The sequence below is a fragment of the Nesterenkonia sp. CL21 genome (assembly GCF_031705515.1).
Lineage (GTDB): Bacteria > Actinomycetota > Actinomycetes > Actinomycetales > Micrococcaceae > Nesterenkonia > Nesterenkonia aethiopica.
Map to the genome: position 1 here is coordinate 115,343 of NZ_JAUTWR010000003.1, position 53,727 is coordinate 169,069.

The 53,727-nt window shown below is 68.0% G+C and carries 63 protein-coding genes and 2 tRNA genes (2 of these 65 only partly in view); 34 read left to right on the forward strand and 31 right to left on the reverse strand.

Annotated elements, in window-relative coordinates; translation table 11 throughout:
• Positions 1-115, reverse strand: the start of a protein-coding gene (gene ileS, locus Q7C18_RS07055) for an isoleucine--tRNA ligase (RefSeq protein WP_311024767.1). 3,230 nt of this gene lie to the left of the window's left edge; 115 of the gene's 3,345 nt are visible here — the first part of the coding sequence; it begins with the start codon at positions 113-115; its stop codon lies off the left edge, out of view.
• 412 nt (positions 116-527) lie between these two features.
• Between ileS and Q7C18_RS07060 the strand changes: the two genes are divergently transcribed.
• A complete protein-coding gene (locus Q7C18_RS07060; protein WP_311024768.1) occupies positions 528-1,235 on the forward strand; it encodes an MgtC/SapB family protein in 708 nt (235 codons plus the stop codon).
• Positions 1,236-1,316: 81 nt separating this feature from the next.
• Here the strand turns inward: Q7C18_RS07060 and Q7C18_RS07065 are convergent, their stop codons facing one another.
• Together Q7C18_RS07065 and valS are read right to left on the reverse strand one after the other, a co-directional pair.
• Positions 1,317-2,237, reverse strand: coding sequence for an AraC family transcriptional regulator (locus Q7C18_RS07065; RefSeq protein WP_311024769.1), 921 nt, complete (start codon positions 2,235-2,237; stop codon positions 1,317-1,319).
• A gap of 162 nt (positions 2,238-2,399) precedes the next feature.
• Positions 2,400-5,078 carry a valine--tRNA ligase gene (gene valS / locus Q7C18_RS07070; RefSeq protein ID WP_311024770.1) on the reverse strand — a complete coding sequence of 893 codons (2,679 nt, stop codon included), beginning with the start codon at positions 5,076-5,078 and terminating at the stop codon, positions 2,400-2,402.
• A 184-nt stretch (positions 5,079-5,262) separates the two neighbouring features.
• Here valS and Q7C18_RS07075 point away from each other — a divergent pair, with 184 nt between their 5' ends.
• A complete protein-coding gene (locus Q7C18_RS07075; protein ID WP_311024771.1) occupies positions 5,263-6,030 on the forward strand; it encodes an SDR family oxidoreductase in 768 nt (255 codons plus the stop codon).
• Positions 6,031-6,111: 81 nt separating this feature from the next.
• Here Q7C18_RS07075 and Q7C18_RS07080 read toward each other — a convergent pair whose 3' ends face one another.
• Positions 6,112-6,714 (reverse strand): DsbA family protein, encoded by a 603-nt coding sequence (locus tag Q7C18_RS07080; RefSeq protein ID WP_311024772.1) that lies wholly within the window; start codon positions 6,712-6,714, stop codon positions 6,112-6,114.
• Positions 6,715-6,864: 150 nt separating this feature from the next.
• Positions 6,865-8,337, reverse strand: a complete 1,473-nt coding sequence (locus tag Q7C18_RS07085) for a mycothione reductase (protein ID WP_311024773.1) — start codon at positions 8,335-8,337, stop codon at positions 6,865-6,867.
• Between the two features lie 185 nt (positions 8,338-8,522).
• On the opposite strand from Q7C18_RS07085, the gene Q7C18_RS07090 reads away from it, so the two are divergent.
• Positions 8,523-8,852 carry a putative quinol monooxygenase gene (locus Q7C18_RS07090; protein WP_070160438.1) on the forward strand — a complete coding sequence of 110 codons (330 nt, stop codon included), beginning with the start codon at positions 8,523-8,525 and terminating at the stop codon, positions 8,850-8,852.
• A gap of 83 nt (positions 8,853-8,935) precedes the next feature.
• Here Q7C18_RS07090 and Q7C18_RS07095 read toward each other — a convergent pair whose 3' ends face one another.
• Both Q7C18_RS07095 and Q7C18_RS07100 read right to left on the reverse strand, forming a co-directional pair.
• Complete coding sequence (locus Q7C18_RS07095; protein WP_311024774.1) at positions 8,936-10,468, reverse strand: sodium:solute symporter family protein; 1,533 nt, start codon at positions 10,466-10,468, stop codon at positions 8,936-8,938.
• Positions 10,461-10,694, reverse strand: coding sequence for a hypothetical protein (locus Q7C18_RS07100; protein ID WP_070160440.1), 234 nt, complete (start codon positions 10,692-10,694; stop codon positions 10,461-10,463). The genes Q7C18_RS07095 and Q7C18_RS07100 overlap by 8 nt, the downstream gene beginning before the upstream one ends.
• Positions 10,695-10,909: 215 nt before the next feature.
• On the opposite strand from Q7C18_RS07100, the gene Q7C18_RS07105 reads away from it, so the two are divergent.
• The 4 genes from Q7C18_RS07105 (at position 10,910) to Q7C18_RS07120 (ending at position 14,704) form a co-directional block, all read left to right on the forward strand.
• On the forward strand, positions 10,910-12,163 hold the full coding sequence (locus Q7C18_RS07105; RefSeq protein ID WP_311024775.1) for a CoA transferase: 1,254 nt from the start codon (positions 10,910-10,912) through the stop codon (positions 12,161-12,163).
• Positions 12,160-13,173: a hydroxymethylglutaryl-CoA lyase gene (locus tag Q7C18_RS07110; protein WP_311024776.1), complete on the forward strand. Its 1,014-nt coding sequence runs from the start codon at positions 12,160-12,162 to the stop codon at positions 13,171-13,173. Before Q7C18_RS07105 ends, Q7C18_RS07110 begins: the two co-directional genes overlap by 4 nt.
• Positions 13,154-13,831, forward strand: coding sequence for a GntR family transcriptional regulator (locus Q7C18_RS07115; protein WP_311024777.1), 678 nt, complete (start codon positions 13,154-13,156; stop codon positions 13,829-13,831). Before Q7C18_RS07110 ends, Q7C18_RS07115 begins: the two co-directional genes overlap by 20 nt.
• An 87-nt stretch (positions 13,832-13,918) precedes the next feature.
• Positions 13,919-14,704, forward strand: a complete 786-nt coding sequence (locus Q7C18_RS07120) for a ParA family protein (protein ID WP_070160508.1) — start codon at positions 13,919-13,921, stop codon at positions 14,702-14,704.
• A 96-nt stretch (positions 14,705-14,800) separates the two neighbouring features.
• Here Q7C18_RS07120 and Q7C18_RS07125 read toward each other — a convergent pair whose 3' ends face one another.
• From Q7C18_RS07125 to Q7C18_RS07155, 7 genes are all read right to left on the reverse strand, one after another.
• A complete protein-coding gene (locus tag Q7C18_RS07125; RefSeq protein ID WP_070160510.1) occupies positions 14,801-15,388 on the reverse strand; it encodes a MerR family transcriptional regulator in 588 nt (195 codons plus the stop codon).
• Between the two features lie 346 nt (positions 15,389-15,734).
• A complete protein-coding gene (locus Q7C18_RS07130) occupies positions 15,735-16,334 on the reverse strand; it encodes a bifunctional nuclease family protein (protein WP_070160444.1) in 600 nt (199 codons plus the stop codon).
• Between the two features lie 154 nt (positions 16,335-16,488).
• Entirely contained in the window at positions 16,489-17,232 is a 744-nt protein-coding gene (locus Q7C18_RS07135; RefSeq protein WP_070160446.1) for a MerR family transcriptional regulator, read from the reverse strand.
• 92 nt (positions 17,233-17,324) lie between these two features.
• The gene (locus Q7C18_RS07140) at positions 17,325-17,762 is read right to left on the reverse strand and encodes an FHA domain-containing protein (protein ID WP_070160448.1); all 438 of its coding nucleotides are present in this window, start codon (positions 17,760-17,762) and stop codon (positions 17,325-17,327) included.
• 31 nt (positions 17,763-17,793) lie between these two features.
• Entirely contained in the window at positions 17,794-18,180 is a 387-nt protein-coding gene (gcvH, locus tag Q7C18_RS07145) for a glycine cleavage system protein GcvH (protein ID WP_070160450.1), read from the reverse strand.
• Positions 18,181-18,274: 94 nt separating this feature from the next.
• The gene (locus Q7C18_RS07150) at positions 18,275-18,979 is read right to left on the reverse strand and encodes a response regulator transcription factor (RefSeq protein ID WP_311024778.1); all 705 of its coding nucleotides are present in this window, start codon (positions 18,977-18,979) and stop codon (positions 18,275-18,277) included.
• Complete coding sequence (locus Q7C18_RS07155; RefSeq protein ID WP_311024779.1) at positions 18,976-20,154, reverse strand: histidine kinase; 1,179 nt, start codon at positions 20,152-20,154, stop codon at positions 18,976-18,978. Before Q7C18_RS07155 ends, Q7C18_RS07150 begins: the two co-directional genes overlap by 4 nt.
• Positions 20,155-20,264: 110 nt before the next feature.
• On the opposite strand from Q7C18_RS07155, the gene Q7C18_RS07160 reads away from it, so the two are divergent.
• Together Q7C18_RS07160 and Q7C18_RS07165 are read left to right on the forward strand one after the other, a co-directional pair.
• Positions 20,265-21,020: an ABC transporter ATP-binding protein gene (locus Q7C18_RS07160; protein WP_311024780.1), complete on the forward strand. Its 756-nt coding sequence runs from the start codon at positions 20,265-20,267 to the stop codon at positions 21,018-21,020.
• The gene (locus tag Q7C18_RS07165; protein ID WP_311024781.1) at positions 21,017-21,820 is read left to right on the forward strand and encodes an ABC transporter permease; all 804 of its coding nucleotides are present in this window, start codon (positions 21,017-21,019) and stop codon (positions 21,818-21,820) included. Before Q7C18_RS07160 ends, Q7C18_RS07165 begins: the two co-directional genes overlap by 4 nt.
• Positions 21,821-21,908: 88 nt before the next feature.
• On the opposite strand, the gene Q7C18_RS07170 is transcribed toward Q7C18_RS07165, so the two are convergent.
• The 11 genes from Q7C18_RS07170 to Q7C18_RS07220 all read right to left on the reverse strand — a co-directional run bounded on the left by Q7C18_RS07170 (position 21,909) and on the right by Q7C18_RS07220 (position 34,283).
• The gene (locus Q7C18_RS07170) at positions 21,909-23,159 is read right to left on the reverse strand and encodes a sn-glycerol-3-phosphate ABC transporter ATP-binding protein UgpC (protein WP_311024782.1); all 1,251 of its coding nucleotides are present in this window, start codon (positions 23,157-23,159) and stop codon (positions 21,909-21,911) included.
• Positions 23,160-23,274: 115 nt separating this feature from the next.
• Complete coding sequence (locus Q7C18_RS07175) at positions 23,275-24,126, reverse strand: carbohydrate ABC transporter permease (RefSeq protein ID WP_070160512.1); 852 nt, start codon at positions 24,124-24,126, stop codon at positions 23,275-23,277.
• The gene (locus Q7C18_RS07180; protein ID WP_396954345.1) at positions 24,126-25,109 is read right to left on the reverse strand and encodes a carbohydrate ABC transporter permease; all 984 of its coding nucleotides are present in this window, start codon (positions 25,107-25,109) and stop codon (positions 24,126-24,128) included. The genes Q7C18_RS07175 and Q7C18_RS07180 overlap by 1 nt, the downstream gene beginning before the upstream one ends.
• Positions 25,106-26,476 (reverse strand): extracellular solute-binding protein, encoded by a 1,371-nt coding sequence (locus Q7C18_RS07185; protein ID WP_085437088.1) that lies wholly within the window; start codon positions 26,474-26,476, stop codon positions 25,106-25,108. Before Q7C18_RS07185 ends, Q7C18_RS07180 begins: the two co-directional genes overlap by 4 nt.
• 293 nt (positions 26,477-26,769) lie before the next feature.
• Positions 26,770-28,062: an ATP-dependent Clp protease ATP-binding subunit ClpX gene (gene clpX, locus Q7C18_RS07190; protein ID WP_070160462.1), complete on the reverse strand. Its 1,293-nt coding sequence runs from the start codon at positions 28,060-28,062 to the stop codon at positions 26,770-26,772.
• 191 nt (positions 28,063-28,253) lie between these two features.
• Positions 28,254-28,910, reverse strand: coding sequence for an ATP-dependent Clp protease proteolytic subunit (locus Q7C18_RS07195; protein WP_070160464.1), 657 nt, complete (start codon positions 28,908-28,910; stop codon positions 28,254-28,256).
• Positions 28,911-28,972: 62 nt separating this feature from the next.
• Positions 28,973-29,560, reverse strand: a complete 588-nt coding sequence (locus Q7C18_RS07200) for a ClpP family protease (protein ID WP_070160513.1) — start codon at positions 29,558-29,560, stop codon at positions 28,973-28,975.
• Between the two features lie 333 nt (positions 29,561-29,893).
• Positions 29,894-31,303, reverse strand: coding sequence for a trigger factor (gene tig, locus Q7C18_RS07205; RefSeq protein WP_311024783.1), 1,410 nt, complete (start codon positions 31,301-31,303; stop codon positions 29,894-29,896).
• 122 nt (positions 31,304-31,425) lie between these two features.
• Positions 31,426-31,499 (reverse strand) — tRNA-Pro (locus Q7C18_RS07210).
• Between the two features lie 97 nt (positions 31,500-31,596).
• A complete protein-coding gene (locus tag Q7C18_RS07215; RefSeq protein ID WP_311024784.1) occupies positions 31,597-32,820 on the reverse strand; it encodes a serine hydrolase in 1,224 nt (407 codons plus the stop codon).
• Entirely contained in the window at positions 32,817-34,283 is a 1,467-nt protein-coding gene (locus Q7C18_RS07220) for a cytosine permease (RefSeq protein ID WP_311024934.1), read from the reverse strand. The genes Q7C18_RS07215 and Q7C18_RS07220 overlap by 4 nt, the downstream gene beginning before the upstream one ends.
• 183 nt (positions 34,284-34,466) lie before the next feature.
• Here Q7C18_RS07220 and Q7C18_RS07225 point away from each other — a divergent pair, with 183 nt between their 5' ends.
• Positions 34,467-35,120, forward strand: a complete 654-nt coding sequence (locus Q7C18_RS07225; RefSeq protein WP_070160470.1) for a TetR/AcrR family transcriptional regulator — start codon at positions 34,467-34,469, stop codon at positions 35,118-35,120.
• 160 nt (positions 35,121-35,280) lie between these two features.
• On the opposite strand, the gene Q7C18_RS07230 is transcribed toward Q7C18_RS07225, so the two are convergent.
• The gene (locus tag Q7C18_RS07230) at positions 35,281-36,903 is read right to left on the reverse strand and encodes an AbgT family transporter (protein WP_311024785.1); all 1,623 of its coding nucleotides are present in this window, start codon (positions 36,901-36,903) and stop codon (positions 35,281-35,283) included.
• A gap of 578 nt (positions 36,904-37,481) precedes the next feature.
• Here Q7C18_RS07230 and Q7C18_RS07235 point away from each other — a divergent pair.
• A complete protein-coding gene (locus Q7C18_RS07235) occupies positions 37,482-37,763 on the forward strand; it encodes a DUF1540 domain-containing protein (RefSeq protein ID WP_085437085.1) in 282 nt (93 codons plus the stop codon).
• A gap of 29 nt (positions 37,764-37,792) precedes the next feature.
• Here the strand turns inward: Q7C18_RS07235 and Q7C18_RS07240 are convergent, their stop codons facing one another.
• The 3 genes from Q7C18_RS07240 to ligD all read right to left on the reverse strand — a co-directional run bounded on the left by Q7C18_RS07240 (position 37,793) and on the right by ligD (position 39,837).
• Complete coding sequence (locus Q7C18_RS07240; RefSeq protein WP_311024786.1) at positions 37,793-38,284, reverse strand: hypothetical protein; 492 nt, start codon at positions 38,282-38,284, stop codon at positions 37,793-37,795.
• A gap of 72 nt (positions 38,285-38,356) precedes the next feature.
• Positions 38,357-38,623, reverse strand: a complete 267-nt coding sequence (locus Q7C18_RS07245; protein WP_311024787.1) for a hypothetical protein — start codon at positions 38,621-38,623, stop codon at positions 38,357-38,359.
• A gap of 299 nt (positions 38,624-38,922) precedes the next feature.
• Positions 38,923-39,837, reverse strand: a complete 915-nt coding sequence (gene ligD, locus Q7C18_RS07250; protein ID WP_311024788.1) for a non-homologous end-joining DNA ligase — start codon at positions 39,835-39,837, stop codon at positions 38,923-38,925.
• Between the two features lie 183 nt (positions 39,838-40,020).
• On the opposite strand from ligD, the gene Q7C18_RS07255 reads away from it, so the two are divergent.
• The gene (locus tag Q7C18_RS07255) at positions 40,021-40,257 is read left to right on the forward strand and encodes an NINE protein (RefSeq protein ID WP_070160476.1); all 237 of its coding nucleotides are present in this window, start codon (positions 40,021-40,023) and stop codon (positions 40,255-40,257) included.
• A gap of 17 nt (positions 40,258-40,274) precedes the next feature.
• On the opposite strand, the gene Q7C18_RS07260 is transcribed toward Q7C18_RS07255, so the two are convergent.
• Positions 40,275-41,030: a Crp/Fnr family transcriptional regulator gene (locus Q7C18_RS07260; protein WP_085437084.1), complete on the reverse strand. Its 756-nt coding sequence runs from the start codon at positions 41,028-41,030 to the stop codon at positions 40,275-40,277.
• Between the two features lie 120 nt (positions 41,031-41,150).
• On the opposite strand from Q7C18_RS07260, the gene Q7C18_RS07265 reads away from it, so the two are divergent.
• Positions 41,151-41,630 carry a hypothetical protein gene (locus Q7C18_RS07265; protein ID WP_311024789.1) on the forward strand — a complete coding sequence of 160 codons (480 nt, stop codon included), beginning with the start codon at positions 41,151-41,153 and terminating at the stop codon, positions 41,628-41,630.
• Positions 41,631-41,820: 190 nt separating this feature from the next.
• Positions 41,821-41,893: transfer RNA gene (locus Q7C18_RS07270), tRNA-Lys, on the forward strand.
• Here the strand turns inward: Q7C18_RS07270 and Q7C18_RS07275 are convergent.
• On the reverse strand, positions 41,855-42,220 hold the full coding sequence (locus tag Q7C18_RS07275; protein ID WP_311024935.1) for a helix-turn-helix transcriptional regulator: 366 nt from the start codon (positions 42,218-42,220) through the stop codon (positions 41,855-41,857). The two genes, Q7C18_RS07270 and Q7C18_RS07275, sit on opposite strands and share 39 nt — an antisense overlap.
• Before the next feature lie 160 nt (positions 42,221-42,380).
• Between Q7C18_RS07275 and Q7C18_RS07280 the strand changes: the two genes are divergently transcribed.
• The 20 genes from Q7C18_RS07280 to Q7C18_RS07375 form a co-directional block, all read left to right on the forward strand.
• The gene (locus Q7C18_RS07280; RefSeq protein ID WP_311024790.1) at positions 42,381-42,617 is read left to right on the forward strand and encodes a helix-turn-helix domain-containing protein; all 237 of its coding nucleotides are present in this window, start codon (positions 42,381-42,383) and stop codon (positions 42,615-42,617) included.
• A complete protein-coding gene (locus Q7C18_RS07285; protein WP_311024791.1) occupies positions 42,614-42,817 on the forward strand; it encodes a hypothetical protein in 204 nt (67 codons plus the stop codon). The genes Q7C18_RS07280 and Q7C18_RS07285 overlap by 4 nt, the downstream gene beginning before the upstream one ends.
• Positions 42,814-43,257, forward strand: a complete 444-nt coding sequence (locus Q7C18_RS07290) for a hypothetical protein (RefSeq protein WP_311024792.1) — start codon at positions 42,814-42,816, stop codon at positions 43,255-43,257. The genes Q7C18_RS07285 and Q7C18_RS07290 overlap by 4 nt, the downstream gene beginning before the upstream one ends.
• Entirely contained in the window at positions 43,254-43,520 is a 267-nt protein-coding gene (locus tag Q7C18_RS07295) for a hypothetical protein (protein WP_311024793.1), read from the forward strand. The genes Q7C18_RS07290 and Q7C18_RS07295 overlap by 4 nt, the downstream gene beginning before the upstream one ends.
• Positions 43,521-43,648: 128 nt before the next feature.
• Positions 43,649-44,011, forward strand: a complete 363-nt coding sequence (locus Q7C18_RS07300; RefSeq protein ID WP_311024794.1) for a hypothetical protein — start codon at positions 43,649-43,651, stop codon at positions 44,009-44,011.
• Between the two features lie 453 nt (positions 44,012-44,464).
• Positions 44,465-44,821, forward strand: coding sequence for a hypothetical protein (locus Q7C18_RS07305; protein WP_311024795.1), 357 nt, complete (start codon positions 44,465-44,467; stop codon positions 44,819-44,821).
• A gap of 37 nt (positions 44,822-44,858) precedes the next feature.
• On the forward strand, positions 44,859-46,241 hold the full coding sequence (locus Q7C18_RS07310; protein WP_311024796.1) for a ParB/RepB/Spo0J family partition protein: 1,383 nt from the start codon (positions 44,859-44,861) through the stop codon (positions 46,239-46,241).
• Positions 46,238-46,471 carry a hypothetical protein gene (locus Q7C18_RS07315; RefSeq protein ID WP_311024797.1) on the forward strand — a complete coding sequence of 78 codons (234 nt, stop codon included), beginning with the start codon at positions 46,238-46,240 and terminating at the stop codon, positions 46,469-46,471. Before Q7C18_RS07310 ends, Q7C18_RS07315 begins: the two co-directional genes overlap by 4 nt.
• On the forward strand, positions 46,468-46,704 hold the full coding sequence (locus Q7C18_RS07320; RefSeq protein ID WP_311024798.1) for a hypothetical protein: 237 nt from the start codon (positions 46,468-46,470) through the stop codon (positions 46,702-46,704). Before Q7C18_RS07315 ends, Q7C18_RS07320 begins: the two co-directional genes overlap by 4 nt.
• The gene (locus Q7C18_RS07325) at positions 46,701-47,036 is read left to right on the forward strand and encodes a hypothetical protein (protein WP_311024799.1); all 336 of its coding nucleotides are present in this window, start codon (positions 46,701-46,703) and stop codon (positions 47,034-47,036) included. Before Q7C18_RS07320 ends, Q7C18_RS07325 begins: the two co-directional genes overlap by 4 nt.
• Positions 47,023-47,352, forward strand: coding sequence for a hypothetical protein (locus Q7C18_RS07330; protein WP_311024800.1), 330 nt, complete (start codon positions 47,023-47,025; stop codon positions 47,350-47,352). Before Q7C18_RS07325 ends, Q7C18_RS07330 begins: the two co-directional genes overlap by 14 nt.
• A gap of 2 nt (positions 47,353-47,354) precedes the next feature.
• On the forward strand, positions 47,355-48,008 hold the full coding sequence (locus Q7C18_RS07335) for a hypothetical protein (RefSeq protein ID WP_311024801.1): 654 nt from the start codon (positions 47,355-47,357) through the stop codon (positions 48,006-48,008).
• A gap of 8 nt (positions 48,009-48,016) precedes the next feature.
• On the forward strand, positions 48,017-48,748 hold the full coding sequence (locus Q7C18_RS07340) for a hypothetical protein (RefSeq protein ID WP_311024802.1): 732 nt from the start codon (positions 48,017-48,019) through the stop codon (positions 48,746-48,748).
• Between the two features lie 110 nt (positions 48,749-48,858).
• Positions 48,859-48,999, forward strand: a complete 141-nt coding sequence (locus tag Q7C18_RS07345; protein WP_311024803.1) for a hypothetical protein — start codon at positions 48,859-48,861, stop codon at positions 48,997-48,999.
• Positions 48,996-49,178, forward strand: coding sequence for a hypothetical protein (locus Q7C18_RS07350; protein WP_311024804.1), 183 nt, complete (start codon positions 48,996-48,998; stop codon positions 49,176-49,178). Before Q7C18_RS07345 ends, Q7C18_RS07350 begins: the two co-directional genes overlap by 4 nt.
• Before the next feature lie 40 nt (positions 49,179-49,218).
• Positions 49,219-50,634, forward strand: a complete 1,416-nt coding sequence (locus Q7C18_RS07355; protein ID WP_311024805.1) for a hypothetical protein — start codon at positions 49,219-49,221, stop codon at positions 50,632-50,634.
• 5 nt (positions 50,635-50,639) lie between these two features.
• Positions 50,640-51,008: a VRR-NUC domain-containing protein gene (locus tag Q7C18_RS07360; RefSeq protein WP_311024806.1), complete on the forward strand. Its 369-nt coding sequence runs from the start codon at positions 50,640-50,642 to the stop codon at positions 51,006-51,008.
• Between the two features lie 86 nt (positions 51,009-51,094).
• Complete coding sequence (locus tag Q7C18_RS07365) at positions 51,095-51,754, forward strand: hypothetical protein (protein ID WP_311024807.1); 660 nt, start codon at positions 51,095-51,097, stop codon at positions 51,752-51,754.
• Positions 51,755-52,406: 652 nt separating this feature from the next.
• Complete coding sequence (locus Q7C18_RS07370; protein ID WP_311024808.1) at positions 52,407-52,874, forward strand: hypothetical protein; 468 nt, start codon at positions 52,407-52,409, stop codon at positions 52,872-52,874.
• On the forward strand, positions 52,804-53,727 hold the 5' portion of the coding sequence (locus tag Q7C18_RS07375; protein WP_311024809.1) for a terminase large subunit domain-containing protein. Its footprint extends 609 nt past the window's final position; the window shows 924 of its 1,533 coding nt (coding positions 1-924); the start codon lies at positions 52,804-52,806; its stop codon lies off the right edge, out of view. Before Q7C18_RS07370 ends, Q7C18_RS07375 begins: the two co-directional genes overlap by 71 nt.

Consider the following 53,727-nt stretch of genomic DNA (forward strand, 5'->3'; position numbering starts at 1 on the left):
CGGCGAGGATCCGCTCCTCGATGTCCGGGAAGCGCGGGGAGGCGGGCACGGAGCCGGCGGCACCGGCCGCCGGGGTGGCGCGGGGGTACACGGGTGAGGAGTTCTTCTCGGTCATGGAGGTCCGTCCTGGGTGCTCAAGAACTGGTGGGCGTCTCGTTCTTCCGCAAGGACGCCTCGGCCGGGCCGGACGCGGTACCACCTCGCTTGTCCGCCGGCGGCCGCGGCGCCTCGGCGCCGGGACCGCTCAGCGGACCTCTCCATGACAGCTGTGACGGGCTTGCCCGTCCGGATCTACTGAGGCCCGCGCTGCGGACCTGTTCTGCCGGAAGCTCACCGGTGATGGCCGGGTCGTCGCTGATGCCCATATTCTACGGGATCCCCCGGCATGACGCCGAACCGTGGAGCGCGCCTGCACTCGGGCGGCGGCCATCCCTTCCGGGCAGGAGAGGCCGAGGCTACCGTGGTGGCTTGTCACGGGACGACATCGACGCCACCGGGCCGGATCGACGGGTGCGAGGAGGCGGGCCGTGCAGATCATCTGGATCTCGGAGACCGCGGCCACCGAGGCCGTGCTGCTGGTCTGCGCCTTCGTGCTCTCTGCGGTGATCGGCCTCGAACGGGAGGTCCGACTGAAGTCGGCCGGAGCCCGAACCCATATCCTGGTGGGCCTGGGTTCGGCGCTGTTCACCCTGGTGTCCGCCTATGGCTTCGCTCCCCTGCTGGGCGACGAGGTGATCCTGGATCCGTCCCGCATCGCGGCCCAGATCGTCACCGGCATCGGATTCCTGGGCGCCGGAGTGATCTTCGTGCGGCAGAACATCGTCTCGGGGCTCACCACGGCGGCCTCCATCTGGGTCACCGCCGCGGTCGGCATGGCGTGCGGAGCGGGCATGCCGGTCATCGCCGCGCTGACCGTCGTGCTGTACCTGCTGGCCGTCACAGTGATCACGGTCGTGGCGCGCAGGCTCCCTCACCACAGCCGCAGCCGCGTCTTCCAGGTGCGCTACCTCGACGGTCGCGGCGTCCTGCGGGACGTGCTGGGCCGCGCCTCAGATCTCGGATACGCCTCGGCTCTGTCGCGCACCCGGCATGTCGAGGGCGACGACGGCGCCATCGTGGAGGCCACGCTGCGCTTCACCCGGCATCAGGGCGTCAGCGAGGACGAGCTGTTCCGCTCGCTCTCCGAGATCTCCGGAGTGCGTGAGGTGCGCTCGGTGCAGGAGGAGCACGACTGAGAGGCTCGACCGCATCACGCTCGGCGTCCTGCAGACCGGCCCCTTCCTGGGCTGACGCCCCCTGCTCAGCCAGAGTCCTGCTCAGCCAGAGCTCTGCGCCGTCGGGCGGACCGCCAGCCACAGCTCCATGTGGTCCTCCTCGCCGCCGTCGTCGTGCACCGTGGCGAGCATCTCGGGGGCGTCCAGCGGCTCGTACGGGTTGGCGGGGAACCACTCCCCGTAGGCCTGAGGCCACAGCTGCTGGATCTCTTCGATCTCCACGCCCTGGGAGCTGAGCACCAGCCACTGATGCGCCTCGACCTCAAGCGACTCAAGCGGCCCGTGGTCCGGCTGCCGGCCGTCGTCCGGGGGAGGTGACTGGGTCGCGGCGGCCAGCCAGTAGTCGAACGTGCTGCCGTCCTCGCGCTCCTCCTCGAAGGCGGTGCACACGGCAAGCACACCGGGCGGCCTGCCGGTGGACAGCGCGGCGATGTCCTCCAGCGTCTTCTGGCCCAACTCGTCCAGGAACGCTGTCATCGCGGGGTTCGGTCCCTGCTGGACGATCGGCAGGCGACGCCGCCGGCCCAGCAGGGTGAAGGCGTCCAGGGTCTCTATCCGATAGGTCATCTGCTGTGTTCCTTCCACGGAGAGGGTGAACCGCAGCGGGGGCTGCGATCGCAGGCGAGGGGCCGCTCTGCGGGCATCCACGGGGCCGACGCCGTGGACCGCGCGGAAGGCACGGCTGAAGGCGTCGGCCGAGCGGTACCCGAAGCGCACGGCGATGTCCTGCAGCGGCTCCTGCCCGCTCAGCACCGCCGGTGCGGCCAGGGTCATACGCCGGCGCCGCACGTACTCGGACACCGGCATCCCGGCCAGCACGGAGAACATCCTGCGGAAGTGATGCTCCGAGGTCAGGGTGGCTCGTGCCAGCCGGGCGACGTCGACCGTCCCCGAGGTGCGGTGGTGCGCACCGTCGGCGATCTGCTCCTCGATGAGGGCGATCGCCCGGTTCCAGCTGTCCATCCGTTCCTCCTTAGGATCGCCTCGATCCGACTGCTGCGGTTGATCTGACCTCATCAGCCTAGGAAGACGACGACGCCGCGGACCCGATGATGCATGCCCGATCCTGTCGGGTCGGCATCGTCGGATCCGCGGCGTCTCACGAGGCGGACATGCGCGCGGGGCTCAGCCCTGCTCAGGCTCGGCCAGCTCCACCTCGGTGACGGTGAGCTCGTGCACGGTCTCCCCCTGGCCCACGAGTTCCAGGGCACGCGAGCGAGTCGCGGCGCGGATGTCGCCCAGAGCGGCCTCCACGTGGCTCAGCGCCTCGTTCGGACCCGTGACGCGGGCCGAGAGCACCTCGGTGCGCTGCTTGACCTTGGCCTCGGACTTCGCGCGGCGCAGTCCGGCCAGGACCTCAGCCACCGAAGGCAGGATCGCCGGGTTGCCGTGGACGGACTCCAGCGCCTCGGCGCTGGGCCAGGCGGCACGGTGCACCGAGCCTTCGCGCCACCAGCGCCAGACCTCGTCGGTGGCGAAGGGCAGCACCGGGGCGAAGAGCCGCAGCACCGCATCCAGCGTGGTGGCCAGAGCGGCGCGGACCGAGGCCTGGGCCTCATCGCCGCGGGCACCGTAGGCCCGGTCCTTGACCAGTTCCACGTAGTCGTCGGTGAACCGCCAGAAGAAGGACTCCACCCGCTGCAGGGCACGGGCGTAATCATAGGCCTCGAAGGCGTGGGTCGCCTGCTCCACCACCTCGCGCAGCTCGGCGATGAGCGCCCGGTCCAGCGGCTCAGCCAGCACGTCGGCGTCCTCGCCTCGGGTGACGATGTGCTCCTCGGTGACCCCGAGGTTCAGTGCGAACTTCGAGGCGTTGAGCAGCTTGATCGCCAGACGACGGCCGATCTTCATCTGGGCGACCTCATAGGCAGTGTCGGCGCCCAGCTTGGCCGAAGCCGCCCAATAGCGGACCGCGTCGGAGCCGAACTGCTCCAGCACGTCGTCGGGGACGACCACGTTGCCCTTGGACTTGGACATCTTCTTCCGGTCCGGGTCCAGGATCCAGCCGGAGATGGCGGCATCCGTCCACGGGGCGGAGTCGTTGAGGGTATGGGCCCGCACCACGGAGGAGAACAGCCAGGTGCGGATGATGTCGTGCCCCTGGGGCCGCAGGTCGAACGGGAACACCTTGGCGAAGAACTCGTCGTCGTGGCTCCACCGGCCGGCGATGTGCGGCGTCAGCGAGGAGGTCGCCCAGGTGTCGAGGACGTCGGCCTCTCCGACGAAGCCTCCGGCCTGGCCGCGCTGGGACTCCTCGTATCCAGGAGCGACGTCGGTGGTGGGGTCCACCGGAAGCTGCGCCTCGTCGGGCAGGATCGGACGGTCGTAGTCGGGTTCTCCCTCGGCGTCCAGCGGGTACCAGACGGGGATCGGCACGCCGAAGAACCGCTGACGGGAGATCAGCCAGTCGCCGTTGAGCCCTTCCACCCAGTTCTCGTAGCGGGAACGCATGAACGCGGGGTGCCAGTCGATCTCGGCGCCGCGGCGCAGCAGCGCCTCGCGCCGGTCGGCATCGCGGCCGCCGTTGCGGATGTACCACTGCCGGGAGGTCACGACCTCCAGCGGCTTGTCGCCCTTCTCATAGAAGTGCACCGCGTGCGTGATCTTCTCCGGCTCGCCGTCGAGCAGACCGGCCTCGCGAAGCAGCTCCACGACGGCCTCCTTGGCAGAGTGGACGGTCTTGCCGGCCAGCTGCTCGTAGTGCGCGCGACCCCGCTCCGAGGAGATCCACTCCGGCGTCTCGCGGGAGAGCCGGCCGTCTCGGCCGACGACGGTGCGGGTCGGCAGCTGGAGCTCGCGCCACCAGGTCACGTCGGTCATGTCTCCGAAGGTGCAGATCATCGCGATGCCGGAACCCTTCTCCGGGTCGGCCAGCTGGTGGGCTTTGACCTCGACGGCGACATCGAACAGCGGCGAGGTCACGGTGGTGCCGAACAGGTGCTGGTACCGCGCGTCCTCCGGGTGAGCGACGAGTGCGACGCAGGAGGGCAGCAGCTCCGGGCGGGTGGTCTCGATGAAGACCTTCTCCCCCTGACCGGTGAAGAACGGGTACCGGTGGTAGGCCCCGGGCCGCTCCTTGGCCTCCAACTCCGCCTGCGCCACGGCGGTCCGGAAGGTGACGTCCCACAGCGTCGGGGCCAGTGCCGTGTAGGCGTGGCCGTTCTGGACGTCACGGATGAACGCGCGCTGGGAGATCGCCCGGGTGCTGTCGTCGATGGTGCGGTAGGTCTGGGTCCAGTCCACGGAGAGGCCCAGGCGGGAGAACAGGTCCTCGAAGACCTTCTCGTCCTCGACGGTGAGCTTCTCGCAGAGCTCGATGAAGTTGGGCCGGGAGATGACGTCCCAGTCCCGCTGGTTCTTCGCCGGGCTCGACGGCGGCGTGTAGTCCGGGATGTAGGGCTTGGAGGGGTCGCACCGGACCCCGTAGTAGTTCTGGACCCGGCGCTCGGTGGGCAGGCCGTTGTCGTCCCAGCCCAGCGGGTAGAAGACGTTCTTGCCGCGCATGCGCTGGAAGCGGGCCAGCACGTCGGTCTGGGTGTAGGAGAACATGTGCCCCACGTGCAAGGAGCCGGAGGCGGTGGGCGGCGGCGTGTCGATCGAGTAGACCGCGGAGCGCTCAGTGTCCTCCTCGAACCGGTACACCTGTTCCTGGGTCCAGGCGGCGCCGAGCTTCTCCTCCAAGCCTTCCAGCGCGGGACGGTCCGGGACCTGCGGGGTCTTCACCGACGCCGTCGCGGTCGCTGCGGTCTCGGGGCGTGCGGTCTCGATGACGGGCGAGTCTGTGCCCAAGTTCTGTTCAGCCATGCCTGCCATTGTTCCATGTCCGCCGCCCGCATTAGGCCCACCGTTCGGGGCCGGGCCCGCCCCTCCAGGACACCGCGTGCGGAGAGCCCCGTCGAGGTCGCCGTCCGGGTCGCCGTCGAGATCGGCCATCTCAGCATGCGGGCGGACCGTGGTGACCTGACGCGTGTCTCACTAGGCTGGACCCATGATTCAGACGCAGTCCGCACAGCCCCGCAGAGCTCTCGTCACCGGTGCCTCGTCCGGCATCGGTGCGGCCACCGCGCACCGCCTCACCACCGACGGCTGGCAGGTCTACGCCCTCGCCCGACGCGCGGAGAAGCTCGAGCACCTCGCCGAGCAGGAAGGCATCATCCCGATCGTCTGCGACGTCACCGACGCCGAGCAGGTCCAGCAGGCCCTGGCCCAGGTCACCGCCGAGGGCGGCATCGACACGCTGATCAACAATGCCGGCGGCGCTCTGGGCGTCGAGAAGGTCGGCGACGGCCGGGTGGAGGACTGGGACTGGATGTACCGGACCAACGTGATCGGCACCCTCACCATGGTCCAGGCGTTCCTGCCGATGCTGCGCGCCCACGGCGAGGGCACCGTGCTCAACCTGACATCGACGGCGGGGATCACCGCCTATGAGGGCGGCGGTGGATACAACGCCGCGAAGTTCGGCCAGCATGCGCTCACCGGCGCTCTGCGTCTGGAGGAGGCCGAGCACAACATCCGCGTGATCGAAGTCCTTCCCGGTCTCGTGCACACCGAAGAGTTCGCCGCCAAGAGGCTGCGCGGCGACGCCGCGGCGGCCGAGGCGGTCTACCGCGGCGTCGAGAAGCCCCTGACGGCAGAGGACGTCGCGGAGGTCATCGCCCACGCGGTGAACCTGCCCCACCACATCAACCTGGACCAGATCGTGGTCCGGCCGGTGGCCCAGGCCGCCCAGCACAAGCTCATCCGCAAGGGCTGACGCCCTCCCGCGGCAGACCGCCGCGCCGGCTGCGCGGCAGGGCCCGTCAGGTCATGCCGCACAGCCGGGCCGGCGACGGCGTCAGTCGAACACCGGACGCTCGGTGCGGCTGCGCTTGAGCTCGAAGAACCAGGGGAAGCCGGCCAGCGTCACCGAGGCGTCGAACAGCGTCCCAGCCTCTTCCCCCCGGGGAATCCGGGTGATCACCGGGCCGAAGAACGCCGTGCCCTGGAAGGCCACGATCGGCGTGCCGACGTCCTGGCCCACCAGGGAGATGCCCTTCTCATGCGAGGCCCGCATCTGCTCGTCGTTGACGTCGGTCTTCGCCTGCTCCAGGAGCGCCTCGTCAAGGCCCAGCTCCCGCAGCGCCTTGGCGGTCGCCTCCGCGAAGTCCTTGTTGTCGTTGTCATGGATCTCGGTGCCGACCGCGGTGTAGAAGCGACCGACCTCCTCCTGCCCGTGGGCCAGCTGCACGGCCGTCGCAGCCCGTGAGGGGATCCAGCGGGCCAGCTGCTCCTCATCCTCGGCCGGCGAAGGGTTCTTGTCCTCGTTCAGCACTCCCAGGCTCATGACGTTCCAGGTGACCTCGACGTCACGGACCTGTTCGACCTCACGGATCCACCGGGAGGTGACCCAGGCGAAGGGACACAGGGGGTCGAACCAGAAATCTACGCGCTCAGCCATGCTCGGCTCCTCTCTGACGGGATGTCACCGGCGACGGCTTCATCCGTCGGCGGCTCGCTTCCACCCATCCCCAACTGCTGGGTGGTCCAGGTCATTCCTTCCCCACGGCGGCAAGGGAGAGCCGGCGACGCCGTCACCCTGCCCAGCCGCTCAGAGATGCCGGCTGGGCGGGACGTCGAGTCCCAGCAGCGCGTTCTCCGTGACCTCCATCAGCGCCGGGTGGATCCAGTACTGCCCTCTGGCCGCGCTGTGGGCGTCCTGTCCGAAGCTCATCGCCTGGATGACCGGCTGCAGAAGGTTGGAGGCCTGATAGCCCATGGCGTGGCCGCCGAGCAGCGTCCCGTCACGACGGTCGGCGATGACCTTGACGATGCCGGTGCTGTCCTCCATGGCCCATCCGTAGGCGGTGTCGCCGTAGTGCTGGATCTTCACCGTGACGTGCTCGGCGCCGATCTGCTCGACCGCCTGCGGCTCGGTGAGCCCCACCTGGGCCAGTTCGGGGTGGGAGAAGACGGCGGCCGGGACCGCGTGCTGACGCGAGGGCCGCAGGTCGTGCGGGTTCTCCAGATTATGGGCCACGACCCGGGCCTCGTGGTTGGCCACATGTTTGAGCTGAGCCGCCGAGCTGAGGTCTCCCAGGGCGTAGAGCCCCTCGACGGGCTCCCCGCCGGCGAGCACACGCTGCCAGGCGTCGACGACGATCCGCCCGTCGTCGTGGAGGTCCAGCCCCGCCTCCTCAGCGCCGAGCAGATCACTGTTGGGGCGACGCCCGATCGCGATGAGGACGATGTCGACGTCGTACTCCTCCTGCCGTCCGTCGACGGTGAGCAGCTGGGCCGTCGCCCCCGCCGGCTCGCCCCGTCCCTCGGGATCGCGGGCGACGACCGCGCCCAGGGTGCGCTCATAGAGCACGGTCCAGCTCTTCTCCGCCTCGGCCGAATACGCGCTGGCCAGGTCAGGGTCCAGGGCGGACATCAGACCGACGCTGCGGTTGACCTGGATGACCTCGCTGCCGAAACCGGAGAAGATCCCGGCGAACTCGCAGGCGATGTATCCCCCACCGACGATCAGCACGCGGGAGGGCAGACTCTCCAGGCGCATCACCGAGTCCGAGGTGTGGACCTGAGGCAGGTCGACGCCGGGAACCTCCGGGAGGACCGGCCTGGATCCGGCGGCCAGCACCAGCTGCTCGGCGCGGACCTCGGTGCCGTCCTCGGCGAGGAAGGAACGAGGGCCCGTCAGGCGAACCTGCTGCTCCAGCAGGGTGACGTGGTCCAGCTCCTCAGCGCGGTAGTGCCGCCCAGCCCGCGAGATGGCGTCCACACGGGCGAAGATCCGGTCCCGGATCTGTGGCCAGTCCGCACCCCGGAGATGGAGGTCCACGCCGAGCCGGCCGGCCTCCTCGGTGCTGTGGGCCAAAGCGGCGGGGCGCACGAACATCTTGGTGGGGATGCAGCCCACGTTCAGACACGTCCCGCCGAAGGCGTCCGTGCTGCCGACACCGCGGTCGGCCAGCACCACCGGGCGGCCGTCCCAGTGCGGCGTGATGAGCGAGTTGCCGGAGCCGGATCCGATGATGGCCAGGTCAGGGGTGAGCGGAGCGCCCGGTGCGGAGTCGGTCATGAGTCCATCCTATGGCCGTGACGGGGAGCTGATCCGGAGCGCAGGCTCAACGGACAGGGTTGTGACGTCCGCCTCCGCAGGGGCTCCCCTGACGCCGGAGCCGGGAGGCAGAGACCATACTGGAGCACGGAGACGTCCGGTCCTCCCGGCGTCCGCACCACCCGCCCGACCCGAAGGAGAGATCCATGATCTTCATCGTCGTGAAGTTCCAGGTCAAGCCCGAGCTGGCCGACCAGTGGCCCGAGATCACCCGAGAGTTCACCGAGGCGACCCGCGCCGAGCCCGGCAACAAGTGGTTCGACTGGTCCCGCAGTGTGGAGGACCCGAACGAGTACGTGCTCGTCGAGGCCTTCGACGACGACGCCGCGGAGGCGCACGTCACCAGCGACCACTTCCTCCGGGCCATCGCAGAAGGCGGGCCCATGCACCAGGCGCTGGTGTCCACCCCGAAGATCATCTCGCGCCAGATCGACGGCGACGGATGGGACGAGATGGGCGAGATGCAGGTCGGCTGACGACGCAATCGGCTCTGACGAGGGGCCCTGGCTGGGATGCTTGGAGGCTTCCCCGCCGGGGCCCCTCGTCGTGCCCGCTCCCCTCAGACGCGGACGGCGGGCAGCCCCGAGCCGGTGAGCTCGTCGGTGGCCCGCTGCCTGGCGGCGCTCGGCGGCACCAACCAGGAACCGACCACGCAGACGACGAAGTTCAGCAGCAGCCCGTAGGTGCCGCCGTGCACACCCAGGAACGTCGAGTTGCCGCTGAGCGTCATGGCTGCGGCCACCGCGGCGCCGGCGAGCATGCCGAAGAACACCGCCGAGGCCGAGAGCCTGCGCCAGTAGAGCCCGAGGACGAAGGCCGGCGCCACCTGGACGAGGATCTCGAATTTGAGCACGAAGATCTGGTACAGCGTCCCCGGCGGATTCCAGGCGATCCACAGCAGCAGTGCGATCAGCACGATGCCGGTGACCTTTCCCACCAGCACCTTCTGCCCGTCCGAGGCCGAGGGACGCACCAGCTTGCCGTAGATGTCATGGGACACCATGGAGGAGAAGCTCAGCAGCACCGAGTCCGCCGTGGAGACGATCGCGCCGACCACCGCGCCGAAGAGGATCACCATCGTCCAGTAGAAGAACGGGTTGAGCGAGGCGACGTCGTTGGCGAGGAGTCCGACCAGCTGCTCCGAGGCGGAGACGTCCAGCCCGGGATACAGGTCGATGCAGATGATGCCGACCACGAAGACCAGCCCCGAGGTGATGAAGGGCATCCACGTCATCCGGGCCAACGAGCGTTTGAGGATCCGCTCCGAGCGTGAGGAGTAGATGCGTTGGATGGCGTGCGGGTACATCGCCGCGCCGAAGCCCACGATCACGAGCATGGACAGCCAATTGATCGAGGTCAGGGTGTCCGGGACGCCGATCTTCTCCGGCTGGCTCTCCGCGATGGAGGCGGTCAGGTCTCCGATGCCGCCGCCGGTGAGCGCCAGCGCACCGATGAGCATGATGACGATGCCGACCATCAGGATGATGCCCTGCATCGCGTCCGTGATGGCCACCGCCCGCATGCCGCCGAGCCATTCATAGACGAGCATGACCACGATGAACGCGATCACCGCCCATCCATACGGTATGGCTCCGCCGGTGAGGCCCGAGACCGCATGGCCGATCGCCACCAGCTGCTCGAGCAGATAGTTGGCCAGACCCCACAGCATCAGCACGATCGCCAGCGCCGTGACGGCTCGGGACTGGAAACGTTGGCTGATCCAGTCCGTGGGCGTCACGAAGCCGCGTGATCGTCCGACGGCGTAGAGCCGCGGCGCGAACAGCAGGTAGACGCCGATGATCACGGTGAAGAACGGGATCGACTGCAGCCAGGAGAAGCCCTCGCGGAACGCCTGGGGCGCGTATCCCACCACGGTGTTCCCGCTGTACTGAGTGGCATAGAGCGTGAAGAACAAGGTGATGAAGCCGAGGTTGCGGCCGGCGAGGTAGTACTCGCTCACGCTCTTGCCGAGTCCCTTCCCCCGGCCGCACATCCACCCGACGGTGATCATCGCGGCCGCGTAGAGGCACAGGATGATGATGGCGTCGGCACCGGCGAAGGCCAGTTGAGTGTCCATGGTCTCGTCATCCATGGGTGTCGGCCTCCTCCTCGTCCTCGACGATGTGCCACTGCGTCAGGCACACCCAGGTGAGAAAGGCGCTCAGTCCTGCCGAGAGCACCAGCACGACGACCACCCAGTAGGGGATCCCGAACCAGTACGGGGCGATGCTTCCCTCTGGCAGGTACCAGGGGGCGTTGAAGAGGACGAGCGCGGCCAGCACCACCCAGATCCACGGCCTGCGGATGGGTTCCTTCATGTCAGTCCTTCGAAGAGTTGTATACAGCGCGGCAGCGCCAGGGTTCTCCGCGGGTTCTGCGGGGTTCACGATCGGCTCTGACGAGCCGATCTGCCACCAGGGGTGATGGCGACAGATATGAGCACAGCCAAGATCGTATACTGTCTTCTGTGACAGAGCTAACACCGGCCGCCTGAGTCAGGCATCCGATCCGCGCACAGGAGAGACCGACCCCGATGACCCAGCCGATCCAGCCGACTCCGCCGGCCCAGGCCCTCACGTCCACCGCGAGCACAGGCTCAGGGCCCCTGGCCGGCCTCCGCGTGGTCGAGATGGGGCAGCTCATCGCCGGCCCCTTCTGCGGCCAGCTCCTGGGCGACATGGGTGCCGATGTCATCAAGATCGAGGAGCCCACCACCGGAGACCCGCTCCGCCAGTGGGGGCGCGCGCACCCTCGGGGAGAGTCGCTGTGGTGGGCGGTGCTGGGACGCAACAAGCGGTCCCTCGCTCTCGATCTCCGCCGACAGGAGGGCCAGCGGATCGCTCGGGAGCTCATCGGCGGCAGCGACGTCCTCGTGGAGAACTTCCGCCCGGGCTCCCTGGAACGCTGGGGCCTCTCCCCCGCGGAGCTGATGCGGGAGAACCCCGGTCTGATCGTGGTCCGGGTCTCCGGCTTCGGACAGACCGGTCCGTACTCCTCCCGGCCGGGCTACGGGTCGATCGGCGAGGCGATGGGCGGCCTGCGCCACGTCGTCGGTGACCCGTCGACGCCGCCGTCCCGCGTCGGGATCTCGATCGGCGACACGCTGGCCGCCACATTCGCGGCACTCGGCGCCCTGTCCGCCCTGCACGAGCGCCACCGCAGCGGCCGAGGACAGATCGTCGACTCCTCGATCTATGAGTCCGTGCTGGCGGTGATGGAGTCCCTGGTGCCGGACTGGGCCCTGGGTGGGGTGCAGCGGGAGCGCAGCGGCTCGATCCTGCCGAAGATCGCCCCCAGCAACGTCTACCCCACCCGAGACGGGCTCTGGGTGATCATCGCGGCGAACCAGGACACCGTGTTTCGCCGCCTGGCGCGGGCCATGGGAGACCCTGCCCTGGCCGACGACGCGCGCTTCGCCGACCACCACGGGCGCGGCGAGCACCAGGAGGAGCTCGACCAGCTGATCGCCGAGTTCTCCTCCACCCTCGACTCCGCGGCCCTCGAATCCCTCCTGGAGGAGCACGAGGTGCCGGTGGGCAGGATCTTCCGGCCTCAGGAGATGCTCACCGATCCGCACTACGCCGCCCGCGAGTCGATCACCGCAGTGCCCCACCCGGTGCTGGGCGAGGTCCCGATGCAGAACACCTTCCCCCGGCTCAGCCGCACCGACGGCGGCATCCGCTGGCCCGGTCCGGCACTGGGGGCCCACACTGACGAGATCCTCGCCGAGCTCGGGCGCGACGCCTCGTCCCGTCAGGGCCTCCGCGACCAGGGGGTCGTGCGATGAACAGCGACAGCCGTCCCGTGCCCTCTCTCTCCGACGTCTGGAAGCTTCCTGCGCGCGCCCGCGTGGTGGAGGTCGGTCTGCGCGACGGGCTCCAGGCCGTGGAGCGGCCGCTGCCCCTGGGGGCCAAGGTGGAGATCGTCCACCGACTCATCGATGCGGGCGTCACAGAGATCGAGGTGGCGTCGTTCGCCCACCCGAAGATCCTCCCGCAGCTCGCCGACGCCGAGGAGCTGCTGCGCCGCGTCCCGCGCGTCGACGGTGTCACCTATCGGGGGCTCGTCCCGAATCTGCGGGGCATGCGGCGCGCCGCCGACTGCGATCTCGACGAGGTGGCCGTGGTGGTTCCGGCAGACGACGGCATGGCACTGAAGAACCAGAACAGGTCCACCTCGGAGCTGCTCACCGAGACGCGCGAGATCGGGCGCCTCGCCGCCGACGCCGGTCAGCGGCTCATCGTCGCCGTCGCCTGTGCCTTCTTCGCCCCCAGCCGCGGCACGGTCCCCTCCGCCGAGCGGATCGCCGTCGTCGAGGGCGCCCTGGAAGCCGGGGCGGACGCCGTCTATCTGGCGACCACCACCGGGCAGGAGCATCCCGCCGAGGTCCATGACGGAGTGGCCGAGGTCCGCCGACGATTCCCGGAGCTGAGCTGCGGAGTCCACCTGCACAATCGCAACGGCTTCGCCCCCGCCAACGCGCTGGCGGCGCTCACGGCCGGCGCCGACTGGCTCGAGGCCTCGTTCTCCGGGCTCGGGGGCGACATGTGGTTCCCGGGGGATCCCACGGTGCTGGGCAACATGGCCACCGAGGACCTCCTGCATCTGCTGGGCGGGCTGGGCATCGAGACCGGCATCGACTTCGAGAAGCACCGCCGACTCGCCGCCGAGGTCACCGACCTGACCGGATTCCCCGTCACCTCCTTCGTCGCACGCGGCGGCAGCCGCGACGACCTGGCCGCCGCCACGTGGCCCGACACCCACCCGGGGAGGGCTGATGGCGACGCTGGCCGATGACCTCCTGGGACTGATCGCCTCCGGCGAGTACAGCGGCGGCCAGTGGCTGCGGGAGGGAGTTCTGGCTGAACGTCTGGGCGTGTCCCGCACACCGGTGCGCGATGCGCTGCGTGAGTTGGCCGCGCTGAGTGTGGTCGAGCTGGTTCCGCACCGCGGCGCCCGGATCCGAGAGCACAGCTTCTCCGACATCGAGCAGATCTACCGCGCCCGGGCACGGGTGGAGCCCGCCGTCGTGGCCGACGCCGTCCCGCGGCTGGAGCGTGGACACCTGGAGCAGCTGAAGATCATCAGCGCTCGCATGCACACGCTGGCCCACGACCCCTCCCGTCGCCCGGAGCTCTCCCGGCTGAACAACGCGTTCCACCGGATCTTCCTGGACGCGGCGGGCAACCGGGCCCTTGCCGCCTCCGCGCGACACCTGGTGACGCCGCTGCTGGTGGCCCATGTCTTCGCGGCCTACTCGTCGGAGGCGCTGGCCCGGTCCCTGATGCATCACGACGAGCTCATCCTGGCCGCGGAGGCCGGAGACGCCGAGTGGGCGGAGGCCATCATGACCGCCCACATCCTCAGCGGACTGCAGGGCCACCGGGCCGCCCGGGCCGCTGCGGAGGAGGAGAGATCCGGCGACCCGGCCGGGACTCCGCCGGCGCTCGGATGACCTCGTCGGCAGTCGTGCGGGTGTCACACCCGGCCGCCCCCGGGAGTCGCCACCACAAAGCACCGGGGAGTCCCTATGATGGGACGCGTGCAGATCATGAGCGTGTCCAGCTTGAAAGGCGGGGTCGGCAAGACCTCGGTCACCATGGGGTTGGCGTCTGCCGCCCTCCAGCAGGGGGTCAGGACGCTGGTCATCGACCTTGACCCCCACGCTGACTCGACCACCGGGCTCGCGGTCTCCCGCGGCGCCGGCACGGAAGCGGGTCAGCTGCTCAAGGACGCCCGCAGGACGCGGGTCTCCGAGCATGTGGTGCGCTCCGGCTGGATCGACCTGCTGCCGGAGGACCAGCGCGCCGACGCGACTCTCGACGTCATCGTCGGCTCCGCGCTGTCGGCCACGTTCGACCGCCCGGACATCCGTCCGCGGGACATGCGACGCCTCCGGACCCTCCTGACAGGCCTGGAGGGCTATGATCTCGTACTCGTCGACTGTCCCCCGTCACTGGCCGGACTGACGCGCATCGCCTGGGCCGCCTCGAACCAGGTGCTCCTCGTCGCCGAGCCCAGCCTGTTCTCCGTCGCCGGGACCGAACGCACCATGCGAGCCATCCGGCTGTTCTCCAACGAGTACGCCCCCCAGCTGAAGTCAGCCGGTGTGGTGGTCAACAGAGCCCGCGCCGACTCCACGGAGCACGAGTACCGGCTCCTGGAGATGGAGCGCCTCTACCAGGAGAAGCTCATGCTGCCTGTGCTGGAGGAGAACGCCTTCTGGCAGCAGATCCAGGGCGCCGCCTACCCGGTCCACCAGTGGCCGGGCGACCAGGCTCGCGATCTGGCGAAGTCCTTCGACCAGCTCCTCGACCAGCTCCTCTGAGCGTCTCGGCGTCCTGCGCCGCGACACCTCTCCCGGACATGAGGAAGGGGCCCGATCCGCGGATCGGGCCCCTTCCTCATGTCCGGGAGTCTCTGCTCAGGAGGCCTGCGAGCGTCGCCGAGCGCGCATCTTCGCCAGCTCATCCTGCTGGCTGAAGGCGGACAGCTCCTGCTGGACCGCATGGTCTCCGGTCGCCGGAGCCGCCGCCTCATCCTCGGCGTCGGTCCGCTCCCGGGGCAGCTCGGCCAGCGACCCTTCGACCTCGCGCCACACTCTCCCCACGGCGATCCCGAAGACGCCCTGGCCGCCCTGGACCAGGTCGATGACCTCATCGGCCGAGGTGCACTCGTAGACCGACGCGCCGTCGGACATCAGCGTGATCTGCGCGAGGTCCTCGACTCCGCGCTCCCGCAGGTGCTCGATGGCGGTCCGGATCTGCTGGAGGGAGACCCCGGTGTCCAGCAGCCGCTTGACGACCTTGAGGACCAGGATGTCCCGGAAGGAGTACAGGCGGGCCGAACCGGAGCCGGAGGCATTGCGCAGGGACGGCTGCACGAGCTTGGTGCGCGCCCAGTAGTCCAACTGCCGATACGTGATCCCGGCCGCCGCGCAGGCCACAGGGCCGCGGTAGCCCATCTCCTCATCCAGGTCCGGCAGGCCGTCGTCGAACAGCCGCTGCTGCAGGACAGGATGCTGCGGAACTCGGCCCGGCCCCTGCTGCGCATCGCTGCGAGAATCAAGACTCACGTATACCCTCCTCGGTGCGGTCCCGCCGGGGGAAGTTCGTCGCCCTCGGCCGACACCTCACGGTGCGGACCGAGCGAGTCAGGACGACGCATGCGGAAACCTTCTTCCTCGACGGTAGAACGGCAGCAGCCGGGGGTCAAAGACATCCGCTCCGACCGTGGCGGCGTGTCGCCCGATGCGACGCCGGGGCACAGAACCCCGACGATGACGACACCCCGGGACGACGCCCACACTCTACTCCCCTCCGAAGGCGCGCGCCCACAGCTGTCGACCAGCTTCCCGCTCAGGAGGTGGACTTGCCGAAGTCCTCCGGCTCCGCGCCGTCGAGGAACTTCTGGAACTCTTTGATCTCGTCTGCGGAGATCGGTCCCCGCCCCGCCACATCGGCCGCCTCGGGACTGGCGCCCGGGGGTGCGGCGGGCCGCTGACCCGGGCCGGAGGAACCGGAGTCCCCGCCGTCGGCGGTCCGGTACCGCGGCGTGACGGCCACAGCCCGGAGAGTGGACTCGGCCATGGTGATCCGCGCCGCAGTGCGGACCGCCACGGCGATCGCATCGGATGCGCGGGAATCGAGCACCTGGCCGCGACGCAGCCGGATGGTGCCGAAGTAGGTGGAGCTGTCCAGGAGTCCGATCTCGATCGACTCGACGCCGTCGGCCAGGCCGGTCAGCGCATCCACCAGCAGGTCATGGGTCATGGGCCGCGGGGGCGTCTGCCCGTCCATGCCCATCGAGATGGCAGTGGCTTCCGAGGTGCCGACCATGATGGCCACGTGGAGATCCTCCATCCCCGGCTCTGCGCCGCGGAGCATCACCACAGGCTGATGTGAGGGCACCTCGATGCGCACGCCCACCACGTTCAGACGGATCTGCCGCTGTGTCATCGGACTGCGACCTCCCCACCTCCGGTGCGCCGGTCGCCTCGACTGCGGTGCACGCGCGGACGCGCACGACGACCGTGCACTTCCATGGTCACCGCCCCGGGGAGCAGTTGTCCAGACCTGCCCGCACGTCAGAGCGCGTCGACAGCGGTACGGCTCAGTTCCGGTCCAACGACTCGACCGCCGAATCCATCATCGAGGCTCGGAGGTCCTTCAGAGACTGCAGCATCTCCTTGGAGGACTCGGCCACCCGGGCCCGCGCGGCGGCGTCCTTGCGGGCCGCGTAGGGGGCCATCGCCCGACCGATCAGGTCCAGCTCGTTGTCTGCCGAGCGGCGGATGTTGACCAGGTGCTTGGGTTCGAGCCCGTAGCGCGCCAGGACCCGCACAGCGCGGACCGCCTTGAGGTCATGGTGGCTGTAGTTGCCGTCCGCGTCCGCCCGGATGATCCGGAACTTCTCGAGCGTGTCGAGCATGCCGCGCGTCGCCCCCGACTGCGCCCGCAGCTCCTTGCGGGTCAACGGGCGGATCCGGCCGGTGATCTGCGCGGCCATCTCCGTGGTGACCTCGCGGGGACCCACAGGGGCCGCCTCGGGAAGCTCCTCGGGCTGCTCCCCCGCGTCCAGAGCGTCCATCGTCTTCTTGATGACGTCCAACGGCATGTAGCGGTCCCGCTGCAACGCCAGGATGAAGCGGAGGCGTTCGACGTCGGCGGCGCAGTACTTCCGGTACCCGGACGGGGTGCGTGCCGGCTCCACCAGGTCGCGCTCCTCGAGGAACCGCAGCTTCGACGCCGTCAGGTCCGGAAACTCGTTCTGGAGCTCCCGCAGGACCTCGGAGATCGTGAAGACATGCGTGGTCGCCGGGTCGACGTCCTCAGCGGACGCCTTCGGCTTCCTCATGGGCGAGACACTCACGGCGCATCCTCTTTCAGGCTCAGGGGGAAGGTAGAGGAGAACAGCCTCAGGATAACGTGCTCAGCAGTAAACGCGGCTCATTTGCTTCCTGCGTAGTAGGTGAGCCGGAATTTGCCGATCTGCACCTCGTCCCCCGCCTTGAGCGTGTAGTGGTCCACGCGGTCATGGTTGACGTAGGTGCCGTTGAGGCTGCCGAGGTCCTCCAGCTCGAACCCGCCGGCGATCCGACGGAAGGTCAGATGCCGACGAGACACCGTGACGTCGTCCAGGAAGATCTCCGCCTCAGGGTGACGGCCCACGGTGGTCACGTCCTTGTCCAGAAGGAACCGGGCCCCCTGATTGGCGCCGGAGTGGGCCACCAGCAGCGCGGACCCCTGCGGGAGCGCCGCGATGGCCTCCCTGTCGTCGTCGGTCAGACGCGGCTGTGCGGCACGCGCCTCGGCAGGCGGCAACGAGATGCTCGTGGTCTCAGCGATGTTCTCTCGCTCATCCGGTGCGCCAGAAGTCGTGGACACGGCGGCCTCCCTTCCCTTCGACGATGTCGTCTCAGCCTACCTGGCTTTCATAGTCTTCGGCAGACAGCAGGCCGTCCAGCGCGTCCGCGGCGGAGAGCTTGACCTCGAAGAGCCAGCCGGCGCCGTAGGGGTCGGAGTTGACCGAGCCCGGATCGGCCTCCAGGGCCTCGTTTACGGCCACGATCTCGCCCGCCACCGGGGCGTAGATGTCCGAGACGGACTTGGTCGACTCGACCTCTCCGACCACGTCACCGGCGGCCACCGTGCTGCCGGTCTCAGGGTGCTCGACATAGACGACGTCGCCCAGGGCGTCCTGGGCGAAGTCGGTGATCCCCACGCGGACCACGCCGTCGGTGTCCGTGGTGGCGACCCACTCATGCTCCGCGCTGTACTTCAGCTCGGCCGGGATGGTGCTCATGTTCAACTCCGCTCGTCATCGGGCAGGATCCGTGCACCGCTGGTGCGGCGGGACGGACGATCCATGGACAACTTAGCACCTGTTCCGGGCCAGGTCAGCCGAGGATCCCCTCGTGGAGCGCGCGCAGCACCGCATTGGTGCGGTCCCGGGCCCCGAGCTTCTGCAGGATGACGGAGATGTGGTTCTTCACCGTGCCCTCGGCCAGGTGGACCAGCTCCGCGATCTGCCGGTTTGGATACCCTTCGGCCACCAGGCGAAGGACTTCGAGCTCACGCGACGTGAGCTCCTCCACCCCGACGTCGGCGGCGCCGACCGGAGGAGGGCCGGAGCGGATCGCGCGCAGGAGTCGGTCGGTGATGGAGGGGGCGATGAGGGTGCCGCCCTCGGCCAAGGTGCGCACCGCCCGGGCGAGCTGTTCGACCGTCACGTCCTTGAGCAGGTAGCCGCGGGCGCCGTGCCGCAGGGCCTCCAGGACGAGGGCGTCGTCGTCGAAGGTGGTCAGCACCAGCACCGGCAGCTCGGAGCCCAGCTCCCCCAAGGCACCGGCCTCCAGCTGCTCCAGGAACCACAGGCCGTCGTGGCGAGGCATGCGCAGGTCCAGCAGGACCACGTCCGGGCGGGTGCGCGCGACGACGTCGAGGGCCTCGGCTCCGTCTCCGGCCTCACCGACCACTGTGGTCCGTCCCAGCTCCAACAGGGTGCGGACGCCTTGGCGCACCAGGGTCTGGTCGTCGACCACGACGACGCGAGGGTCCTCCCCGTGGCCGAGTTCGGGGGTCCCCGACGGTTCGGTGCTCATGCTCTGTCCGCCTCCTCGAGCGTCGATCCGGCGCGTCGTCCGTGCGCCGGAAGGTCCACCTGGACGGTGAACCGGCGTCGGGGGGTGACGGTCAGCGTTCCGCCGAGCAGCTCGACGCGCTCACGCAGGCCCGTCAGCCCGTGCCCCGGCGTGACGCTGGAAGGAGTGGTGCCGTCGTTGACCCCGGTGAGGACGATCCTGTCCTCCTGGCGCGCGACGTCCAGACGCAGCGTCCAGGCCTCCGAATGCTTGATGGTGTTGGTCATGATCTCCTGGGCCGCCCGCACCAGAACGTCCTGCTGCTGCTCATCGACCTCGACGTCGGTCTCCACCCGGATCCAGATGTCGAGGCTGGGCACCGCCGCAGCCACACGCTGGAGCGCCTCCGCGAGGTCACAGTGGTCGGCGGCGCGCATCTCTCCGACCGTGCTGCGGACGTCCCCCAGCAGCTTCTTGGCGAGCCCGCTCGCCCGCTCGACGTGTTCCGCCGCAGAATCGGCGCTGCGATGGCGCGCCGCCTCCAGCTCGAGGTTCAGCACCGTCAGCTGATGCCCGAGCAGGTCATGCAGGTCCCGCGAGATGCGCAGCCTCTCGGCGGTCTTCGCGGAATCCTCCAGCAGCACCGAGGCGGCCGTGAGCTCCACCGTCTTCTGCTCCAGGGCGGCCCGCATGCGGGCCTCCTGCTGCAGGCTCCAGGTGGACAGCACCGCCGCCAGGTGGATGAACAGGTAGAAGATCGGTGTGGCCACGTAGTCCACCACGCCCGCCCCATGGGCCCAGGCATGCACCGCGATCACCACGGTGTTCAGAGCGACGACACCCACGACGGCGGCCATCGGCACCACATAGGTGCCCACCGCGGCGACCACCACGAGGATGACCACCAGCATGCCCTGACCGGGCAGCGTGAGCAGCAGGGCCCACGAGCTCAGCACGGCGAGCGCGTAGCTGGCCAGCTGGATCCTGCGGTCCGTCACCGGAGCGGCGGCGAAGAACACGCCGACGAGGCATGCGACCAGCAGAGCGGACCAGGCGAGGACCGGGATGTAGGGACGCATGCCGGTCAGCAGGACCACCACCCCGACCCCGAGGCACAGCGCGAGGATCGCCGCACCGGCGCTGAATTCTGCGCGCCGCTGATGCGACGCCGACGTCCGTCTCTGGTGGGGGCCCATAGGGCGAGACTAGCGCGTCGGGGCTGATCCCTCTCCAGTGCCGAAAGTCATGTCCGACTCCATGACCGCCGGCACTGCCGCGCCGTCGCGCCCCGGGCGAGGCTGGAGACATGACGAACACACCGACGCTCGCGGTGGATGCCGAGCATCTGACCAAGCGATACCGCAGAACCACGACCAACGCCGTCGACGACATCAGCCTGAGCATCCGTGCCGGGGAGACCTTCGGGATCCTGGGCGCCAACGGAGCGGGCAAGACCTCCACGGTCGAGATGATCGCCGGACTGCGCCGTCCCACGTCCGGACAGGTCCGCATCCTGGGGCTCGACCCCTGGCGCGACCGCACCAAGGTGCGACGGGTCCTGGGCGTCCAGCTGCAGGAGGCGTCCCTGCATGACGCCCTCACCTGCGAAGAGCTGGTGGACCTCTATCGCAGCTTCTATCCGGACCCGCTGGGCACCGGGGAGGTGCTCGAGATGGTCGAGCTGCGGAGCAAGGCACGCACCCGCTTCTCCAAGCTCTCCGGGGGCCAGCAGCAGAGACTCTCCATCGCTCTGGCGCTGGTGGGCCGCCCGGAGGTCGTCATCCTCGACGAACTGACCACCGGTCTGGACCCGAGCGCCCGCCGCCGCGTCTGGTCGGCCTTGGAGGAGCTGCGGCGGCAGACCGTGATCCTGGTGAGCCACGCGATGGATGAGGTCGAGAGACTCTGCGACCGAGTCGCACTGATCGACGGCGGGCGGGTCATCGCGCAGGGAACCCCGGAGGACCTGAGGCGCCAGGCCGGCGCCTCGACACTGGAGGACGCCTTCGTGGCGCTGACCGGCCGGGCGTTCGACACCGACGACGAGGAGGAGACCTCATGAGCAGCACCCACCCGCAGCGGGAGCTCCAGGAGGAGCTGGCCGCCGTCCGACCCCACAGTCCGGGCCCCCGCGCCTGGTGGCGGATGACCGTCGCCGAGGCGAAGATGGTCGTCCGGGACACCGCAGGACTGATCCTGCCCCTGGGCATGCCGGTGCTGATCCTGGTGATGCAGGCGCTGGCGTTCGGTGACGAGGCCCTGACGGATGAGCTGTCCGTCCTCGACGTCTATGTGCTGCCGCTGATGCTGCTGATGGTGGTCGCCTCGGTCGCGGTGGTCAACATGCCCAGCTTCCTGGCCACCTATCGCAAGACGCACATCCTGCGGCGTCTTGCCGTCACCCCCGCGTCACCGGCGATGGTCCTGGTCGCCCAGGCCGTGGTGAGCGTGGTGCAAATCGTGGTGGGCATCGTCCTCGCCTTCACCGTGGCCAGCGTCCTCTTCGACGCGAGCCTGCCCACAGACGTAGTCGTGGCGCTGGCGGTGATGGGCGCCGCGATCGCCTCGCTGTACGCCATCGGCATGCTGGTCGCGGCCGTCTCGCCCACTCCGAACGCCTCCCTCGCGCTCGGGCTGATCGCCTTCTTCGGGCTGGCCGCCCTCGGCGGTCTCTTCGGTGGGATGCAGAACCTGCCGGAGACCCTGCAGAGCATCGGAGTGTGGCTGCCCTTCGGCGCCGCCGTCGAGGGCCTGCAGCAGGCCTGGCTGGGGCAGACCGTGGACGGCCAGATCTGGGTGGCGTTGGCACTGTGGACCGCCGTGGGCGGCGGCGCGGCGGCGCTGCTGTTCCGCTGGGAATGAGCCCCACGCCCCTCCTGGGACACCAGAGCGAGGCGGGCGCCTCACCCCTGGTCAGGGGTGAGGCGCCCGCCTCACGAGTGCGGTGCCCTCAGGACTCCCGCTGGGGGGCGGCCCGCTCGGCGTCGCGCTGGCGGTCCTCCCTTGCCATCCGGGTCAGCTCAGCGCCGGCCTCGGCGTCCCGGGTGAGGTTCTCCCCGGTCGCCGGATCGAACAGATGGATCCTCCGGGAGTCCACCCACAGCGTGGCGGCGTCTCCACCGCGCAGCCGGGACGTGGCATCCACAGAGACCACCAACTGGGTGCGCAGCTCGTCGGCGTCCATCTCCTCAGCCAGCGTCTGGAGGACCTCGGCCACCCGGGGGTCGTTCTCATAGGAGACGTACACGTACTGCTCGTTGCCGAGCCACTCGGTGTGGGTGAGCGTCGCCTCGAACGTCGTGCCCTTGGCGAGCTGCGTCTCCGTGAGCGTGGCGGCATCCTCGAAGAAGTCCGGCCGGATGCCGGCCAGCACGATCTCCTTGCCCCGCCCCGCGTCGGCCGTCCCCTCGGGCAGCTGGATCTCCCCCAACGGTGTCTGCAGGACGTCTCCCTCCACCGTGCCGGGGAGGAAGTTCATGGACGGGGCCCCGATGAAGCCGGCCACGAAGAGGTTGGCCGGCTGCTCATAGAGCTCCCGCGGGGAGGCGATCTGCTGCAGGACCCCCTTCTTCAGCACGGCCACCCGGTCGCCGAGGGTCATGGCCTCCGTCTGGTCGTGGGTGACGTAGACGCTGGTGGTGTTGAGGCTGCGCTGCAGCTGCGAGATCTCTGCACGCATTTGGCCGCGCAGCTTGGCGTCCAGGTTGGACAACGGCTCGTCGAAGAGGAACGCATTGGCGTGCCGGACGATCGCGCGACCCATCGCCACCCGCTGCCGCTGACCGCCGGAGAGGTTCGCCGGCTTCCGTTCGAGATGATCCGTGAGCTCCAGCATGTGTGCCGCCTGCCGGACTCGGTCGTCCACCTCCTGGTCGGAGAACTTCCCCTTCGTCAGCCGCATCGGGAAGGCGATGTTCTCATAGACGGTCAGATGCGGGTACAGAGCATAGTTCTGGAAGACCATCGCCAGGTTGCGGTCCCGGGGAGCCTTCTCGTTGACCCTCTCCCCGTCGATCAGCAGATCGCCGGAGGTGATGTCCTCCAGGCCCACGATCATCCGCAGCAACGTGGACTTTCCGCAGCCGGACGGACCGACCAGAATGACGAACTCGCCGTCCTCGATGTCGATCGAGACGTCGTTGACGGCGGGGAAGCCGTCGTCGTACTTCTTCACGATGTTCTTCAGGGTGATGGATGCCATGCTGACGTCTCCTCCACGGTCTCGACGCTGCGCGCAGCGTCCGGGTCTTCAGGTCTGGGACTCCCGCCCTGCGGGATGCTGAGTGAGCCGGCGACGCCGGTCGGTGCGGGTACGGTCATCCCTTCACCGCCCCCTGCGTCAGGCCGGAGACGATCTGACGCTGGAACAGCAGCACGAGGACCACCACGGGGATGGTCACCACGATCGCCGCCGCGGAGATCGCACCGGTGGGCTCCTCGAACTGGGAGGCTCCGGTGAAGAACGCCAGCGCCGCCGGGACGGGGCGTGCCGCCTCGGTGGAGGTCAGCGAGATCCCGTAGACGAAGTCGTTCCACGCGATGAAGAAGGCGATGATCGCGGTGGTGAACACCCCGGGCATCGCCAGCGGGACGATCGCCCGACGGAAAGCCTGCCACTGGGTGGCGCCGTCCACCTGCGCCGCCTGCTCCAGCTCCCACGGGATCTGCCGGAAGAACGCGGCCAGCGTCCAGATGGAGATCGGCAGGGTCAGCGACAGGTAGGGGATGATCAGGCCGAGCCACGTGTCGTAGAGCCCGATGACGCGCCACACGTTGAACAGCGGTGTGACCACAGAGATCACCGGGAAGATCGAGACCGCCAGGGCCGAGGCCAGGATGACCTTCTTGCCGGGGAAGTCCAGCCGGGCGATCGCATAGGCGCACAATGTAGCGAGCACCACGGCGACGAACGTGGCGATCAGCGTGATGCCGATGGAGTTCCGCAGCGCCGTCAGAAACAGCTCCTGCGCGTTGCCGAAGAAGATCATCTCGTAGTTCTGCCACGTCCACACCGTCGGGAGGAACGTGTTGTTGCCGAGGTCTCCGGGCGTCTTGAAGCTCGTCGCCAGGATCGCGGCGACGGGGAACAGTGCGTAGCCCAGCACCACGACAGTCAGCACGGTCCAGGCCAGGCGCTGGCGGCCGGTGAGCGTTCCGGAAGCAGCCATCACTTCTTCCCTCCCTTGCCGCCGGCGTCCGTGCCGCTGGCGAGATCGACTTTGAAGAACTTGATCGCGACGAAGCAGATCAGCAGCACGCACAGGAACAGCACCACCGAGATGGCCGAGCCGAGCCCGATCTCCAACCGTCCGATCGACGTCCGGTAGGCCAACAGCGAGAGCACCTCGGTGCCCGCATCGCCTCCGGTCATGATGAACACGTTGTCGAAGATCCGGAACGCGTCCAGTGCACGGAAGAGCACCGCCACCATGATGGCGGCCTTCATGTTGGGAATCGTCACCCGGGACATCTGCTGCCACCAGGTGGCCCCGTCCACCCGGGCGGCCTCCAGGAGCTCATCCGGGACCTGAGCCAGTCCGGCCAGCAGCAGCAGCGCGATGAACGGGGTGGTCTTCCAGATCTCCGAGGCCATGATCACGGTGATCGCGGTGCCGAAGTTCGCAAACCAGTCGAGGTCTCCCCCGATGCCCGGCACGAAGCCGAACCAACTGTTCACGAACCCGGAGTTGATGTCGAACATGTAGTACCAGGCGAAGGCCGAGACCACGGTGATGATGCCGTAGGGCACCAGGATCGCGGTCCGGAGCATGCCCCGCAGGCGCTTCAGGGCCCGGTGCATCACCAGGGCCAACGCGAAGCCGAGCACCAGTTCGACGGCCACGGTGACCACCGTGATGAGCACCGTGACCAGCAGGGCGCGCCAGAAGACGCCGTCGGTGAAGATCGTGGCGTAGTTGGACAGGAACACGAAGTGTCGCTCGTCCGGGGCGGTGAGCCGGAAGGAGAAGAGCGAGTCGAAGACCGCCTGACCGATCGGGTAGGCGGTCACGGCGAGCATGATGACGAAGGCGGGTCCGGCCAGCAGCCAGCCGAGGCGCGCCTCCGCCTTGGCCCGATCGGACTTCGCGGCGCGGTGCTGCACCGCAGCCTCCCGCCGGGCTCGGCGGCTGTCGTCAGCGGTGGTGGTCACAGGAGACGCTCCCCTCTCAGCACCTCACCCACGGTGGTGTCGGCCTCGGCGGGGGTCCGCTCGGGGTCGACACCGCTCAGCGGGGTGTAGTTCAGCTGGATCGTGGTCGAGATCTCGTTGTAATAGGGCGTCTGAGGTCGCGGAGCGGCATTGTCCAGGGCCTCGCGGATGTCGTCGGCCATCGGGAAGTCCTCTTCGACCTGAGGGTCGTCGAAGGCCGCCTCCGAAGAGGGCGGGTTCCCGTTGGTGACGAAGTACTCGGTCTGGTTCTCGGGGGCGACGATGCATTCGATCGCCTCATAGGCCAGCTCGGGGTGCTCGGACTGGGACCCCACCCCGAGGTTGATCCCGCCCAGCGGAGGTGCCGACGGGGTGTCGGCATCCATACGCGGATACTGCGCCCACCCGATGTCGTCGGGCAGCTCCGCATCGACCGTCCCGTCCTCGGCGGCCGCGTTGGTGGCCGCCCAGACGAACGGCCAGTTGACCATGAAGGAGCCGGCGTCCCGCTGGAAGAGCAGCATCGACTGGCCCTCGTCCATCGACGCGATGCCGGGGCCGCCGAGCCCTTCTGCACCGATGCGATGCAGCACCTCGGCCGCCGCTCGACCCGCGTCGGAGTCCAATGCGGTCTCCAGCTCGTCGGCCGGTGCGGTCGGGTCGGTGATGATCGACTCGCCCTGGGACTCGATCAGGGCGTTGAGCCATACCGTCATCGACTCGGCACGGATGCCCTGGACGGCGAGGTGCTTGTCCTGCTCCTCGGCGACGTCCATGATCTGTTCCCAGGTGACCGGCTCGTCCATGTCGAGCCCGGCCTCCTCCACCACGGATTCGCGGTACCAGAGGAGCTGGGTGTTCGCCCAGAACGGGATAGTGACCAGTTCGTCGCCCCACATCGCGCCGGCCAGCGCGCCGTCCAACGTGTCGGCAGTGGTGCGTTCTGCGACGTCCTCGGGCACCGGGGCAAGGAATCCGGGCTCTGCGAGCTCGGGGATGAACGGCGGGTCGAGGCTCATGATGTCCAGCGAGGTGTCCCCTGCCGCGAGGCGTCGGGCGAGCTGCTCACGCTGGGACGGGGCATCATTGGGCAGCAGCGAGGTCTGGATCCGGTAGGCGCCGTCTGACTGGTCGGTGCACCTTTCCGCGATCACCTGCTGGCCGCCGTCATCGGGGTTGATGTACCAGGTCAGGACAGGGGTGGCGTCTCCGTCACCGCAGGCGGAGAGGAGAAGCCCTCCGGCGAGGATCGCGGCCGCCGCGCGGGCCGGGCGTGATCGCGAGCGGCGGGCCGACGTCGCGGATCTCCTCCTCCGCGGACCGCCCGCGACCCTCGCAGGGCCTCCGGGAATCGATGAATCGGGCATGGACCGTCCACCTCTCTCAGGTCGGGGTGGCATCGCCGAGGAAAGGGTCAGGAACAGGTGCGCCCCCCCCGGCGATCGTTCTGTGAGTGCCCTCACTATATACCCCGAGAATCCCTGATCAGAGGGGTGACATACCTGCCTCAAGCACGGCTCACGCGGCAGACGGTCCTGGGCGGCTCGAGGGGGACGGGCCGCGGATGCAGGAATCCCCCGCCGGAACGGTCCGGCGGGGGATTCCTGAGGTGGGGGATTCCTGAGGTGGGGGCGCTGTGGCCCGCCTGCGACGGCTTCGGTCAGGCAGACTTCCTGCGCAGCTTCTTGACCTCGGCATGAGTGAGCAGCACAGGCTCGGCACCCTCTCGGACGACCTCCTCGGTGACGGTCACCTGCGCGACATCGTCACGACTCGGCAGGTCGAACATCACAGGATTCAGCACCGCCTCCAGGATCGACCGCAGTCCGCGGGCCCCGGTCCCCCGGGCTTCGGCCTGCTCCACGACGGCGGTCAGCGCGCCCTGTTCGAACTCCAGGTCGATGCCGTCGAGGGCGAAGATCTTCTGATACTGCTTCAGCAGCGCATTGCGCGGCTCGGTGAGGATGCGGATCAGGGCCTCCTGGTCGAGGTCCTCGACCGTGGCGACCACAGGTAGGCGTCCGATGAACTCAGGGATGAGGCCGAACTTGTGCAGATCCTCGGGTTCGACGTCGGCGTAGGTGATGTCATCCCGGCTGATCGTGTTCAGCGGCGCGCCGAAACCGATGCCCTTCCGACCCGCGCGCGAGCCGATGATCTCCTCCAGCCCGGCGAAGGCGCCGGCCACGATGAACAGCACGTTGGAGGTGTCGATCTGCATGAACTCCTGCTGCGGGTGCTTCCTCCCGCCCTGCGGGGGGACGGAGGCCACTGTGCCCTCGAGGATCTTCAGCAGCGCCTGCTGGACACCTTCTCCGGAGACGTCGCGGGTGATCGAGGGGTTCTCAGACTTCCGCGAGATCTTGTCGATCTCGTCGATGTAGATGATGCCCTGCTCGGCCTTCTTGATGTCCCCGTCGGCGGCCTGGATCAGCTTGAGCAGGATGTTCTCCACGTCCTCGCCCACGTAGCCGGCCTCGGTCAGCGAGGTGGCGTCGGCGACGACGAACGGCACCTGCAGCTTCCGGGCCAGCGACTGTGCGAGGTAGGTCTTGCCCGATCCGGTGGGCCCGACCAGCAGGATGTTGGACTTCCCGATCTCGACGTCGTCGAGGGGCCCCTTCTCGAGCGAGGCGGTCTTCTTCGCCGTGCCGAGCGCCTGAATGCGCTTGTAATGGTTGTGCACCGCCACCGCCAGGAGCCGCTTGGCCTTGTCCTGACCGATGACATACTCGTCGAGGAAGTCGTGGATCTCCCGGGGAGTGGGGAGCTCGAAGTCATCAGGCTCCTGAACCTCGTTGAGGTACTCCTCGATGATCTCGTTGCAGAGCTCGATGCACTCGTCGCAGATGTACACTCCGGGGCCTGCGATGAGCTTGTACCGCACCTGCTTCTGACTCTTCCCGCAGAAGGAGCACTTGAGCAGATCGGCGCTCTCTCCGATTCGTGCCATGCCTCGCAATCCCCTCAGATCATCGGGTCCGGTCGTCCCGGGGCCTGTGCCGTCGGAACGGTGACCGCCCTCCCAAGGCGGTACGGATCAAGACTACGTCACCGCGGTGACATCCTTGGCGACCATGACTCGCCGTGTGTGTGCCGGGTCCTCCGCCGAGAGGCGGAGGACCCGGCACACACACGCAACGCTCAGACGGGCAGCTTGCGGGAGGTGAGGACCTCGTCCACCAGGCCGTAGTCCTTCGCCGCGTCCGCGGAGAGGAACTTGTCCCGGTCGATGTCCTCGCTGACCTGCTCAGCGGACTTATCGGTGTGCTGGGCCAGCACCTCTTCCATCCAGGTGCGGATGCGACGGACCTCGTCGGCCTGGATGGCCAGGTCGGTGGCCGTACCCCGCTGGCCGCCCATGGAGGGCTGGTGGATCAGCACGCGGGCGTTGGGCAGCGCCAGGCGCTTGCCCGGGGTGCCTGCTGCCAGCAGCACCGCCGCCGCGGAGGCCGCCTGCCCCAGGCAGACGGTCTGCACGTGCGGACGGATGAACTGCATCGTGTCGTAGATGGCGGTCATCGCAGTGAAGGAGCCGCCGGGCGAGTTGATGTAGAGGGTGATGTCCCGCTCGGAGTCCATGGACTCCAGCACCAGCAGCTGGGCCATGATGTCATCGGCCGAAGCGTCGTCCACCTGGCTGCCGAGGAAGACGATCCGGTCCTCGAACAGCTTCGCGTAGGGGTCCTGACGCTTGAAGCCGTAGGGGGTGCGCTCCTCGAACTGCGGAAGGATGTAACGGGACTCCGGGGCGGGCATGTGCGGCATCGCCTGCGGGATCTGGGTGACGTCGTGGTTCATCGAAATTCTCCTGAAGTGTCCTGGTGGCCGGTCTCGTCGTGGCCTGTGTCGTCCGGGAGGTCTCAGACTCCGCCGCCGCCGGAGACGGTCGAGGAGCGCTGGGCGATCTTGTCGAAGAAGCCGTACTCCAGCCCCTCCTCCGCGGTGAACCACTTGTCACGGGCGTTGTCGTTGAGGATGGTCTCCACCGACTGGCCGGTCTGCTCAGCGGTGAGCTCGGCCATGACCTGCTTCATGTGCTTGATCAGCTCCGCCTGGATCCGCACGTCGGACTCGGTGCCACCGATGCCGCCGGAGGGCTGGTGCATCAGGATGCGCGCGTGCGGAGTGGCGAACCGCTTGCCGGGAGTGCCCGAGGAGAGCAGGAACTGCCCCATCGAGGCGGCCAGGCCGGTGGCGACGGTGACGACGTCGTTGGGGATGAACTGCATCGTGTCGTAGATGGCCATCCCGGCGGTCACCGAGCCGCCCGGCGAGTTGATGTAGAGGTAGATGTCCCGCTCGGGGTCCTCGGCCGAGAGCAGCAGCATCTGGGAGCAGATGGCGTTGGCGTTCTCGTCACGGACCTCCGACCCCAGCCAGATGATCCGCTCCTTGAGCAGACGGTTGTAGATGTAGTCGTCGCGGGACGCCGGGTCCACGGTCGACATGCTGGGCAGGCTCTCAGACATGGACGTTCCTCCACTCCAGTGTTCTCTCACGTCAGGACGGTCGAGCGGCGCCGCGAGATCGTCGCGCGCCGCGCAGGACCGTCCGTGCTGTCCCCGACATTACCTGGTGACCGCCCCGGGCCGAGGCGTGCCGCGGCGTCGTTCGCTGTTGGCGCAGGGTGCGGAGCTCCGTACTCCGACGCACCCCCTGCTCACGACGACGGCGGGCCGCCGGGCCTCTCGGCTCAGCGGCCCGCCGTCGTCGGGCTCAGTGCTGGGTCAGCACCGGTTCAGCGCGTCACGGACACGGACTCACTCCGGTCCGGCGGCTGCTCACTTCTGCTCGTCGGACTCCTCGTCCGCCGAGTCGGCGTGCTGCTCGTCGGCGGCCGTCTCGGTCTCAGCGACCTCGGCGACCTCCTCGGCGGCGCCCTCCTCCTCGTCGTCACCCTGCGGGGTCACGAAGTCGGACAGGTCGACGTCGTTGCCCTCGGAGTCCTTCACGACGGCGAGCTCGAGGACCTTGGCCAGCGCCTTGCGGCGGCGGACCTCGCCCATGATCATCGGCACCTGGCCGGCCTGGTCCAGCATCTGCGCGAACTGGTTGGGCTCCATGCCGTACTGGGAGGCCGTGGAGACGATGTACTCGATGAGCTCGCCCTGGTCGACGCCGATCTCCTCCTTGTCGGCGATCAGGTCCAGCACGATCTCGTTGCGGAATGCCTCGCGGGTCTGCTTCTCGATCTCCTCGCGGTGCTCCTCGGTGTCGTGGTCGTCGCCCTCGGCGTGGCCGCCCTGGCTGAAGTGCTGCTCCACCTGTCCCTCCACCACGGAGGCGGGGACGGGGACCTCGACGAGCTCCATGAGCTTCTCCAGGACCTTGTCGCGGGCCTCGACGCCCTGCTCCACGACGAGGTTCTCCTCGGCCTTGGTCCGCAGGTCTGCGCGGAGCTCCTCGATGGTGTCGAACTCCGAGGCCATCTGGGCGAACTCATCGTCGGCCTCAGGCAGCTCGCGCTCCTTGACGGCCTGCAGGGTCACCTTCACGGAGGCCTCCTCGCCGGAGTGCTCACCTCCGGCCAGGGTGGTCTCGAAGGTCGCGTCCTCGCCGGCGGAGAGTCCTTCGAGGGCCTCGTCGAGACCCTCCAGCATCGTGCCGGCACCGACCTGGTAGGACAGGCCGGTCGCGTTGTCGACCTCTTCGCCGTCGATGCTGGCGGCCAGGTCGAGGGTCACGAAGTCGTCGGTCGCCGCGGGCCGCTCGACGTCCTTGAGGGTGCCGAAGCGCGAGCGCAGCTCGTCGAGCTGCTCCTGCACGGCGTCCTCGTCAGCGGTGCGGGCCTCGACCTCGACCTCGAGGCCTGAGTACTCGGGCAGCTCCACCTCCGGCTTGACGTCCAGCTCACCGGTGAACTTCAGAACGCCCTCGTTGGTCTTGGGGTCCGGGATCTCCTCGATCTCCACCTCGGGGCGGGACAGCGGAGCGATCTCGGCCTCGGCCAGGCCCTGCTGGTAGAACTCGTTGAGGCCGTCGTTGATGGCGGTCTGGACGACGTACTCGCGGCCGACGCGCTGGTCGATGATCGGCGCGGGAACCTTGCCCTTGCGGAAGCCGGGGATCTGAACCTGCTCCGCGATGCTCTTGTATGCGGCCTTGATCTTGGGCTCAAGCTCCTCAGAGGTCACCTCGACGGTGAGCTTGACTCGAGTCGGGTTCAGATTTTCAACGGTGCTCTTGACCACGTGGGGGCTCCTGATAGATGACGACTGATCATGTCTGATGCGAGCTCTGGCAGAACCCGCAGCGTCGGCCGCGGCCGAGCGGCGCCGCGAGCTTCGATGCTCCCGCTGCGCCTCGGCCGCCGTCGGGGTGACAGGATTTGAACCTGCGGCCTCACGCTCCCAAAGCGCGCGCTCTGCCAAGCTGAGCTACACCCCGATCGCCCGCCACCCGGACTGCGCGGCCCCCCGCAGCGCGGAGGAGACGGCGCCCGACAGACGGCACGGACCGATACACAATAGCGCGCCGCCGTCGGTCACGGCGAATCCGCGCCGCACTCTGCGGCAAGAGCCCGCGTCAGGTCTTCCATCAACAGCGCCTGCGTCCGTTGGTCCTGCTCGGCGTCTGGCTGAGGCCAGCTGGACAGTTTGACCATGACCGTGGACGACTGCGGATCCAACCAGAGGTGCTGACCATGGATGCCGAGGCCGGTGACGTTGCCGCGCCGGTTTCCCGTGCACCACCACTGCCGCGTATAGGAGCCGCCGGGGTAGACCGAGGTCCAGCCCTGGTCGACCATCTGGCGGGGATCTCCGCCAGCCAGGATGCTCTCGGCCCACTGCGCCGCGACCACGCGCCCTCCGGGCGCTCGTCCGCCGGCCAGCACCATCTCTCCTACCCGGGCGAGGTCGCGCGCCGTGCAAGAGACTCCGCCGTCGGCATGGGCGAATCCCGATCGATCCACCGTCACCATGGCATCATGATCCGGGCGAAGTCTGGACCACACACGATCAGCCAGCTGGTCTACGTAGCGGGCCCCGGTGGCCCGCTCGATCGCCCAGGCCAGCACATCAGTGGTCGCCGAGCAGTACTGGAAACGCCCCTGGGGACCCGCGCCGGTGAGCGTGCGCAGAAAGCTCCACGTGTCACCAGGGTCGCCCGGCCGGGGCCCTCTCCAGCCAGCGCTGCGGTCATGACGTTGCAGCTCGGATCGAGGGTTCAGATAGTCCTCGTCGTAGTCCACGCTGACTGTCATATCCAGCAGGTCAGCGATGGTAGCTCGGGCATAGGCCCCCTCAGCCAGCTCCGGTACGTAGCTGATCACGCGGTCCTCAAGACTCCACAGACCGTCCATCGTCAGCGATCCCGCCACGAGCCCGCACAGCGACTTTGACACGCTCATGATCAGATGCTGGTCATCCGGCCCGCAGCCGGGGGCGTACCACTGCGCGGCGACCTGTCCCTGACGGACGACGAGCAGAGCATCCGTGTGAGTCTCTTCGAGCCGATGCGAGAGATCTGGAACCCGCATCAGCAGCCTGGGCATCTCCCCCGCTTCATCACCTGCCGCAGCGCGGGAACCCGTCGACCGGCGATGGATGCGCGCTGACGGCAGGACCTCGGAGAGGTGGGTGAACGCCCAACGGACGTGCGGGGGTTCCTGCCAGGTGTCGATGGTGGGGCGAAGCGGCACTGCCGGCCTGAGCCGGTTCACCGGCGCGGACAGGTCTGCCTGGGGAGGACGTCCACCCTGGGTCATCGCGCTCCTCCTCGCCGCTCATGGGCGACCGACCACCTGTGCATACGCCGACCTCCGCGCGTCATGGTGGCATACACGGCGCCCGCGACGATCGCTGAGACCGGCACAGAGAGGTCCAAGCCTCCCAGCGCCGCTGAGAGCGGGCCGGTGCCGAGCTCGGTGGTGAGGGCCAGCGTGCCAGAGGCCATCCCTGCCAGGAGTGCGGTCAGTCCGGCGGGGCTGCAGCCGGCCACACCCCAGTAGGGGCTGTTCGCCGTCGCGTCCAGCAGCCCCGGCCCGTCATAGCGGTATCGACGCATCAGTGCGTCCAAACACAACAGTGTCATCGTCGGGGCCGAAATCACGATCAGAAGCTGCAGCAGCAGGTTCACCGCTTCGAGCAGTCCGGTGGAGAACACCAGCACGAGGGTCAGTCCGGTGGCGACCAGGCCCACCGCCACAGCCGCGGTGGTCCTCCTCATCGGGAGTCCGATCGCCTGCAGCACCATGGATGCGGTGTAGGTGGTCATGGCGTTCAGCGCCACCGTGTTCAGCACCACGCCGAGCACGAAGAGCACGCCCAACCAGGCCGGCAGCAGCCCCAGCAGGGCGTGCTCCACCCCGATCTCGAGGGCCACAGGGCTCATGGCGGTGGCCAGCAGCGCTCCGACGGCCGTGAAGACGATGCACGGCAGGGCGCCGCCGGCGGCGGTGGCGATGGCGATCCGCCATCGCGGAGTCTCTTGGGGGAGGTATCGCGCCATGTCCGGGCTGTTCGAGAAGGACAGCGGGGTCGAGGCCAGCACGGCGAAGCCGATGCTCAGCACCACCCAGAGGTGGATCCCCTGCAGCGGCTCCGGCTGGCGGAAGCCCCAGTCGACCGCTGTCAGGCTCACCGCCGTGACCAGAACGAATATCACCAGCAGGATCCCGGTGATCCAGCCATAGGCCCGGGTGATGAGTCCATGCCCGTATACGGCCACCAGCACGGTGGTCACGGAGACGACGATGGTGACGGCCACACGAGCCGTTCCTGAGTCGGCCAGTCCGGCCATGGTGACGATCTCGGCTCCCATGTAGGTCGACGCCAGCCAGTTCAGCGCGAGGAACACCGCAGAGATGAGACCCCCGTAGACGACCATCACGCCGGAGTTTCCACGGATGCCATAGACAGCACGGGTGATCGCGGAACTCGCGGTACCGGCCGCAGGACCCGCGGCAGCGGCGACTCCGGTGAGGATCCAGGGCAGGTTGCCCACCACGATGAGGATCATCGCCTGCCACAGCTCGAGCCCCATGAAGATCAGTGACGCACCGATGGTGAAATTGAGCACGCTGACCATGGGAGCGGCCCACACGAAGAGAAGGTCCCGAGGACGTCCTCTGCGCTCGTGCTGCGGCACCAGCCTGATGCCTCGTGTCTCAAGCTGCACCGATGGTCTCGCCGGGGCATGCCCTCCATCGCGCCTCCCCCCAAGACTCACCTCGGCCGCACCACCTGCCTCCCGCAGAGAGATCCGGACTTCAGCATGCCCGGGCATCTCCTGGGCTCGATGGTCGTGTGCCATGACATCTCCCTGCTCCAGTGCACGATCCGCACCGGTCACGCCGGTTATTGGTCTTATGACCAACACTCTGTTGGTCACTCATCCAATAAGATGGAAGGCATGGTGTCAAGGGTCACATCCACGAACTCCCGCAAGGCCCCCGGCGAACGTCGGGACGAGATCATCGCGGAAGCTGCCCGACTGGCGGTCACAGCGGGCCTCGAGAAGATCACTCTGCGGGCCGTCGCCGCCGGCATCGACGTCAGGCCAGGCCTGATCAGCCATTACTTCCCCACTGTCGAGGATCTTCTGGTGGTCGCGTGCGAACGCGCACTCTCGGACGAACGCACTCGACTGATCCCCGCAGAAGGTGCACCGCTGACACGGCTGGCCCGAATGATCGCCCGGCTGGAAGGTGGCCACGCCGACGATCTGGCCCGACTGTGGCTCAACGCCCGCCATCTCTCTCGGCATCACCCGCGCCTCGGAGAGGCACTCGTGGCCCAGGAGGAGCAGGACAGAGAGCGTCTGATGGGGCTGATCCGGGACGGCATCGCCGAGGGGGCTTTCCCTGCGCAGGATCCATTCGCCGCCTGCGTCCGCATATTCGTCGCCGTCGACGGCGCCGGGGCGTACGTGAACTCACCGACACCCTTCGACCATGTGACCTACCACCGATTCATCACCGACGTCGCCCAATGGGCCCTCGGGATCACCGATGACTCCCTTCGTCAGGCCGTCGACTGTGCCACCGCCGAACTGATCAGGCCCTGAGACGTGGACGCGACACCACAAGTGCCGGAACGGAAGAAGCACACTTCACGAGCCGCCCGGCACCTGCGATCTCACAGCAGAGACGCCGCTCGCCCTCGCCGTGTCGCCACCAGCATCACGAGCGGACCAGATCGATCTTCGGTCCGTGGAGCGTCGTCACTCAGGGCTCGTAGTGGATCGGCGCATTCGGCCCCAGCGGCAGGTCCAGCCACATCCAACCCGTGGTCATCAGCGTCCAGGCCGCCATGAAGGCCAGCGAGTACGGCAGCATCACGGAGATCAGGGAGCCGATGCCGATGCGCTTGTCATACTTCTGCGCCACTGCGATGACGATCGCGAAGTAGGTCATCAGCGGGCTGAGGATGTTCGTGGCGGAGTCCGAAACCCGGTAGGCCGCCTGGGTGAACTCCGGAGAGATGCCCAGATGCATCAGGATCGGCACCATGACCGGGGCGAGCATGGCCCATTTCGCCGAGGCCGACCCGACCAGCAGGTTCACCACGGCCACGAAGCCCATGAACAGCAGGATCAGCGGCAGCCCGGTGAGATTGATGGACTCCAGGAGGTCGGCTCCGCCGACCGAGACCAGCAGGCCGATGTTCGACTGGTTGAAGTAGGCGATGAACTGGCCAGCGGTGAAGGCCAGGACCAGGAACATGGCCATCCCGGCCAGCGTCTTGGAGACATGGTTGATCACGTCCGTGTCATTGCGGACCACCTTCGTGACGATTCCGTAGACGAGCCCTGGCACGAAGAACGCGATGATGATGACCACCACCAGGGAGCTCATGAACGGCGATTGGACGACCGCGCCGTCCTCGCCGCGCAACACACCGTTCTCCGGGACGATGAGCAGCAGGAGCAGACCCACGGTGATCACCAGCGAGATCCCGGCGGCGATCATGCCCTTCTTCTCCACGGCGGTGATCTTCAGGGCCGAGCGGTCCTGATCCGCCAGGACGCCTTCGCCGTGCCAGGAGCCGAGGCGCGGCTCGACCACGAACTGGCTCACCAGGGTGCCGACGACGGCCAGCAGCGCGGTGGAGGCGATGATGAACCAGTAGTTCATGGCGAGATTCATCTGCTCGGCATAGGCCGGGTCCACGGTCGCGGCGGCCTCGATCGTGAGCTCACCGAGCATGACGTCGGTGGCCGAGAGCAGCAGATTCGCGCTGAACCCTGCCGAGACGCCTGCGAAGGCGGCGGCGATGCCGGCCAGAGGGTGGCGCCCCACGGCGATGAACAGGATGGCCGCCAGCGGGGGCAGCACCACGTAGCCGGCGTCGGAGGCGACCGAGGACATGATGCCTGCGAAGACGATGCCGAAGGTCACCAGGAACCGCGGGATGGACAGGATGAACGTCTTCAGCGCCGTGCCGATCAGCCCGCTCTGCTCGGCCATGCCGATGCCGATCATGGTCGCCAGGACCACACCCAGCGGCGCGAAGTTGATGAAGTTGTCCACCGCTGAGGTGAACATCCATTCGATGCCCTCCGCGGAGAGCAGGTTGAAGACCTCGATCTCCTCGCCCTCCAGGGGGTCGATGACGCTGATCCCGGCCTGCGAGAGAGCCCAGGACAGCACGACGACGAAGGCCGCGAGCAGAGCGAACAGCGTGGCCGGGTGCGGCAGCTTGTTGCCGAGGAGCTCGACGATGTCGAGGAAGCGCTGGAAGAGGCCGTGTCGCTTCCCCGAACCGGTGATGGGTCCGCGCGGGGCGTCCTCGCCCTCGGGTCCTGACGCGCTTGAGCCGGGTTCCGGCTCCTGAGTGGTGGTGCTCATCGGGTGGGTGTCCCCTCGGATTGTTGTGCACAAGACAAGACACCCGACGGCGGGTCGGCCGGCGGGCGCTGAGGCACACCATATTGCGTCGACTTGTGATGTGCGTCAACTCTGACGCACCCGTGAGCACTGTCACAGGCGTCTTCCGAGGTCAGTGACCAGCAGTGATGTGCCTCCGAGCCTCCCCGGAACGTCCGAGTGTCTCGGCGCACCGGACCGGCTGGAGTCCGCTCCCTGCAGCGGGCCGCCCCTCCTCCCGGCAGGGAACTCCGTCACCTCCTGTGGGTCTCGACGGCGCGCACGGGCGCATCCGCAAGGCCGGCTTCTCCTGAGCGGTCGATGGTCCCGCCCGACGACCATGCCTGACGATTGCGTCACTCCAGGTCAGACCTGGTTCGATCACACTGGTGTGCTGTCATCCTGCCAGGCGCGCCTGCCTCGGTCGGTGCCGGTTCCGGCCCCGAGATCTCGTGGAATCCGGTGAGGCGCGCTGGTCTTGTGGGCCCTGTCATCGAGGCATACTCTGGCGGCATCCGCTCAGGAACCGCCGAGCGGGCAGAGCACTGAGGAGTCCTGTCATGACCAGTCTCGCCACCGTCACGTCCTGCGCCGCCACGTCGTGCGCCTTCAACGACGGCGCCTGCCGCGCTGATGCCGTCACCATCACCGGTTCCGCCGGCTCCCCCAGCTGTGGGACCTTCATCGCCCTGGATGTCCGCGGCGGTCTGCCGACCGCTGAAGGACACGTGGGGGCGTGCCAGCGCTTGGAGTGCGTCCACAACACCGACCTGATGTGCTCCGCCGAGGCCGTCACTGTCGGTGGTGACACCGCGAACTGTCTCACCTACTCACAGGAGTGAGCTGACGGGGCGCCCGAGGACTCGGGGCCTCAGGCCACCTGCACGCGCCAGGCCCGCAGCGCGGCCTCGAATCCGGCCGCATCCGTGACCGGCTGGTCGAACGCGATCAAGACGGCCCGCACCTGATCGCCCTCGCGCACGAGCCACGTGCACCCCTCGGCGTCGACGTCGAGCAGCATCTGCTCCACTGACCCGTCGAGCTCCCGCGGAGCCGGCAGGGTCCGCCCGAGGATGCCGCGCCGCACACCGTGCGCGAGTTCTTCCATCAGCCGCGCCACGACCTCGGGGGCGAGTGCAGCGGCGGTGTCCAGCGCGCTCCATTCTTCGATGCCCAGCGGCCATGCCCCTGGCTGCGCCACCTGGTCCCACGGAAGCTTCTCCACGTCCTCGCGGGCGTGGACCAGAACGCTGTCGCTCTGCACCATGGCCACCCGCGCGAATGGCGCCGCGGCGGCTGCGACCAGCTCGTCTGACAGGGCGTGCTCGGTGAGCGCATGGTGGGCGGCATCGGGACTGAGCATGTGCACGCGACCCAGCCCATGGAGACTCGCGACCTGCACCCGGACATGCGCCTGCGCACCGAACTGGTCGATCTACAGCCGGACGTCGGCCTCATCTCCTTCGGCAGCGGTCGGCGTGCCCTCTGATCCCAGGACGACGAGCCAGGCGCCGACGTCGGTCATCCCGTGGGCGAGGACCGCCAGCTCCCGCTGTGGCTCCTCCCGATATGCCACGAGACTCAGCCGACCGGCGCCCGCCAACAGCCGCTGGGCCGTCGACGTCGCGCAACGACGGCGCAGCGCCACCCCGTCGACCAGACGCGCCACATCGCGCGCAGTGCCTGCCCTCTCACCGGCCATAGCGACTCCCTCGGATGGGTCGGAGGAGCCGGACGCCCGCTCCGCAACAGATCCTCATCCATTGAAGCACAGCCACAGACCTTTAGGGCACACAATCATGAGGTAATTCACGCCCTCGATCCCTCGCAGGGCTCCCGTGCGCCACGCCGGCTCACGATCAGTGCAGGTCAGCCTTCCGGCTGGTGACGGTCACCGAGAAAGCTCGATCACTCCCAGCGGACGTCATCGGGCGACTTGTCACCCCGCAGACCCCTCCACACGGCCCGACTCAGGGAGGCGGACGTCTGGCCGGGAGAGCTCTAGGCCACGGCGTCGCTGTCGCTCAGGTCCTGCAGCGGGTCCAGCCCGTCTGCCACGCGCCGCAGGACCTCATCGCATTCGAGCTGCCGCAGATCAGGATCCTCCAGCTCCTCCCAGGTACGAGGCGCCGCGACGGTCGGACGCGGACGTCCTCGCAGGGAGTAGGGGGCCACGGTGGTCTTGCTTCGGCTGTTCTGGCTCCAGTCGATGAACACCTTGCCCCGTCGGGCGGACCGGTCCATCCGACTGACCACCTGGTCAGGATGCTCCTTCTCAAGCGCCTGCGCGAGCTCCTGGGCCACAGCGGACACCTCGGGAGAAGTGCGTGAGCCGTCAAGCGCCGCATACAGGTGGATCCCCGCCGAGCCGGAGGTCACCGGGATGCCGGTCAGCGCGATGCCGTCCAGCAGCTCGGCGCACCAGCGGGCCACCTGGGCACAGTCACGCAGGTCCGAGCCGTCTCCGGGGTCGAGGTCGAGGACCATGCGGTCCGGTGGCTGCGGGTCGCCGGCGTCGTCGACACGCCACTGGGGGACGTGCAGCTCGAGGGCCGCCACCTGACCGAACCATGCCAGCACCGCCTCATCGTCCACCAGAGGGTAGGTGGTGGTGTGATCCTGGTGCTGCTGATCGATCCGCGGCACCCAGTCCGGGGCGGAGTCTTCGAGGGCTTTGCGGAAGAAGGGCTTCATCGGGCTCTCCGCCGTGCCGACACCGTCGGGCCACCTCTTGCGGGTGACCGGGCGGCCACGAAGGTGCGGCACCATCACCGGAGCGACAGCCCGCAGGTACTCCTGCACGTCGGCCTTGGTCATACCGGTGGCCGGATACATCTCCTTGTCCAGATTGGACAGGCTGAGTCGTCTCCCTGCCACCGTGACGCGCCTGCGCTGTGCTGACGAGCCTGTCGACATCGGGAACCTCCTGTCTCCGACGGCCGTTCCGATCACCAGTGTCAGGCACCTCCGTTCCCGGCGGAACCGCTGCGGCGCCTCGCAAGGCCGTAGGAGGCTCCAGGGAACGGTCCTACACAGGTACGACAGGGTCAGCCAGGGCCAGGAGGAGAGGTGGGCCTGAGCCAGGCGTAGGATGGCGCTATGGCTTCTCGTGCGTTCGACGGCCCGCAGAAGGATCCCGGGATCGCCCTGGTGCTCACCATCCTGGGCTTCTTCTTCGTGGCAGGGCTGCAGTACTTCTACCTGGGGAAGATCCTCAAAGGGATCCTCTTCCTGCTGACCCTGGGATTCTTCTACATCGGCACCATCATCTCGCTGTTCACCATCCGGGGCGAGACCCGGCGGGTCAACAGGCAGCGCCTGTTCGGCCTGCGCTGAGGCGCTGCCTCACAACATCACCGGGCCAGCTCAGCGAGCGCCTCTGCATCGCGCAGCGTGATGACCCCGTAGCCGACACCGATCACGCCGCGCCGCTCCAGGTCCTTGAGCACCTTGTTCAGCGAGGGCCGCTGGACGCCGATCATCGCGGCCACGGTGCGCTGAGGCAGCAGCACCTCCCCCTGCACTGCCTCATCCAGCAGCACCTGGGAGATCTGGGCGGTCAATGACCGACCCAGCAGGCCGATGATGCGGTTCTGGCTCATCGCCAGGCGCTCGGCGATCGAGGAGAGCCATCGGCGGGCGATCGCCGGATGGTGCCCCAGGAGGCGCTCGAAGCCGTCGGCCTCCAAGTGCAGCGCGGTGACCTCCTCCAGTGCTCGGCCCGTGTACGGGAACGGCATGTCCAGGAGCAGCTGCACGTCGCCGTCGACGTCCCCCGGATGGAGCACGTGGACCACGGAGCGACGCTCCCCCGCCCCCGCGATGAGCTCGACCCGCCCGCTGCGGATGATCCACACTCCCGCCGACTCGGGCTCGGCTCCGGGGGCCATCCCGTCGGCGAAGAGCTTCTGCCCCGGCTCGAACTGGCGAGTGGTCAGGTAGGTCGCGATGGCGGAGACATCGGTGGCGCTCAGGGGCGCCGATGCACCGCGGCCCACGCAGCGCGCCACCCAGGCGGCCTGCCGCAGAGCGGCCATCTCGGCGTCGGGGCCCGCCGTCTCGGCCGTCACCTGCTGCCAGGGAAGGGTGAGGAATCGTGAGGGCGCCATGGCATCGATTATGTCATCAGGCTGACATTCGGGTCAGTACCTCGCGTTCGGCGTCGTGGAATGGAACCACCGGGGAAACGCCCCGGTGCCGCACCTGCGGCATGTGGAGAGGAGAGGGACATGACTTCCACTCAGGGAGCCCACGCCGCCGGAGCGGCGGGAACGCTGACACGCCGTGCTGTCCATGGCGGCCTGGGAGGACTGGCGGGCGGCGTCGTCTTCGGCATGATGATGGCGGCGATGGGGATGTTGCCCATGGTCGGCGCTCTGGTCGGTGTCGAGAGCGCCGCCGTCGGAGGCCTGGTGCACATGGGCATCTCGCTGCTGTTCGGCGTCGTGTTCGGCGTCGTGATCACCAGCGCTCGGCCTGCACCGCTGCTGCTGCTCGGTGCCGGCTACGGCGTCGTGCTGTGGGTCGTCGGTGCCCTGCTGATCATGCCCGCCATGCTCGGCATGCCGGTGTTCATGATCAACGCCATGACCCTGCAGAGCCTCGTCGGGCACCTGGTCTTCGGGCTCGTGGCGGCGGCCGCCGTCTGGCTGCTGCGCCGTCACTCCGGGAGCCTGGACCTCGGGGACATGCGGGCCCAGCACGCCTGACCGTCGGGTCCTCAGCACCGTGCCGACGGGTGTCTCACGGTTCCGTCGGCACGGTGCTGAGCTGGTGCGATGAGGATCACAGGCGGAGAGGACCCCTCGAGTTGGCAGGGCCACGAAGCCGGTGCTAGAGTTTCATGTCGTTGCGCAGATGACTGAGCAACGGATCGCGGAAGCGACGACCTGCAGCCGAGGGCCTCTAGCTCAACTGGCAGAGCATCAGACTCTTAATCTGCAGGTTCCGGGTTCGAGTCCCGGGGGGCCCACTCTGACGAGTGCAGGTCGTCGCCTCCGCTCTCACCGGAAGCCCCGTCTCCATCAGGAGACGGGGCTTCTCCTGTTTCCAGCCACTTCAGGCTGACACCGCTGCGCATCGCCCACGCGAGCATCAGCATTCGACGAGGCTCCGTGTCGCCATTCTCGGCCCGGCTGATCGAGTTCCGGGATACTCCGATGTCCTTGCCGAACTCAGTCGCACTCAGCCCGGTGAGCTCCCGAGCCTTGCGCAGCCGATCCCCCTTCGTGAACTGAGGGACGAAGCCCTCCGGGATCTGCATGCTCATGACAACCTCCCCTTTGCTTTGAACCTGCATCGTCCTGCACGACTCGCGTGCGCGGCATACATGTGCAATGTAGTGCACAGAGTGACGCAGATGCAACAGATGGAGCGTCGTCGATCATGTGACAAGTGATGGACACGCCGACCCCTAGTGTGCACTTGCACCAATTCGCCCGACGGGGCATAGTGTGCATATGCCACACAACGAGAAAGTGACACCCGCAGTCGCAGCTCGGCTCACAGGGCAGGCACGGACCACCATCACTCGAGCGATCCAGCGCGGAGAACTACCCGCCGATCCCGTCGACATCGGTGGCCGCACATATCACCTGATCGACATGGCCGACCTGCGTGAGTACCAGCGCAAGCGCGAGGAGAGAGTCCTCTCCGCGCCGCTCTCCCAGGAACGAGACGGACGGGGCGCCGCATGACTCTCCCCCTGATCGCCGGCGTGATCACTATCAGCTGCGCCGTCGGATTCCTGATCTACGTCGCTCTCCTCCTTGCGGATGAGTGGGACGAGATGCGCTCGCAGGAGCTCCTCGAGGAGCTCGGGGCGCTGCAGAAAGAAGAAGGCCCCATCGAGCTGCCACTCGATGAGGCCGGGTCCCTTGAAAGGAACAACGTATGACCACCGTATCAGCACCCAGTGACAGGCCGGTGAGGATCTTGGACTTCATCGACGAGCCTCTCCCCCTCGATGTGCCTCCGGCACCCCGGCGCAGCATCCTCGAGGTCGTTCGTGACCGTGACGGCCACACGTGCCGGGCCTGTGGCCTCGCCCTGGTGATCCCGGAGCCGGGTGAGCCGACCCCCTGGAACACCGGGGCATTGGTGAATCTGCTCGGCCGGGAGCCGGCCGGGGAGCTCCCCGAGCTACACATCGCTCAGTTCTGCCGCACCTGCGCCGCTGACGCGCAGGTGGTCCAGCAGATGCTCGCCGATGGGGAGCCGGACCCGATGGATGGGTGGAGCCGAGAGGACGCCTACCTGGCCCGTCTGCTGCGCCTGCTCTACCTGGAGAACTGTTCCATGGCCGGCGCTGTTGCCCGGGAGGTGGTCTCGCGATGAGGACCCTCACCGAGAACGTCCCCGAGGAGACCACAACCACCCGGCAGGTGCTGATGTCGTCTGCGAAGAGGCATCTGCTCTACCACTGCGCGCCGGTCGTGGTGCGTGCCCTCTCGGATGTCGTCACCGATGTCATCGAGCACGTGCGTCGCAACGACCCTGACGAGGCCGCCCGAGCGGCCGAGTTGAAGCGGCAGCTGGCGATGGACTCCCGCCAGTTCATCCCAGAGCCGGTGCAGCCCAGGAAGGGTTCGGACCGATGAGCTGGGTGAAGCCTTGTGGGACGGAGGCCGGCGCGAAGCGGCACCGCCGTGCTGGAGAGGACCTGTGTGAGCCATGCCGTGAGGCCGCCGCCCTGGCCAGGCGACACCGTGACGCTCGACGTGCCGAGGTGAACCCCAGGTCGATCAATGAGCTGCGGGGCCGCCTCCGAGCGCAGATGGAGAAGCGCGGGTGGACGCTGTACCTGTTCTCGCAGAACACGCTGGTCCCCTACGCGACGGTCCAGCGGTTCATGGGCCCGGAGGATGCTCCGCTGATGCAGTGGCGGACCTTCGACAAGATCCGCGAGGCGGTGGAGAACCTCGAGGCCGGGGTGGTCCCTGCCGACGAGGAGGACCGCCGGGCGCAGGTCGCGCAGCGCGACGCCTACAACCTCCGGGCCTTGGAGAGGTTCATGGAGGGCCGGCACCGCCGTATCGCGGCGGCCAGGCGTCGGGCTGGTCTCGGTGAGCTGGTGGGGGTGCCGCTATGAGTGGCCCGCACATCGTTCAGGTCACCGTCCCGGATGGGTCGGTGCGGTCCCGGAAGACGGTTCTTCCGATCACTCACGCGTCGCTGTACCAGCGCACGTCGGAGGACGAGATGGAGGTGCGTTGGCACCGCTCACCACAGGAGGCTCATGAATGGCTCAGGAATCGAGCTGTCGGGAGAAGCACACCCCGGGTGTGCACGGTGAAGCCGGTCGAGGAGGCCCCGTCGTCCGGGTCCGACGATCGCGCCGGGTCCCGGTCGCGGACCAGGCAGGACGGTGGAACTACGTCCAGCCCGAGCCGCCCTGGACAGTCCAGCTCCCCGCTGAGTTCTTTCGCCCGGGCGGTCCAGCGCGCACGATCCGAGCAGGCAGCTGGGATCACGCCCTCCGCATCGCAGACACCGCCGCCCGGCTATCCGTGGCCGCACGAGCAGACGAGCATCGGGGACCACGATGAGCACCGATGAGAGCATCCAGCACCTGCTCGACGAGCTGGCACCCCAGTGTGAGGCAACCATCGTCAAGGACGCCTCCCGGGACCGCTGCACTCGTCCCGCCCGGGTCGCAGTCAAGATCCGACACCTGGAGCACATCCAGATCGTGAGGGGCCCGGACGTCCCGGTCCGGGTGGACACGACAGATTCGCTGTTCCTGTTGTGCGAAGAGTGCACCACTGATCTCACCGTGCAGGCGATCGGCGGCATCGTTCACAAGGTCCCGTGCCCCGTCTGCCGGGAGGTCCCCAGCGCCCTGGAGAGCATCGTCCCCTCGCTGCAGCTCATCTCAGACATCGACACCGCCAGGGCCTGATCGCCCGGCCACCAGATCACACCAGAGGAACACCATCATGCCTGTCACTGTTGAGGAGCTCCCGCTGGAGCTCATCCACCCGAATGAGGACAACATCCGCGCCGACGTCGAGGAGGACGAGTCGCTGGAACGGCTCGCCGCTGAGATCGGCAGCTTCGGGGTCATCTCCCCGATCATCGTCTACCCCTCCCCCGACCAGGACGGTGTCTTCATCGTCCAGGAGGGCCACAGGCGCCGTCTGGCGTCCCTGCGGGCAGGGAAGACCACGATCCCCTGCATCGTGCGCTCAGCCCCGGACAGGGGCGCTCTGGCCGATGTGGAGGTCATGCTGACCACCGGCCGGAATCACAAGCCGCTGACCGTGGCGGAGGAGGCTCATGGGTTCCAGCGGATGCTGGATCTCGGGCTCTCGGAGTCCACGATCGCGAAGAAGTTCCGGCAGCCCCGCAAGACGATCCGCACCAAGGCGAAGATCACGCAGCAGCCCGAGCAGGTCCAGCACGCCTACGCCTATGGGCATCTCAGCCTCGAGGACGCCGCGAAGATCCAGGAACTTGAGGAGGCCGGCGACACCCAGGTCCTGGAGAGGGTGCTCGAGAAGTTCGACGGGACCCCGTTCGGACCCCGGAACGTGGACTACACGATCCGCCGGGCGCAGCAGGACATCGCCGAGCAGGAGACCCGGGACCTGCTGCAGAGCCTCGGCGCCGAAGAGGCCCCGACCGATGTCGCCTGGTCGGTCAAGTTCTCCGAGGTCCGGGATGCCCTGAGCGAATCCCAGCATGCGGCTCTGGGCCATGTGTTTCGGATCCTGGGTGAGGAGGTCACCTGGTGGGAGCCGAAGAAGAAGCCCGCGGCCGCGCTCTCCGAGGAGGAGAAGGAGCAGAAGCGCCGGCTGCAGGAGCTCAAGCGGGAACTGCAGATTTCGGCCGAGACCCGCCGTGCTGAGCTCTTGGATGCCTGCCGGCGGCCGAACACGAAGATGCACGTCGAGGCGGACCGGCAGATGCTGCTGGATCTGGTGTGGTTCACGATCCGCCGCCACCCGGACAAGGCCTTCCTGGCCGAGGCGACCGGTGTCGCCCTCCCCGAGAACACGGATGAGTACCACCCGGACCACGGGGCCTGGCTGGACCAGGTCAAGGAGAAGATCTCCGACTGGCACTGGGGCCAGATCGTGCGTCTCGCGGTCACTGCGGAGAACTGGGAGCACGAGAAGCGGCTGCGCAAGCCGGAGGGCTTCGAACGCGACCGCTACGACGGCGCGGACCGGGCGGCCTGGCTGCGGACCCTCCGTAACGGATTCGGCCACGTCTGGGATGACGCCGAGGCCGAGGCCATCACCCGGTGGGAGCACGCCAGCCCCGATCACCTGACGACTGTCGGCGGCACCGACCTGACCGTGGAGGTAGACCGATGACCACCAGGAAGGACCCCGTCCAGGCTCTGAAGGAGCAGGTGGCCGAGTTCGCCAGTGCCTCTGCTGAGCTCCGTGTCTTGGAGTCAGATGTCAGCTGGTGCACCGCCGAGGGGCGGACGCCGGGTCCGAATCTGCTCGAGCAGCTTGACGCGGCTCAGGACCGGTGGCGCAGGGCCCATACCCGGGTCTTCCGCCTCATCGACGACCTGGCCCTGGAGGTGGACCGGTGAACTTCTGGCAGACCCCCGAGTGGAAGGCCGCGAACGAGGCCCACACGGACGCGTTTCTGGAGCTGATCGAGTCCTCTTACGAGGCTTCTCGGCTGCGCCGGGTCTATGGCCCGGACTCACCGGAGGCCCGGGCCTTCCAATACGGCCCGCAGCAAGTCCTCCGAGACCGCCTTGCCGCGGCGAAGGCTCACCGCCGCCGTGTCGAGGACGCCCTGACAGGAGCCACACCATGACCCTCACACCAGACACCTGCATCACTCGGGCCCGCCGGTGCATCGAGACCAACCAGCCACGCATGGCCCAGCTCTACATGGCCCGAGCCGAGCAGCTGATCTCGGAGGCCCAGAAGCGGCGCCGGGTCCAGTCCCTGGTCGCCCGGTACGGACACGACCTCGCAGGATTCATCCTCGCTGGCGAGCAGGTGGCAGCCCAGGTCGGGGTGGCCATGAGAGCGCTCGAGGACGGGTTTCGCAGCCTGGCGCGCTCCTTCGGCGCCATCAGCGCCGCAGACCTGGAGCGCCTCGGCGATCGTCCAATGACAGGAGAGACAGATGGACCGGCATGACAATCTTGACGACTTTCTCGAGGCCGTGTACACGGATTACCTCGCCGTTCGAGACAGCACAGGGCAATGGTGGCAGTCGTGGGAAAGCGAGGACGGCGAGTGGTACGCCCTACGACCACGCAACGAGGAAGACCCAGAGGGGCCAACGGGAGACCGTTACAGGCCAGTGGGACCGATCTACCTGGAGAGGCTGGCCTTCCCGATCCAATGCGTCGTCCTGGCCGATGCGCTGGATCTGAAGGCCGAGAACGCTCGGCTACTAAGGGAAAGCATTGAGCTGTCGTGGGCGGCGAATCCGGAAAGGATGGGTCGCTGACAATGACTGACCCGACCGTGGAAACGCTGAAGAACTCACCCCATGACGCCGTCCAGTCGATCGTGGCTGCCGCGCAGGCCGCGGCGGACGCTCTCGACAGCCGGGAGGAGGAGATCGCACAGCTGCGGAAGGAGCGAGACGAAGCACGCGCACAGGCAACGTTGATACGCAGTGCGGCATCGCTCGCGCTCAGCAGCATCCCGCAGGTGGTGGACTCTGATCCTGGCCACCAGTCCGGTCCGAATGCACCGGAGCCTCTGGCGGGTTGGCCGGACCGGTTTGTGGCCGAGCTGCTCGCCTTGGGCGAGGACCCCGAGGTCTGGACGCGTGAGGTGCTGCACCTCGCGAAGGTCGGTCTGCGTGCGCACCAGGTGCGGTCGCTGGCCCAGTACTTTGCACGGGAGGGGGCCACCACCGTCCCAGGTGTACCCGCGCCGGACCCTGAGCCGGACACTGAGTCGGAGCTGTGGAATCCACAGTGCGACGACGTGGGCGTTACGACGAGATTCTGCGGCTACGAGCTGATCCCCGCAGTGCCAGCACGGTTCGGCGGCGCTCACTGGTTCCGCATGGACGGTGAGTGCTGGCCTCACGGGAATCGAGGAGCTCGCCCAGACGAGGTCACGGTCCGACGCGCCATGGTGGTGTCGCCATGATCGTCCACGTGAACACAGCGGACTTCCGCCGCGCCTTGCAGGCGGTGATCCCTCACGCTCATGACGACACCTCCACAGGGCTGGCGGTGGTGCACTTCGCGGCCACGGCGGATCACGTCTACGTGCAGGCCTCGAACGGGACCACCGCCGGCATGGCGATCGCCAGCGTCTGGGATCACCAGGACCTCACCGGCGACCCCGACGAGGACTCCTTCGACCTGACCGTCTCGGCGGCGAAGGAGCTGCTGCAGGTGTTCCGGCCGAAGAAGCAGCCGGAGAACGAGCTGGACGACCAGCTCTCCATCCAGGTCGACATCGCCAAGATCAGCGTCCTCGATGTCTCCGGCCTGTTCCCGGACAAGGCCTGGACCATCCCGAACACGGCCACCAGTGAGAACTTCCCGAACCTCCCCAGGCTGTTCAACGACGCGATGACTGGCCGTCCGAGGGTGCCGGAGCAGATCGTGGCCTCCGGGAAGCTGCTGAAGCTGTTCTCAGCGGCCAGCGCGGCCTACAAGGACGCCCTGGCCCTGGAGACCACCACCAGGCCCCAGATGATGCTCATCAGCTGCTCTGAGTCCTTCCTGGGCGCGCTGATGCAGGTCCGGGTCGAAGAGGACTCCGACCTCGCCCGAGAGCTCAAGGACCACCGCGCCGGCTGGCAGAACAGGCTCCCCATGATGGCGCTCGCAATCACTCGCGGCCGCGACGAGAACCAGAAGAACGGAGAAGCAGCATGAACGGACTTCCAGGAAACGACTACGCCATGAGGCCGGGGCAGGAGCTCCCGGTTCAGCAGGCGGCTCACCAGGCGCGGATGGCGGGCGTCTTCGAGTAGCGCACCGCGAACATGCTCGAAGCGCTCGCGAAGATCCCCATGGGGCCAGACCAGCGCCAGCGGACCGGGGAGGACATCCTCCGTCGTCTCGGCTGGACCGAGCAGGACATCGCGGCCCGCTTCCGTGGCGAGAACGAGGACCCGGACGCATGAGCGACCAGCGAGACCAGCCGAACATGACCGCTGGCAGCGGAGTACTGCTGATCCTATGCGCACTGGTAGCCGGCACCGTGTGGGCCTTCGGGCATGACCGGTTCGGCCTCCTCGCGGCCTCCTGCGCCCTCCTCGGCGCCGGAATGGTCGCCTGGGGCGCTCGCAGGCCCCGCGACTGACTCCGACTCCACTCCGAACTCACCAGGAGATCCTCCCCCGATGCCGTGGCTGAAAGTGTCTGACAAGAGCCCGTTCCACCCGATGGTCCTCGAATCCGCCTCGGTGGACTTCGCCGACCCTCGGCTGGTCAACGAGCTCTTCGGGTTCACCGCCCGCTGCGCAGCCGCGGCATCGGGACACCTCACCGACTACATCGTTCACTTCGGCGTCGCTATGCAGATCGCGGGCCCTCGCGGCACCGAGCTGATCAGCGCCGCCGTCGCCGCCGGATACATGTCCTGGACCGTCGTCCACGACAGCCACGGCAACCAGACCAACGCGCTGAAGATCTACGAGGACCAAGAGCTGTTCCACATGCGCCTCAAGGACGAGGTCGAATGGGACCGCAACAGGGACCAGGACCGACGCAGCTCCATCCAGGCGCAGATCCGCCAGCGCGACGGCGACGCCTGCCGGTACTGCGGCAAGTCCGTCCAGCCCAACGACAACATGACTGCCCGAGGGTGGGAGCTCGACCACCTCACCCCCGGCGAGAAACTGCGCTCCCCCGCTGACGGCGTCGTCGCCTGCCGAGGCTGCAACGCCCGCTGGAAGGACGCACCCCGCGACGAGCGCGAGAAGAGACTTCTCGATCCACCAGCCCAGCCGCTCTACGGCCCCTACACGGCCAAGATCCTCGAGCGGCACGGACTGTCGATGGACCGAGGCAAGAGACTCGGCAGCCGCCCCGATCAGGCGACCGCTGGGAGTAAGGACACCGAGACCACGGCGCACCCCATCGGGGACACGGCCGGACGGGACTCGGGTGTGAGCAGTGGCCCCGGCATCGGGCCCGAAGACGGTCGCCCGCACAGCCAGTGCGGGAGTGACCCCGCCGATGCGTCCGCAGGGCAGCCTGACACACCCGACAACACCGGCCCGACCGCGCCGCTGGAACCACAGGTGCCACCAGGAGCGCCACAGTGGGTCACTGACGGGCCCGAGGGTGTGCCGGAGACGTCCGGAGTCCCCGCCGTCACGACACCCGCTGCGGCCGCACCACTGGCCCCTGTGGGACACGTCGAGGTGTCAGAGCACGGAACCACCAGGACCGAGGGTGTGCCGGCGCTCGCCGGAGTCCCCGCTGATGATTCCCCGAGGCTGGTGCGGCCGGAGCCCGTGGCGTCTGATCATCGCCCCGGCTCCGGCCCTCCAGACGATAAATCACACGACAGAATCGGGACCGCCGAGCGCGACACGCCCGAGCGCGTGCGAGCGAATTCCGAGCGGATTCCGCTCGGATTCCGCTCGGATTCCGAGCAACCGTCAGTCCGGATGTCTAACGAATGCCCGGTCGGGGCGGGGCTGGACGGCACGGGCCAGGACAGCACGGGCCAGGACGGTCCTGGTCTGGTCGGGCCTGCTCGGCAGGCGCGCCCTCCTGTCGAGGGTGGGCGCAGGAAGAGGAGGAGGTGAGCACGGTGGACTCTGCTGTAGTGCGGAACTCTGCCCAGGATCGGAGGGCTCGGATAGTGCTCGGCTGGTCGGAGGAGGAGTTCCAGGAACAGGTGGTGACTCTGGCTCAGGCTCTGCGATGGCGGTACTACCACACGCATCGGTCGGATCGGTCCCCGGCGGGGTTCCCTGATCTGGTCCTGGTGCATCCTGCCCGTGGTCGGCTGCTGTTCCGTGAGCTGAAGTCGGAGAAGGGGTCTGCCTCTGCTGCGCAGCGCGAGTGGATTGAGGATCTGGGCGCGGCGCATCAGGACGTGGGTGTGTGGCGTCCGAGAGATTGGCTCTCGGGGGAGATTCACAAGCAGCTCGGGGCTCCGAGCGTGGGGCGGGTCTGATGCCTGATCACGTCGCTGGGGACTGCAGTTGTTGGGGATGCGTCCAGGAGTGGAGGGCCCGTCGCGGCCGGGAAGGATCATCGAGGATGGACACGATCGAACGGCAGTGTGAGTACGGGGATGGTCGACCGACGCGGGCGGTCGGTGTGTGGCTGTGCGAGGTGTGCCTGTCCCAGCTCGACGACTATCGGTCCGAGGGTGAGGAGATGCTGCCCGTGCTGCGGTTGATCGCTCGGGGCGTGGAGAAACCGTTCAGCCTTCCGGGGCGGAAGCAGTCGGGCAAGCCGGTGTCTCAGGCGCCGATGAACCTGACAGCCTGGGCGCTGCTGGAAGACATTGAGCAGTTCGCCCCGGCGGCCGTGGTCGGCGCCGATCCTCTGGCTGGGGAGATCAAGCTGGGGATGGAGACCACGCTGCGGCAGGCTCACGCCATGGTTCATGGTGAAGCCGAGAACCGCCCCACGGATGACTACATCTCGTACAGGCTCTCGCAGATCGAGCCGATGACGGCGCAGCAGGCTGAGGTGTGGTTCCCGCTGCACTTGGATATCCAGCTCAAGGCGCGGCAGGTGTACAACTGGCGGGACCGGGGCAGGCTGTACCCGGTGGATGGGACCCGGCCGCCTCGATACCGGGCCATCGACATCTTCAAGGCGTGGGAGAACCGCCGGTCCCAGTCGTTCATGGCCGACACGCCGGGGGCTCAGAAGCGCAGGGACATTCTGTTTTCCACAAGCTCCCGGTAGCATTACTCACTGAGAGGTCACCTCCTGCCCAGATTCTGGTTCAGGCGGTGGCCTTCAGTGTTTCGGGCTCCTGCTCGTGGTGCTGTCTCTCTGTGATTCTGGTGCGATCATCCTGGCTCTGGTCGTCGGCGTCTCCTCTGCGCCGGCGGCCAGAGTCCTCGGTGAAGGCGGTGAATCGTGGCACGGAATGATCGAGCGTACATCGCCAAGCGTGATCAGCTCAGACGAGTCGCGAAGCGCAATGATCTTCCGTGTTGGCTCTGCGGTCAGCGGTTCGATTGGTCGTTGCCGTGGAAGCACTCGATGGCGTTCACCGCCGACCATGTCGCCCCGATCGCTGCAGGCGGGTCGATGACCGGTGAGCTTCGGCCGGCGCATCGTGGGTGCAACTCGCGTCGAGGGGTCGGGCGTCAGGTGCAGCCGGCGGCGCCGCTGGTCACGAAGGTCAAGTGGTGAGCCGACGTCCCGCCACGTCCCGTCGGCCGCGAATCGTCGCAGGTCAGGGGGTGGGGATGACCCCCTCCCCCACCCGGATGCGACTTTCCCGGCATAGTCACATTTCTCTCCCCGGATAGCGGGTTTGTCCGCTATCCGACGTTGTTCTTGTCTCTCTTCCGGCCACTGGCCCCACCTCCGAGGAGCGTGTCTGCCGATGGGCCGAGCACCGAAGCCCTGTGGCACCGAGGCCGCGTACCGCCGGCACCTGCGCGCCGGTGATGAACCGTGCCAGGAGTGCAAACGCGCAGCGGCCCACGCCCGGGACGCCCGGCGCGACAAGACCAAGGCGCAGTCCCGGGCGAACACCACGATGCAGAGCCTGCTCTCCGAGGTGTTCACGCAGCGGCGCGCCCCCGGTGATGTGCCGACCCTCGACGTCAGGGCCGAGCAGTTCAGCATGTACTCGCTGCTGTGGAAGGCCCTGGAGCAGGCGGCGCCGCGGGAGTGCGCAGCGATCATCAAGGAGATGCGCGGACTCCTTCAGGATCTGACCGCCGGAAGTGGCGACGAGGACGAGATGTCCCTGGAAGACGAGGTCGAGGAGGCCCGACGTGAGCGTGAGCGTCGCGCCGCCGAGCGTGCTGGGGCACCAGCGGCCCAGGATCGAGCATCGACCAGCTGAGGCAGTCTCTGACCACGGCGAGGATGTGGCCCTGGTCGCCCAGATGGCCGGGATGGTCCTCGACGAGTGGCAGGAATACGTCCTCGCGGCCGCGACCAGCCGACGCGCCAACGGCCAGTGGTCGGCCTACGAGGTCGGCTTGGAGGTCGCTCGTCAGAACGGCAAGTCAGCGATCATCGAAGCCCGAATCCTCTGGGGGCTGCTGCTCAACAAGACCGAGAAGACCATCATCTACTCGGCCCACGAGTTCAAGACCGCCGTGGAGGTCTTCGCCAGGCTCGAAGCCCTGATCATGGGCTCACCGCGCTTCGCCAAGCACGTCAAGCAGATCCGGCACGGCAACGACGACCGATCCATCATCCTCAAGAACGGGTCCAGGGTGAAGTTCCTCGCCCGCTCCGGCGGATCCGCTCGAGGGTTCTCCGGGGATCTGATCATCTTCGATGAGGCCTACGCACTCAAGGGCGTGATGCTCGCCGCGATGAAGCCGACCATGGCCGCCCGCTCCATCTCCGGGCAGCCGCAGATCTGGTACGTCTCCTCTGCCGGCATGCACGATTCCGACGTTCTCAACGGCACCCGGGACCGCGCCATCGGCAGCGCACCGGAGCCGACCAGCCACACGGTGCTGTCCTCCGAGGATGAGCCGCTCCTGCTGTGGATGGAGTGGTCAGCCCACCCTGACGCTGAGTCCGACGACCTGGAGGCCTACCGGAGGGCGTGCCCCGGATTCGGGATCCGCATCAGCCATGAGTTCCTCCTCAACGAGCTCAGAGCCTTCAGATCCGACCCGGACAAGGGCGAGGAGTACTACCGGCGCGAGTACCTCGGCATTCGACCCCGGGCCGCTGGT

What these genes read in the sequence shown, in the direction of transcription:
- Q7C18_RS07065 (WP_311024769.1), bottom strand. Translation starts at nt 2,237, where the DNA reads ATGGACAGCTGGAACCGGGCGATCGCCCTCATCGAGGAGCAGATCGCC.
- Q7C18_RS07335 (WP_311024801.1), top strand. Translation starts at nt 47,355, where the DNA reads ATGACTGACCCGACCGTGGAAACGCTGAAGAACTCACCCCATGACGCC.
- Q7C18_RS07165 (WP_311024781.1), top strand. Translation starts at nt 21,017, where the DNA reads ATGAGCAGCACCCACCCGCAGCGGGAGCTCCAGGAGGAGCTGGCCGCC.
- Q7C18_RS07225 (WP_070160470.1), top strand. Translation starts at nt 34,467, where the DNA reads ATGGTGTCAAGGGTCACATCCACGAACTCCCGCAAGGCCCCCGGCGAA.
- Q7C18_RS07160 (WP_311024780.1), top strand. Translation starts at nt 20,265, where the DNA reads ATGACGAACACACCGACGCTCGCGGTGGATGCCGAGCATCTGACCAAG.
- Q7C18_RS07170 (WP_311024782.1), bottom strand. Translation starts at nt 23,159, where the DNA reads ATGGCATCCATCACCCTGAAGAACATCGTGAAGAAGTACGACGACGGC.
- Q7C18_RS07325 (WP_311024799.1), top strand. Translation starts at nt 46,701, where the DNA reads ATGACCCTCACACCAGACACCTGCATCACTCGGGCCCGCCGGTGCATC.
- Q7C18_RS07230 (WP_311024785.1), bottom strand. Translation starts at nt 36,903, where the DNA reads ATGAGCACCACCACTCAGGAGCCGGAACCCGGCTCAAGCGCGTCAGGA.
- clpX (WP_070160462.1), bottom strand. Translation starts at nt 28,062, where the DNA reads ATGGCACGAATCGGAGAGAGCGCCGATCTGCTCAAGTGCTCCTTCTGC.
- Q7C18_RS07105 (WP_311024775.1), top strand. Translation starts at nt 10,910, where the DNA reads ATGACCCAGCCGATCCAGCCGACTCCGCCGGCCCAGGCCCTCACGTCC.
- Q7C18_RS07280 (WP_311024790.1), top strand. Translation starts at nt 42,381, where the DNA reads ATGCCACACAACGAGAAAGTGACACCCGCAGTCGCAGCTCGGCTCACA.
- Q7C18_RS07110 (WP_311024776.1), top strand. Translation starts at nt 12,160, where the DNA reads ATGAACAGCGACAGCCGTCCCGTGCCCTCTCTCTCCGACGTCTGGAAG.
- Q7C18_RS07095 (WP_311024774.1), bottom strand. Translation starts at nt 10,468, where the DNA reads ATGGATGACGAGACCATGGACACTCAACTGGCCTTCGCCGGTGCCGAC.
- valS (WP_311024770.1), bottom strand. Translation starts at nt 5,078, where the DNA reads ATGGCTGAACAGAACTTGGGCACAGACTCGCCCGTCATCGAGACCGCA.
- Q7C18_RS07245 (WP_311024787.1), bottom strand. Translation starts at nt 38,623, where the DNA reads ATGGCCGGTGAGAGGGCAGGCACTGCGCGCGATGTGGCGCGTCTGGTC.
- Q7C18_RS07265 (WP_311024789.1), top strand. Translation starts at nt 41,151, where the DNA reads ATGACTTCCACTCAGGGAGCCCACGCCGCCGGAGCGGCGGGAACGCTG.
- Q7C18_RS07290 (WP_311024792.1), top strand. Translation starts at nt 42,814, where the DNA reads ATGACCACCGTATCAGCACCCAGTGACAGGCCGGTGAGGATCTTGGAC.
- Q7C18_RS07285 (WP_311024791.1), top strand. Translation starts at nt 42,614, where the DNA reads ATGACTCTCCCCCTGATCGCCGGCGTGATCACTATCAGCTGCGCCGTC.
- Q7C18_RS07255 (WP_070160476.1), top strand. Translation starts at nt 40,021, where the DNA reads ATGGCTTCTCGTGCGTTCGACGGCCCGCAGAAGGATCCCGGGATCGCC.
- Q7C18_RS07185 (WP_085437088.1), bottom strand. Translation starts at nt 26,476, where the DNA reads ATGCCCGATTCATCGATTCCCGGAGGCCCTGCGAGGGTCGCGGGCGGT.
- Q7C18_RS07200 (WP_070160513.1), bottom strand. Translation starts at nt 29,560, where the DNA reads ATGTCGACCGTGGACCCGGCGTCCCGCGACGACTACATCTACAACCGT.
- Q7C18_RS07365 (WP_311024807.1), top strand. Translation starts at nt 51,095, where the DNA reads ATGGACACGATCGAACGGCAGTGTGAGTACGGGGATGGTCGACCGACG.
- Q7C18_RS07175 (WP_070160512.1), bottom strand. Translation starts at nt 24,126, where the DNA reads ATGGCTGCTTCCGGAACGCTCACCGGCCGCCAGCGCCTGGCCTGGACC.
- Q7C18_RS07100 (WP_070160440.1), bottom strand. Translation starts at nt 10,694, where the DNA reads ATGAAGGAACCCATCCGCAGGCCGTGGATCTGGGTGGTGCTGGCCGCG.
- Q7C18_RS07260 (WP_085437084.1), bottom strand. Translation starts at nt 41,030, where the DNA reads ATGGCGCCCTCACGATTCCTCACCCTTCCCTGGCAGCAGGTGACGGCC.
- Q7C18_RS07075 (WP_311024771.1), top strand. Translation starts at nt 5,263, where the DNA reads ATGATTCAGACGCAGTCCGCACAGCCCCGCAGAGCTCTCGTCACCGGT.
- Q7C18_RS07370 (WP_311024808.1), top strand. Translation starts at nt 52,407, where the DNA reads ATGGGCCGAGCACCGAAGCCCTGTGGCACCGAGGCCGCGTACCGCCGG.
- Q7C18_RS07150 (WP_311024778.1), bottom strand. Translation starts at nt 18,979, where the DNA reads ATGAGCACCGAACCGTCGGGGACCCCCGAACTCGGCCACGGGGAGGAC.
- Q7C18_RS07135 (WP_070160446.1), bottom strand. Translation starts at nt 17,232, where the DNA reads ATGAGGAAGCCGAAGGCGTCCGCTGAGGACGTCGACCCGGCGACCACG.
- Q7C18_RS07310 (WP_311024796.1), top strand. Translation starts at nt 44,859, where the DNA reads ATGCCTGTCACTGTTGAGGAGCTCCCGCTGGAGCTCATCCACCCGAAT.
- ligD (WP_311024788.1), bottom strand. Translation starts at nt 39,837, where the DNA reads ATGTCGACAGGCTCGTCAGCACAGCGCAGGCGCGTCACGGTGGCAGGG.
- Q7C18_RS07275 (WP_311024935.1), bottom strand. Translation starts at nt 42,220, where the DNA reads ATGCAGGTTCAAAGCAAAGGGGAGGTTGTCATGAGCATGCAGATCCCG.
- Q7C18_RS07115 (WP_311024777.1), top strand. Translation starts at nt 13,154, where the DNA reads ATGGCGACGCTGGCCGATGACCTCCTGGGACTGATCGCCTCCGGCGAG.
- Q7C18_RS07345 (WP_311024803.1), top strand. Translation starts at nt 48,859, where the DNA reads ATGCTCGAAGCGCTCGCGAAGATCCCCATGGGGCCAGACCAGCGCCAG.
- Q7C18_RS07350 (WP_311024804.1), top strand. Translation starts at nt 48,996, where the DNA reads ATGAGCGACCAGCGAGACCAGCCGAACATGACCGCTGGCAGCGGAGTA.
- Q7C18_RS07295 (WP_311024793.1), top strand. Translation starts at nt 43,254, where the DNA reads ATGAGGACCCTCACCGAGAACGTCCCCGAGGAGACCACAACCACCCGG.
- Q7C18_RS07195 (WP_070160464.1), bottom strand. Translation starts at nt 28,910, where the DNA reads ATGAACCACGACGTCACCCAGATCCCGCAGGCGATGCCGCACATGCCC.
- Q7C18_RS07330 (WP_311024800.1), top strand. Translation starts at nt 47,023, where the DNA reads ATGGACCGGCATGACAATCTTGACGACTTTCTCGAGGCCGTGTACACG.
- Q7C18_RS07240 (WP_311024786.1), bottom strand. Translation starts at nt 38,284, where the DNA reads ATGCTCAGTCCCGATGCCGCCCACCATGCGCTCACCGAGCACGCCCTG.
- Q7C18_RS07130 (WP_070160444.1), bottom strand. Translation starts at nt 16,334, where the DNA reads ATGACACAGCGGCAGATCCGTCTGAACGTGGTGGGCGTGCGCATCGAG.
- Q7C18_RS07155 (WP_311024779.1), bottom strand. Translation starts at nt 20,154, where the DNA reads ATGGGCCCCCACCAGAGACGGACGTCGGCGTCGCATCAGCGGCGCGCA.
- Q7C18_RS07315 (WP_311024797.1), top strand. Translation starts at nt 46,238, where the DNA reads ATGACCACCAGGAAGGACCCCGTCCAGGCTCTGAAGGAGCAGGTGGCC.
- Q7C18_RS07090 (WP_070160438.1), top strand. Translation starts at nt 8,523, where the DNA reads ATGATCTTCATCGTCGTGAAGTTCCAGGTCAAGCCCGAGCTGGCCGAC.
- Q7C18_RS07215 (WP_311024784.1), bottom strand. Translation starts at nt 32,820, where the DNA reads ATGACCCAGGGTGGACGTCCTCCCCAGGCAGACCTGTCCGCGCCGGTG.
- Q7C18_RS07235 (WP_085437085.1), top strand. Translation starts at nt 37,482, where the DNA reads ATGACCAGTCTCGCCACCGTCACGTCCTGCGCCGCCACGTCGTGCGCC.
- Q7C18_RS07080 (WP_311024772.1), bottom strand. Translation starts at nt 6,714, where the DNA reads ATGGCTGAGCGCGTAGATTTCTGGTTCGACCCCCTGTGTCCCTTCGCC.
- gcvH (WP_070160450.1), bottom strand. Translation starts at nt 18,180, where the DNA reads ATGAGCACCATCCCGGCCGAGCTGAAGTACAGCGCGGAGCATGAGTGG.
- Q7C18_RS07355 (WP_311024805.1), top strand. Translation starts at nt 49,219, where the DNA reads ATGCCGTGGCTGAAAGTGTCTGACAAGAGCCCGTTCCACCCGATGGTC.
- Q7C18_RS07305 (WP_311024795.1), top strand. Translation starts at nt 44,465, where the DNA reads ATGAGCACCGATGAGAGCATCCAGCACCTGCTCGACGAGCTGGCACCC.
- Q7C18_RS07085 (WP_311024773.1), bottom strand. Translation starts at nt 8,337, where the DNA reads ATGACCGACTCCGCACCGGGCGCTCCGCTCACCCCTGACCTGGCCATC.